The 57,671-nt window shown below is 39.8% G+C and carries 46 protein-coding genes and 1 tRNA gene (1 of these 47 running past the window's edge); 22 read left to right on the forward strand and 25 right to left on the reverse strand.

Annotated features, from left to right (window positions below):
* Positions 1–298: 298 nt before the first annotated feature.
* The 4 genes from thrS to rplT all read left to right on the forward strand — a co-directional run bounded on the left by thrS (position 299) and on the right by rplT (position 3,559).
* A complete protein-coding gene (gene thrS, locus AACZ88_RS19155; protein WP_339713881.1) occupies positions 299–2,236 on the forward strand; it encodes a threonine--tRNA ligase in 1,938 nt (645 codons plus the stop codon).
* A 37-nt stretch (positions 2,237–2,273) separates the two neighbouring features.
* The gene (infC, locus tag AACZ88_RS19160) at positions 2,274–2,822 is read left to right on the forward strand and encodes a translation initiation factor IF-3 (RefSeq protein ID WP_339714258.1); all 549 of its coding nucleotides are present in this window, start codon (positions 2,274–2,276) and stop codon (positions 2,820–2,822) included.
* A gap of 66 nt (positions 2,823–2,888) precedes the next feature.
* The gene (gene rpmI / locus AACZ88_RS19165; protein WP_089891138.1) at positions 2,889–3,086 is read left to right on the forward strand and encodes a 50S ribosomal protein L35; all 198 of its coding nucleotides are present in this window, start codon (positions 2,889–2,891) and stop codon (positions 3,084–3,086) included.
* A gap of 128 nt (positions 3,087–3,214) precedes the next feature.
* Positions 3,215–3,559 (forward strand): 50S ribosomal protein L20, encoded by a 345-nt coding sequence (gene rplT / locus AACZ88_RS19170; RefSeq protein WP_339713890.1) that lies wholly within the window; start codon positions 3,215–3,217, stop codon positions 3,557–3,559.
* Positions 3,560–3,636: 77 nt separating this feature from the next.
* On the opposite strand, the gene AACZ88_RS19175 is transcribed toward rplT, so the two are convergent.
* On the reverse strand, positions 3,637–4,059 hold the full coding sequence (locus AACZ88_RS19175) for a secondary thiamine-phosphate synthase enzyme YjbQ (protein WP_339713892.1): 423 nt from the start codon (positions 4,057–4,059) through the stop codon (positions 3,637–3,639).
* Positions 4,060–4,155: 96 nt separating this feature from the next.
* Between AACZ88_RS19175 and AACZ88_RS19180 the strand changes: the two genes are divergently transcribed.
* Positions 4,156–4,953 carry an HAD family hydrolase gene (locus tag AACZ88_RS19180; RefSeq protein ID WP_339713895.1) on the forward strand — a complete coding sequence of 266 codons (798 nt, stop codon included), beginning with the start codon at positions 4,156–4,158 and terminating at the stop codon, positions 4,951–4,953.
* Positions 4,954–4,989: 36 nt separating this feature from the next.
* Here AACZ88_RS19180 and AACZ88_RS19185 read toward each other — a convergent pair whose 3' ends face one another.
* Positions 4,990–6,033: an AraC family transcriptional regulator gene (locus tag AACZ88_RS19185; protein WP_339713898.1), complete on the reverse strand. Its 1,044-nt coding sequence runs from the start codon at positions 6,031–6,033 to the stop codon at positions 4,990–4,992.
* 120 nt (positions 6,034–6,153) lie between these two features.
* On the opposite strand from AACZ88_RS19185, the gene AACZ88_RS19190 reads away from it, so the two are divergent.
* The 5 genes from AACZ88_RS19190 to AACZ88_RS19210 all read left to right on the forward strand — a co-directional run bounded on the left by AACZ88_RS19190 (position 6,154) and on the right by AACZ88_RS19210 (position 14,493).
* Positions 6,154–8,571 carry a TonB-dependent receptor gene (locus AACZ88_RS19190; protein WP_339713901.1) on the forward strand — a complete coding sequence of 806 codons (2,418 nt, stop codon included), beginning with the start codon at positions 6,154–6,156 and terminating at the stop codon, positions 8,569–8,571.
* A 20-nt stretch (positions 8,572–8,591) separates the two neighbouring features.
* The gene (locus tag AACZ88_RS19195) at positions 8,592–9,956 is read left to right on the forward strand and encodes a hypothetical protein (RefSeq protein ID WP_339713904.1); all 1,365 of its coding nucleotides are present in this window, start codon (positions 8,592–8,594) and stop codon (positions 9,954–9,956) included.
* Between the two features lie 329 nt (positions 9,957–10,285).
* Positions 10,286–11,788 carry an ankyrin repeat domain-containing protein gene (locus AACZ88_RS19200; RefSeq protein ID WP_339713907.1) on the forward strand — a complete coding sequence of 501 codons (1,503 nt, stop codon included), beginning with the start codon at positions 10,286–10,288 and terminating at the stop codon, positions 11,786–11,788.
* 6 nt (positions 11,789–11,794) lie between these two features.
* The gene (locus tag AACZ88_RS19205) at positions 11,795–12,292 is read left to right on the forward strand and encodes a DUF2271 domain-containing protein (RefSeq protein WP_339713909.1); all 498 of its coding nucleotides are present in this window, start codon (positions 11,795–11,797) and stop codon (positions 12,290–12,292) included.
* A 5-nt stretch (positions 12,293–12,297) separates the two neighbouring features.
* Positions 12,298–14,493 carry a PepSY domain-containing protein gene (locus AACZ88_RS19210; RefSeq protein WP_339713912.1) on the forward strand — a complete coding sequence of 732 codons (2,196 nt, stop codon included), beginning with the start codon at positions 12,298–12,300 and terminating at the stop codon, positions 14,491–14,493.
* A gap of 22 nt (positions 14,494–14,515) precedes the next feature.
* Here the strand turns inward: AACZ88_RS19210 and AACZ88_RS19215 are convergent, their stop codons facing one another.
* From AACZ88_RS19215 to tgt, 5 genes are all read right to left on the reverse strand, one after another.
* Positions 14,516–15,778, reverse strand: coding sequence for an asparagine synthetase B (locus AACZ88_RS19215; protein ID WP_339713915.1), 1,263 nt, complete (start codon positions 15,776–15,778; stop codon positions 14,516–14,518).
* Positions 15,779–15,892: 114 nt separating this feature from the next.
* The gene (dnaB, locus tag AACZ88_RS19220) at positions 15,893–17,437 is read right to left on the reverse strand and encodes a replicative DNA helicase (RefSeq protein ID WP_339713918.1); all 1,545 of its coding nucleotides are present in this window, start codon (positions 17,435–17,437) and stop codon (positions 15,893–15,895) included.
* A gap of 168 nt (positions 17,438–17,605) precedes the next feature.
* Positions 17,606–18,559 (reverse strand): acetyl-CoA carboxylase carboxyltransferase subunit alpha, encoded by a 954-nt coding sequence (locus tag AACZ88_RS19225; RefSeq protein ID WP_339713920.1) that lies wholly within the window; start codon positions 18,557–18,559, stop codon positions 17,606–17,608.
* Between the two features lie 177 nt (positions 18,560–18,736).
* Positions 18,737–19,816 (reverse strand): LptF/LptG family permease, encoded by a 1,080-nt coding sequence (locus AACZ88_RS19230; RefSeq protein WP_339713922.1) that lies wholly within the window; start codon positions 19,814–19,816, stop codon positions 18,737–18,739.
* A 1-nt stretch (position 19,817) separates the two neighbouring features.
* Positions 19,818–20,948, reverse strand: a complete 1,131-nt coding sequence (gene tgt, locus AACZ88_RS19235; RefSeq protein ID WP_339713925.1) for a tRNA guanosine(34) transglycosylase Tgt — start codon at positions 20,946–20,948, stop codon at positions 19,818–19,820.
* 167 nt (positions 20,949–21,115) lie between these two features.
* Here tgt and AACZ88_RS19240 point away from each other — a divergent pair, with 167 nt between their 5' ends.
* The 3 genes from AACZ88_RS19240 (at position 21,116) to AACZ88_RS19250 (ending at position 23,619) form a co-directional block, all read left to right on the forward strand.
* Positions 21,116–21,961, forward strand: a complete 846-nt coding sequence (locus AACZ88_RS19240) for a transketolase (protein WP_339713927.1) — start codon at positions 21,116–21,118, stop codon at positions 21,959–21,961.
* A 64-nt stretch (positions 21,962–22,025) separates the two neighbouring features.
* A complete protein-coding gene (locus AACZ88_RS19245; protein ID WP_339713929.1) occupies positions 22,026–22,979 on the forward strand; it encodes a transketolase C-terminal domain-containing protein in 954 nt (317 codons plus the stop codon).
* A 46-nt stretch (positions 22,980–23,025) separates the two neighbouring features.
* The gene (locus AACZ88_RS19250) at positions 23,026–23,619 is read left to right on the forward strand and encodes an outer membrane beta-barrel protein (RefSeq protein ID WP_339713932.1); all 594 of its coding nucleotides are present in this window, start codon (positions 23,026–23,028) and stop codon (positions 23,617–23,619) included.
* Between the two features lie 94 nt (positions 23,620–23,713).
* Here AACZ88_RS19250 and AACZ88_RS19255 read toward each other — a convergent pair whose 3' ends face one another.
* Entirely contained in the window at positions 23,714–24,547 is an 834-nt protein-coding gene (locus AACZ88_RS19255; RefSeq protein WP_339713935.1) for a hypothetical protein, read from the reverse strand.
* Between the two features lie 76 nt (positions 24,548–24,623).
* Between AACZ88_RS19255 and AACZ88_RS19260 the strand changes: the two genes are divergently transcribed.
* Together AACZ88_RS19260 and AACZ88_RS19265 are read left to right on the forward strand one after the other, a co-directional pair.
* Complete coding sequence (locus AACZ88_RS19260; protein WP_339713938.1) at positions 24,624–25,052, forward strand: S4 domain-containing protein; 429 nt, start codon at positions 24,624–24,626, stop codon at positions 25,050–25,052.
* A 47-nt stretch (positions 25,053–25,099) separates the two neighbouring features.
* Entirely contained in the window at positions 25,100–25,597 is a 498-nt protein-coding gene (locus tag AACZ88_RS19265; protein ID WP_339713940.1) for a phosphoribosyltransferase family protein, read from the forward strand.
* A gap of 141 nt (positions 25,598–25,738) precedes the next feature.
* Here the strand turns inward: AACZ88_RS19265 and AACZ88_RS19270 are convergent, their stop codons facing one another.
* Positions 25,739–26,260, reverse strand: a complete 522-nt coding sequence (locus AACZ88_RS19270; protein ID WP_339713943.1) for a shikimate kinase — start codon at positions 26,258–26,260, stop codon at positions 25,739–25,741.
* A gap of 135 nt (positions 26,261–26,395) precedes the next feature.
* On the opposite strand from AACZ88_RS19270, the gene AACZ88_RS19275 reads away from it, so the two are divergent.
* Positions 26,396–26,468 (forward strand) — tRNA-Lys (locus AACZ88_RS19275).
* Positions 26,469–26,615: 147 nt separating this feature from the next.
* Here the strand turns inward: AACZ88_RS19275 and AACZ88_RS19280 are convergent.
* From AACZ88_RS19280 to AACZ88_RS19330, 11 genes are all read right to left on the reverse strand, one after another.
* A complete protein-coding gene (locus AACZ88_RS19280) occupies positions 26,616–27,902 on the reverse strand; it encodes an exo-alpha-sialidase (RefSeq protein ID WP_339713946.1) in 1,287 nt (428 codons plus the stop codon).
* A gap of 135 nt (positions 27,903–28,037) precedes the next feature.
* Positions 28,038–28,910: a GNAT family N-acetyltransferase gene (locus AACZ88_RS19285; RefSeq protein WP_339713949.1), complete on the reverse strand. Its 873-nt coding sequence runs from the start codon at positions 28,908–28,910 to the stop codon at positions 28,038–28,040.
* Between the two features lie 51 nt (positions 28,911–28,961).
* Complete coding sequence (locus AACZ88_RS19290; protein WP_339713951.1) at positions 28,962–30,152, reverse strand: M20 family metallopeptidase; 1,191 nt, start codon at positions 30,150–30,152, stop codon at positions 28,962–28,964.
* A gap of 96 nt (positions 30,153–30,248) precedes the next feature.
* Entirely contained in the window at positions 30,249–31,319 is a 1,071-nt protein-coding gene (locus tag AACZ88_RS19295; RefSeq protein WP_339713954.1) for a hypothetical protein, read from the reverse strand.
* Positions 31,320–31,323: 4 nt separating this feature from the next.
* The gene (locus AACZ88_RS19300; protein ID WP_339713956.1) at positions 31,324–32,346 is read right to left on the reverse strand and encodes a hypothetical protein; all 1,023 of its coding nucleotides are present in this window, start codon (positions 32,344–32,346) and stop codon (positions 31,324–31,326) included.
* A gap of 71 nt (positions 32,347–32,417) precedes the next feature.
* Entirely contained in the window at positions 32,418–33,644 is a 1,227-nt protein-coding gene (locus AACZ88_RS19305) for an Nramp family divalent metal transporter (protein WP_339713958.1), read from the reverse strand.
* Positions 33,645–33,730: 86 nt separating this feature from the next.
* Complete coding sequence (locus tag AACZ88_RS19310) at positions 33,731–35,041, reverse strand: Gfo/Idh/MocA family oxidoreductase (RefSeq protein WP_339713961.1); 1,311 nt, start codon at positions 35,039–35,041, stop codon at positions 33,731–33,733.
* Between the two features lie 370 nt (positions 35,042–35,411).
* Positions 35,412–37,181, reverse strand: a complete 1,770-nt coding sequence (locus AACZ88_RS19315; protein WP_339713964.1) for a RagB/SusD family nutrient uptake outer membrane protein — start codon at positions 37,179–37,181, stop codon at positions 35,412–35,414.
* Between the two features lie 21 nt (positions 37,182–37,202).
* Positions 37,203–40,325, reverse strand: coding sequence for a SusC/RagA family TonB-linked outer membrane protein (locus AACZ88_RS19320; protein ID WP_339713967.1), 3,123 nt, complete (start codon positions 40,323–40,325; stop codon positions 37,203–37,205).
* A gap of 388 nt (positions 40,326–40,713) precedes the next feature.
* Positions 40,714–41,451 (reverse strand): glucosamine-6-phosphate deaminase, encoded by a 738-nt coding sequence (locus tag AACZ88_RS19325; protein WP_339713970.1) that lies wholly within the window; start codon positions 41,449–41,451, stop codon positions 40,714–40,716.
* A 30-nt stretch (positions 41,452–41,481) separates the two neighbouring features.
* Positions 41,482–42,909, reverse strand: a complete 1,428-nt coding sequence (locus AACZ88_RS19330) for a Gfo/Idh/MocA family oxidoreductase (RefSeq protein WP_339713972.1) — start codon at positions 42,907–42,909, stop codon at positions 41,482–41,484.
* 496 nt (positions 42,910–43,405) lie between these two features.
* Between AACZ88_RS19330 and AACZ88_RS19335 the strand changes: the two genes are divergently transcribed.
* A complete protein-coding gene (locus AACZ88_RS19335; protein WP_339713975.1) occupies positions 43,406–44,434 on the forward strand; it encodes a LacI family DNA-binding transcriptional regulator in 1,029 nt (342 codons plus the stop codon).
* Between the two features lie 603 nt (positions 44,435–45,037).
* Here AACZ88_RS19335 and AACZ88_RS19340 read toward each other — a convergent pair.
* Positions 45,038–45,373 (reverse strand): Gfo/Idh/MocA family oxidoreductase, encoded by a 336-nt coding sequence (locus AACZ88_RS19340; RefSeq protein ID WP_339713977.1) that lies wholly within the window; start codon positions 45,371–45,373, stop codon positions 45,038–45,040.
* Between the two features lie 1,242 nt (positions 45,374–46,615).
* Between AACZ88_RS19340 and AACZ88_RS19345 the strand changes: the two genes are divergently transcribed.
* The 5 genes from AACZ88_RS19345 to AACZ88_RS19365 all read left to right on the forward strand — a co-directional run bounded on the left by AACZ88_RS19345 (position 46,616) and on the right by AACZ88_RS19365 (position 53,729).
* Positions 46,616–47,857, forward strand: a complete 1,242-nt coding sequence (locus AACZ88_RS19345; RefSeq protein ID WP_339713979.1) for a PAS domain S-box protein — start codon at positions 46,616–46,618, stop codon at positions 47,855–47,857.
* A 23-nt stretch (positions 47,858–47,880) separates the two neighbouring features.
* Positions 47,881–48,597, forward strand: a complete 717-nt coding sequence (locus AACZ88_RS19350) for an ATP-binding protein (protein ID WP_339714261.1) — start codon at positions 47,881–47,883, stop codon at positions 48,595–48,597.
* Positions 48,563–48,955: a response regulator gene (locus tag AACZ88_RS19355; protein WP_339713981.1), complete on the forward strand. Its 393-nt coding sequence runs from the start codon at positions 48,563–48,565 to the stop codon at positions 48,953–48,955. The genes AACZ88_RS19350 and AACZ88_RS19355 overlap by 35 nt, the downstream gene beginning before the upstream one ends.
* Before the next feature lie 480 nt (positions 48,956–49,435).
* Positions 49,436–50,899, forward strand: a complete 1,464-nt coding sequence (locus tag AACZ88_RS19360; protein ID WP_339713984.1) for a sulfatase — start codon at positions 49,436–49,438, stop codon at positions 50,897–50,899.
* Positions 50,900–50,960: 61 nt separating this feature from the next.
* Positions 50,961–53,729 carry a family 78 glycoside hydrolase catalytic domain gene (locus tag AACZ88_RS19365; RefSeq protein WP_339713986.1) on the forward strand — a complete coding sequence of 923 codons (2,769 nt, stop codon included), beginning with the start codon at positions 50,961–50,963 and terminating at the stop codon, positions 53,727–53,729.
* 94 nt (positions 53,730–53,823) lie between these two features.
* Here AACZ88_RS19365 and AACZ88_RS19370 read toward each other — a convergent pair whose 3' ends face one another.
* The 4 genes from AACZ88_RS19370 to AACZ88_RS19385 form a co-directional block, all read right to left on the reverse strand.
* Positions 53,824–55,305, reverse strand: a complete 1,482-nt coding sequence (locus AACZ88_RS19370; RefSeq protein WP_339713988.1) for a sulfatase — start codon at positions 55,303–55,305, stop codon at positions 53,824–53,826.
* Positions 55,306–55,706: 401 nt separating this feature from the next.
* Positions 55,707–56,432, reverse strand: coding sequence for a LytTR family DNA-binding domain-containing protein (locus tag AACZ88_RS19375; RefSeq protein WP_339713990.1), 726 nt, complete (start codon positions 56,430–56,432; stop codon positions 55,707–55,709).
* Positions 56,433–56,521: 89 nt separating this feature from the next.
* The gene (locus tag AACZ88_RS19380; protein ID WP_339713992.1) at positions 56,522–57,472 is read right to left on the reverse strand and encodes a histidine kinase; all 951 of its coding nucleotides are present in this window, start codon (positions 57,470–57,472) and stop codon (positions 56,522–56,524) included.
* A gap of 91 nt (positions 57,473–57,563) precedes the next feature.
* Positions 57,564–57,671, reverse strand: partial view of a DUF4907 domain-containing protein gene (locus AACZ88_RS19385; RefSeq protein ID WP_339713996.1) — the end only. The gene runs 231 nt beyond the window's last position; 108 of the gene's 339 nt are visible here — the last part of the coding sequence; its start codon lies beyond the right edge, outside the window; it ends in the stop codon at positions 57,564–57,566.

The following is a 57,671-nucleotide window of genomic DNA, read 5'->3' on the forward strand; positions in this document are numbered from 1 at the left end:
GGCTGCAAATCTACAACCTTTTCCCTATTACGCAACTCTTTTTGCAAGGGTTTTTAAAAGTTTTTTTTACTCATCCCAGAGCACACTGTACCATAGGGTTTTACGAATAAAAAATATAGCAAAAAAATGTAGCTAGAATCATAACGCCCCTTCAAAGTAGCTAACCGAACCCAACGGGCCACCAGACCATTCCATACCTATATATAAGGATACGCCTAAAAACACATTTATTATTATTGTCAGCATCAATACTAGATAGTATATTTGCATCCTTATAATATATAGGTATATAACAGGTATGATTAAAATTACGCTACCAGACGGCACCATAAAAGAACACAACCCAGGCAGCACACCTATGGATGTTGCCAAAAGTATCAGTGAAGGGTTTGCCCGAAATGTAATTTCAGCAAAATTCAACGACACTGTAGTCGAAACTACCACCCCTCTCGTAGAAGACGGTTCGTTGGTGCTTTACACCTGGAACAACCCTGAAGGCAAAAAGGCGTTTTGGCATTCATCGGCCCATATTTTGGCACAGGCTCTTGAAGAATTGCACCCTAATGTAAAACTGTGGGTCGGACCGGCCATTGATAATGGGTTTTATTACGATGTCGATCTTGGGGATGAAACCATTTCAGAGAAAGATTTTAAGGCCATTGAAGATAAGATGTTGGAAATAGCCCGCGGAAAACATGACTTCTCTATGAGAGCCGTAAGCAAAAACGAGGCCCTATCTTATTATAAAGGTAAGAATCAATATAAGGTTGATCTTATTAGCAATTTAGAAGATGGCACTATTACGTTCTGTGACCATAGCACCTTCACCGATCTTTGCCGGGGCGGACACATCCCCAACACCGGTATCGTAAAGGCCGTTAAAATTCTTAGTGTTGCAGGCGCCTATTATAAAGGTGATGAAAACGAAAAACAACTGACTCGGGTATATGGCATCTCTTTTCCTAAACAAAAAGAGCTTACAGAATACCTAACATTGCTTGAAGAAGCCAAAAAAAGAGATCACAGAAAACTAGGAAAGGAACTGGAACTGTTCACTTTTTCCCAAAAGGTGGGCCAGGGGCTACCACTATGGCTCCCCAAAGGTGCTGCTTTGCGGGAACGACTGGAGCAATTCTTAAAAAAGGCACAGAAAAAAGCCGGGTATGAAATGGTCATTACCCCGCATATCGGCCAAAAGGAACTTTATGTCACATCAGGCCATTATGAAAAATATGGAGCTGATAGCTTTCAACCCATTCATACCCCCAAAGAAGATGAGGAGTTTTTATTAAAGCCAATGAACTGTCCGCATCACTGTGAGGTTTTTAATTTCAAACCGCATTCCTATAAGGATCTACCAAAACGTTTTGCGGAATTCGGTACTGTTTATAGGTATGAACAAAGTGGTGAGCTTCATGGGTTGACCCGGGTACGTGGTTTTACACAAGACGATGCACACATATTTTGCACTACAGGCCAACTGGATCAAGAATTTAAAAACGTGATCGACCTATCTTTATATGTCTTACGATCTTTAGGCTTTGAAGACTTTACCGCCCAAGTTTCCGTTCGTGATTTGGAGAAACCGGAAAAGTATATCGGATCTGTCGAAAACTGGGAAAAGGCTGAAAACGCAATCATCAATGCCGCAAAGGAAAAAGGGCTCGATTTTGTTATCGAAAGTGGTGAAGCCGCCTTTTATGGTCCGAAATTAGACTTTATGATCAAGGACGCTCTTGGAAGACAATGGCAATTGGGCACCATTCAAGTAGACTATAACCTTCCTGAGCGTTTCGACCTAACCTATAAAGGAAGCGATAACGAACTTCATAGACCCGTAATGATACATCGGGCACCTTTCGGAAGTATGGAGCGATTCATTGCCCTCTTACTAGAGCATACCGGTGGAAATTTCCCATTATGGCTGACCCCTGAGCAAGCTATTGTGCTGCCTATTAGCGAGAAACATGAAAAATATGCCGAAAAAGTTTTAATTTCCTTGGAAAATAACGAAATTCGCGCCCTCATTGATAACAGAAACGAAACTGTGGGCAAGAAAATACGGGAGGCAGAAATGAACAAAATACCGTATATGTTGATTGTCGGGGAAAATGAAGAGGCTACAAACACCCTATCCGTTCGAAAACACGGTGGAGAAGATTTGGGCACAATTACCCTAGAGCAGTTTGCCGGCTTGGTAACTAAAGAAATAAATAGTACCTTAAAGTCGTTTTAAAAACTGAATGTTTAACTAAAAAGTACGAGTCATAGCTATAAGAAAAAGATTTAGGCCCCAACCTAGGAGGGAAAATAAAAACCCTCATAAAATCAATGAAAAAATTTTAGCACCAAAAGTCAGGTTGGTGGGCGATAACGTAGAAGTTGGGGTTTATCCAATACGGGAAGCGCTGGATAAATCTGACGAAATGGGGTTGGATTTGGTAGAGATATCACCAAAGGCAGATCCCCCTGTATGTAAAATAATAGATTATAAAAAGTTTCTATACGAACAAAAGAAGCGCGAAAAGGCCATGAAAGCCAAGGCGTCTAAGGTTGTCGTAAAAGAGATTCGTTTCGGTCCGCAGACAGATGACCATGATTACGAATTTAAAAAGAAACATGCCGAGAAGTTCTTAAAGGATGGAGCCAAATTAAAGGCGTATGTTTTTTTCAAAGGCCGTTCCATCGTATATAAAGATCAGGGCGAAATCTTGTTATTACGACTTGCCTCTGAACTGGAAGAATGGGGTAAAGTAGAACAGATGCCCAAATTGGAAGGAAAGCGGATGACCATGTTCATCGCAGCAAAAACAAAAAAATAGATTAGTAGGTGAGCTACTGAAATATCCTGATAGTTTTCAGGACATCATTGATTAAATAAATAGAAAATGCCTAAAATGAAAACAAAGTCTAGTGCCAAAAAGCGGTTCAAGCTTACGGGTACTGGAAAAATTAAGAGAAAACACGCTTTTAAAAGCCACATTCTTACAAAGAAGTCTAAAAAGCGAAAACTTAATTTAACCCATTCCACTTTGGTACACAAAGCGGATGAAAAAAGCATCAAAGAACAATTGTGCTTAAAATAATTGTTCAAAGCCGGTAATTAACATTAACCCTGGAGTTAGGCTTATCAGTAAAAATCACACTTTATAACTGTGGTTGAGAAGATTACAAAGTGTCACATGGACCGCCTGCTACAAAAAAAATTAAAATTATGCCAAGATCAGTAAATGCAGTTGCTTCAAGAGCCAGAAGAAAAAAGGTGATGAAGCAAGCCAAAGGTTACTTCGGAAGACGTAAAAATGTCTGGACAGTAGCAAAAAATGCGGTTGAAAAAGCAATGCAATATGCTTATAGAGACCGAAGAAACAAAAAAAGAACATTTCGTGCCTTATGGATTACCCGTATTAATGCAGGCGCCCGGTTACACGGAATGTCGTATTCTCAATTTATGGGAAAGGTGAAAGCGAATCAAATTGACCTAAACCGAAAGGTTTTAGCCGATTTGGCCATGAACCATCCCGATGCCTTTAAAGCCATTGTGGATAAAGTAAAATAGTATAACAAACAAATCAGTAAGCTCACATAAAAAATCCGGTCGACCCTCAAGTCAACCGGATTTTTTATACCTCATACTCACTCTCCAAATGCAGTGATGACCAAATTTCTTCCCGAACTATAATCCCTATGCTCACATAGATAAATTCCTTGCCAAATTCCAAGATTGAGTTTTCCTCTTGTAACAGGAATTTGTACGGAAGCCCCCATTAAAGATGATTTTATATGTGCCGGCATATCATCTGGCCCCTCATAGGTATGAATGTAATATGGCGCATTTTCGGGAACCATCTTATTCATATGACTTTCAAAATCAATGCGCACGGTAGGGTCGGCGTTCTCATTGATAGTCAAACTTGCCGAAGTGTGTTTGATAAAGACCTGAAGGATTCCCGTGCTTATGTGCATTAATTCAGGTAGTGCAACCAGAATATCTTCCGTAATTAAATGAAACCCTCTTTCGTAACCTCTTAACCTGATTTCCTTCTGATAAAACTTCATAGTCCTTTTAATCGTATCAATAAAATGTAAAACTTTCTAAAACTAAGCCATTATCCCATTCATAACAAATACCTTTGCCGCTTAAAATTATTTTCGATGGATTTATCCCAAGTTAAAATGGTCGTTACCGATATGGACGGTACACTTTTAAACTCCGATCATCAGGTCAGTGACCAATTTTTTGAACTTTTTAAAGAATTAAGAAAGAAAGATATCGTCTTCGTAGCCGCTAGTGGAAGACAATACCATAGCATTGTGGACAAGTTATCGTCGATTAAGGACGATATTATCGTCATTGCCGAGAATGGAGGTCTCGCCAGAAAAAATGGTCAAGAACTAATCTCAACGCCCTTGCAAAGCGGAGCTAAAAACACAATTTTGGAAGTGTTGGAAAAAGTACCCAATATACACCCTGTGCTATGCGGAGGCGATAAGGCTTATCTGCTGGGCACTTCAAATGAATTTGTCGATAAGCTTAAAGAATACTATACAGAGTTTGAATTACTTGACGATCTAAGAACTTTTGAAGGGGAAATTCTAAAAATAGCCATATACCACTTTGAAAGTTCAGAGAAGTATATCTATCCCGCTGTAAAACATTTGGAAGGCGACCTCAAAGTGAAAGTTTCCGGAGAAAACTGGGTAGACATATCAAGCCCGAACGCAAATAAAGGTTTTGCATTAGATAAGGTGCAAAAAATGTACAATATTACTCCAAAAGAGACTATGGTTTTTGGGGACTACAACAACGATCTTGAAATGTTGTCTTTGGCCGATTTCAGTTTTGCTATGGAAAATGCACATCCAAACGTAAAAAAGGCGGCCAATTATAGTACATTGAGCAACAATGAACAAGGAGTCGAACACATACTTAGGCAACTGGTAACGGGTTAGTCGAACGAAAACTAACAAAACCTTAGTACCAAAACTTTAAAGACCAATTAAACTGGCCGGTATTTCTAAAAATAGGGAGCATATCGAATATATTACTTGCTTAAGATGGCTGGGCAAATAGCCCATGGTTCTTTTAAAAGCTGTCGTAAAATGTTGCGGATTGGAATAACCGACCTCATATGCCGCCTGCGCTATAGACGTACCATCTTGTGTAATCATTTTTTTAGCTTCTTCCATTCTCAGTGCCGTAATATGTTTAAAAATGGTTATTCCGTAAACCCTCTTAAAATCTCTTTTCAGTTTAGTGGCATTAAACCCCGCTACTTCAGCTAAATCCATAATACTAAGAGGTTTCTTTAAATTTTTTCTAATATATCCTTCTACTTTAACCAAAGCCAAATAGTCTGATTTTGGTATTTTAACATCACCTTTTAAGACCTTGGAGGTTTGTTTGCCTAGAAAAAAATCAATCAATAGCACGGTCAGTTTACTTTCTAAATACCTTTGCCTCACTTGGCCCGAATACGGGCATTGTACAATCTCATTTATCTTTTGAATCATAGACGGAGCTATGGGTTTACTCTTTTCCCAAAGTACAAAAGGTTTTGAATTGGCCATAGCACTATGTAACTTCCCAAACGATTCTTCAAATTCAGCATATAACAAGTGCCTCAAGTAATCATGGGCAACATATATTTCAAATATTTTTATTTTTTCATTTAAAAATATATCCCTGCCCTCTAAGATCGGCAAATAGAACATGTTGCAATAATTCTCGGGAATATGAATAGAAGCTCCATCAGCCGTCAGTGATTCAAAACTCCCTCCCCCTTCTAATGAAAAATGAAGTTTTAATATGGGGCAATCACTTGAAACCCCCATTTCAAATCTCTTCCCGACCGGCATGACTTTATCGGAAAATGTTGAACCACTTACCACCATCCTACCTTCCTTCGTATATGATTCAACGATGTCGTATTGTACTGAATTGCCTATAAACGAATCGTAAAAGAACTTTTCCGAGATGATGTTCTTCTGTGGGTATTGTTCCTTACCCTGCTTTTTAAGTCGCTGTTTCATTACTTCCTTTTACGTATATAAAAAATCCTTTTACGTTACCTCCTCCTAAAAACCTATTCTAGTTTTGCAAATCTAACTTATTTAGACTAAATCTTAATAAATATAGAAACAAATTAAATAATGACCAAAACACTTGTTTTTACCTTTCTAATCCTAACGATTACGGCCATAGGACAATCTCAAAAAGGCACTATTTCCGGAAGAGTTCATAGTGATAATGGTCAAGCCCTGCCTTGGGCAACTGTGCTTCTCAAGGACACTTCTTATGGGGTACAGACCGATGAAAATGGTTATTATAGCATTAAAAATGTACCCAGTGGGCGCTATGTCATAACCGTATCATATATAGGATTTGGCTCGCTTTCAAAAAAAATCATCCTCAAAAAGAGCTCCCAAGATTTAAAAATTGACTTCACCCTTTCGGAAAACACAGAAAATCTCGACGAGATTGTCGTCAATGGTAAGACCAAGGAGACAACCATTGAAACCAAAGGCTTTGCTGTCACTGCCGTAAAAACAAAGGAAGCTAGTCTTCGAAATATTCAAACAAACGAATTATTAAACACCACCGTTGGGGTGAAAATTCGTCAAAATGGAGGATTAGGTTCTGAAGTACGTTATAGTTTAAATGGACTATCAGGAAACTCGGTACGAATTTTTATTGACGGAATTCCAATCTCTACCTACGGCTCTTCATTTAATCTAAACAGTATTCCTCCTTCGATGATTAAGAATATTGAAGTTTATAAGGGGGTCGTACCAGGGCATCTGGCAGACGATGCTTTAGGTGGGGCAATTAATATCGTACTTCATAAAGGTGCAAAAACCAATTTAAATGCTTCGGTTTCTTACGGCTCGTTCAACACCCTACAAACTAGTGTTAATGGCTTGTATCGCTTTAAAGAGTCAGGCTTTACGGTAAAAGCTTCTCTTTTTCACAACTATTCTGATAATGATTATAAAGTTTCTGGCAGAAGTGTTGTTGTTACCGGTTTAGGAGGTGTACAAACCCCCATAACGGCCAGAAGGTTCAACGATGCCTATCGATCTACTGGTGGAATGGCACAAATCGGTTATACCGATGTAAAATGGGCCGACCAATTTTTTGTTGGTATCACAGGTTCAGATGATTACAAAGAAGTTCAACACGGGGCTTTTATGACCATAACTCCTTATAAGGATAGGTTTTTGGAGTCGGATGCCCTGCTCGCAAGCCTGAACTATCAAAAGAAAGACCTTTTTACGAAAGGACTTGATGTTAACGTAAACGGCTTGTATGGTAAAAGAAATCGCATGGTTAACGATACTGTTTCATGGGCTTATAGTTGGAATGGGGAAAGGGCTACTGATTTTAGAGGTAATGAATACCAATATACTTGGGGTTCGCAACAAGAGGGAGGCCCTACCCTTGCTAAAATCAATAGAAATGTAGCGTCTATTAGAACAGGGGTATCATATGCTTTTAATGAGCACCACAAAGTGTTATTGAACCATGTATATAGTGGTATTGACAGGGAAGACAGTGATGCTTTGAGATCTGTTTTGGAAAACACATTTGTAGGAACCAGAGATTTGAAAAAAAACATTTACTCTCTTACTTATGAATTATCGGCCTTTGATGATAAGTTGAAGACGAGTTTATTTGGAAAGCACTATCAACAAAAAACCACAAGTGTAGACCCCGCAATAGAAACCGATGAAAACGGAAACGATGTTATCGTAGATGAAATAGTCAGTAGTAATAAAAATTACGACGGGTATGGTTTTGCTGCATCCTATGAAATTATACCGAACGTAACTGTTTTAACATCGGCAGAAAAAGCCATACGTCTACCCAATGAAACAGAAGTATTCGGTAATGATGGGGATAATGTAGTAGCGAACTCTAGTATTGACCCTGAAAGCAGCAACAACTACAATTTAGGTTTCAGGTTTGGCAATTTCAACATCAAAAAACATGCTTTCACCATATCTACCAATGTTTTTACGCGAAACATTAAAGATAGAATCGGTTTACCGATAGAAACCTCTTTAAATATAGATGATGAATTAATAGTCTATGTAAACCAAGGCAGTGGTACTTCTAAAGGTTTTGACGCACAATTAAATTACTCATACAATAACAATTTTGGTCTCAATTTCAATATTTCAAAGTTCGACTTGAAAATCGAAAACCAAGGAATAGAAATCGATGTCCCCAACACTCCTTTCTTTACAATGAACGGTGGTTTACGCTATTCGTTTAAGAATTTGATACAAAAGAAGTCTAGACTTAATGCCTTCTATAATGTCTATTTCACTGATGAATTCTCGTTCTTGACGGCACAAGGAAGCAACACTGTTGGGAATGAATTTTTCGAGGTGCCCCAACAATTAGCACAAGATTTCGGACTCAGTTACGCATTCCCCAATAATAAGTTTGTGATGAGTTTTGACATCAAAAATATATTTGACAAACCCGTATATGATAATTTATCTGTACAAAAACCAGGGAGGGCTTTTTACCTAAAATTGAATTACACAATAAATAAATTTTAATCATTTAAATAAAATCGAAAATGAAACGAACTATTTTAAACCTTAAAACTTTTGCCGCAGTTATACTAACAGCAGGTCTAATGACAGCATGCAGCAGTGATGACGATACGCCTACACCAGAACCTGATACTGAAGAACCAGATACCGAAGAACCCGTTGAAGAGGAATCAAGATGGATTACCGTTGCAGGAGCTAAAATGGGCGATGAACCAGGTGATGGTAATGGAGGCACCTTAATTTATTCTGTAACAAGTGAAGATGCAAAAGACCCAACGGTTTCTATAGACCCTTTTGAAAACGGATTTATAGCACCTTCTAACAGAACGGCTAGATTACAATCTTCAGAAGATGGAAATACCATTTTTAATATTAGCTATGCCGGTGATACTGGTGGAAACTACACCAAATATACTGTTGAAGGCGGACAAATATTTACTCCATCCGGATCAGAGGTTAGTATTGCTCCATACGTAGGTACAGCCCCAAGATGGATAAAACTTTTTGACGGAGACCAAACGGGTGCAGCGGTTTACGTTTCTACCGAAAATGAATTTGATGAAAATGACAACTACACGCGTACCGAAGCTACAATTGGCGTTGTTACTTTAGACTTGGTTAATTCTTCCATAAAAGAATTCCAAGAGCACAGTGTACCCTTATCAGATGAAGAAGAAGCTGCAGGTTATTATATTTCTAGAATTGACATGCCTACTTTGAATACAGCTGGAGATAAATTATATATTGGGGCACGTTTAAGCAAAGTAGATCCTACTACTGCCGAAAGTGATAGTGATTATGAAATATTAGGTTCAAAAACGATTGTTTTAGACTACCCATCCCTATTGAATCCAACGATAATTACTTCTACCGTAGGACATGGTAACACCAACGGTTACCGTAGTATTAACGCTTTTGAATACAATGGCAGCGTTTACCAGGCTAACCAAAATGATCCAGAAGGTTCTCATATCTTAAAAATTGACGCTGATAATGAATATGATGACGCTTATGATTTTAATTTAGACGATGCTTTAGGTGTTGAAGGTGCATACGTTCTTGCATGGAGACCAGCAGCAAATGGTAAAGCAGTTTTAGCTTACCGTCATGAAGGATCTGAAATTGGTCTTGCTGGAGCTCAAGGATTCTTTGCTCTTGTTGATTTGAATGCTCAAACTGCAGTAAAGATTGATGATATACCTTACGATACAGATTTCTACTTATTCCAATACCAAGGATTTGTAGTTGATGGAACAGAAATATACCTAACCCAAGGCGCTGTTGGTCAAAATGGAAGTATTTATGTTGTTGATACAGAAACTGGTGCTGTTACTAAGGGTGCTGAACTTGTAAATGCAACAGGCAGTCATTTTATAGGGGTATTTTAACCCCCTATGGGTATTTCCTCTGCCCAAGAATAAGAGGAATTGCACATGGCGATGGACACTCATTACATGAATCGAGGAACATCATATTTTTGATGCCGCCTCAATTTCACCGAATGGATTTATCATTTGGCGCCCCCGAGCAGTCCAATGCCTGTGCCACATATTGCAGCTTAATAGTATAATAAAACAGACCACTTGGTGAACTACCTATGCACCAAGTGGTTTAAAAATTGATTTTACTATCTTTAATTGGATTTATTCTAAATAAAATTGATATTTGCAGAAACATTAGAATCCGGAAGTAACCACTTCCAACAAACCTTTATCATATGACACTAAATTATAAGCGTTACACGTTCCTGTCACTACTTTTTTTGATTGGGTTTTCATGGCTATCCGCTCAAAAAACAGAAAATCCTTTCTTAGACCGCGACTATTGGGCTTCTAAACCAAGTATTGCAGACATAGAGGCCAATATTGGCAAAGGACATTCAATTTTTGAAGCAAATGGTGGTGGATTCGATGCGACTACTTACGCCCTATTTGCAGAAAACCCTTTGTCTACAATTAAGTACCTCGTAGAAAAAGGAAACGATGTCAACAAAAGAACGCATGACTCGCGTACCTATATTTTCTGGGCAGCTTCTAGAGGAAATTTAGAGGCCATGGAATATTTTGTACAGAAAGGAGCCAAAATGAACCTGAAAGATTCCCATGGTTACTCGGTAAGCTCTTTTGCAGTAGCTGGCGGTCAGCAAGATCCGGCTATATTCGATTTTTTTATCGCGAACGGTGCCGATTTTAAAAACGAAAAAGACCACCACGGTGCCAATATACTTCTAGTCGCTATTTCACGGGCCAAAGATTTTAAATTAATAGACTATTTTTTGGGTAAGGGCCTTGATATCAACACTACCGACAATGACGGCAACGGACTTTTCCATTACGCGGCACAAGGCGGGAACATTGAAATTCTTAAAGAACTGAAAAAACGAGGAGTATCTACCGCAAAAAACGCAACTACTGGAGAGAATGCCATTCTTTTCGCCAGCCGGGGTGGAAGAGGAAGAAGTAACGGCTTGGAAGTTTTTCAATATCTAGAAGGGATCGGTCTCCATGCCAATGTCACCTCTAAAGACGGAGTCACCCCTTTACATAACCTGTCCCGATCTTCGAATGACCTTGCTATAATACAATATTTCATAGACAAAGGTGTCAATCCAAATGCTATTGACGAAGAAGGGAATACGGCCTTATTGAATGCGGCCTCAAACAATAAATTAGAAGTGATTAAATTCCTGTCCGAAAAAACACAAGATATTAATCACACCAATAAAGACGGAAATTCGGCATTGGCCCTTGCCGTTCAAAATAATAGCGGTCAAGTTGTAAACTATTTGGTATCGAAGGGCGCCGACACCTCCATCTTGGATAAAAAAGGTAATAACTTAGCTTACTATCTACTTAAAACAAGAGGTAACCCCAAAGATTTTGATGACAAGGTAAATACACTATCAAAGGCCGGTTTTGATTTCAAAAAAGTACAAGGCGACAAAAGCACGGTTTGGCATTTAGCGGTTGCGAAAAACAATCTTGGCCTACTTAAAAAAGTAAAGGAATTTGGTGCAGATATCAATAGTAAAGATAATGATGGTAACACCCCATTACATTATGCAGCTATGAAAACCGAAAATGCCCAAATCTTGAAGTTTTTGATCACTAATGGAGCCGACGTAAAATCGACTACCGAATTTGGTGAAACTGCCCACGATTTAGCAAGCGAGAACGAATTATTAGCCAAAAACAAGGTTAATCTTCAATTTTTAAACTAGTTCCCCATGAAAAATTCAATAATCAAGACCGTTGGTGCACTTTGCTTAGCGTCTGCGTTCTTTATATTAACCTCTTTTGTAAAAGAGCCGGAAGTGAGCTATAAGTGTATGATTCAAATGATAAACTATACTGGTGAAAAAGCCTATGTAGTTGTTTCTTTAATCAACCCTGACGGTGAATACGAAAAGACACTTTATGTTCAGGGTGACGATGATGAATGGTTCCCTGATCTTAAAAGTTGGTGGAAATTCAGTAATGGTACCAGTGAAAATATTGATGGCATTACAGGCGCTACAATAGGAAATGGCGAACGAAATATTATATCTTTGGGCTTTAATGCCGCTCATATTGACGCAGGATATAAAGTGCGTTTTGAGTCTGCGGTAGAGAATCAAGAGTACTATGCCGTAGATGCCGAAATTCTACTGAACTCTGCTACAATCAAGGAAAAAGTAGACGGTAAAGGTTACATACGTTATATAAGAATGGTACCAAACAGATAGTATTTATGATTGTATCGGTATGGAGATATAGCCATTTACTATTTGCAATTATATCTTCTATTTTTCTTCTGATTGCTTCCATTACGGGTGTGATTCTTGCTGTAGAACCAATTTCGAATAAAATTGAACCCTACAGTGTTTCAGGTGCCGATGAGCTCTCTTTGGCCGAAACCTTAGAAAACCTTAATGCGAAATACGAAGAAATACTGGCCGTATCACGTGACCGAAATGGTTTCATAAGTATTACCGCTATCGTAGATGGGAAGAACGAAGCATTTTATATTGACCCGTTTACAGGTGAAAAATTAGGGGCTTTACTTCAAAAGAAGCCCCTTTTTCAATTTGCCACCAACCTTCACCGTTCACTCTTTTTAAAATCTACAGGACGCTTTCTAATTGGCTTCGCTTCTTTTTTACTCATATTAATTACTATTTCTGGTATTGTTCTTATAGCTAAAAGACAAGGTGGCTATAAACAATTTTTTGCTCCTGTGGTCCGTGAAAATTTTTCACAATACAACCACGTGGTTTATGCGAGAATTTCACTCATTCCTTTATTGGTATTAGCTATTACCGGAGTTTATCTTTCTTTGCTTCGTTTTGATATAATACCCGATACCCAAGTTTCTTTGCAAGTCGATTTTGATTCCATTCATGAGGAGCCAATAAAAGACTACACTCAGTTTTCCCTATTTCAAAACACTCCTTTATCACAACTTCGGGAGCTGGAATATCCCTTTTCAGAGTTTGTTGAAGATTACTACATCATCCGACTTAAGGACAAAGAGCTGTATCTAAATCAGGTTACTGGCGAAATATTAGCCGAAGAAAAGTATCCTATTGTTCAAGTTATATCATCTTGGGCTACAGTGCTTCACACTGGAGAAGGAAGTATCATATGGTCTGTAGTTCTTGGTTTGGGAAGTTTGGCCATTCCTTTTTTAACCGTAACGGGCTTCATCGTATATTTCAAAAGGCCCAAGACCAAAATTAAAAACACATATACTAAAAATGAAAGTGAGTATGTGATTTTAGTGGGAACCGAAGGTGGAACAACACTTCAATTTGCTAAAGAGTTACACGAACAACTATTATCCACTGGAAAGAAAAGTCATTTAGCCTTGATGAATCAATACAGCCATTTCAAAAAAATGGAGCATTTGATTATTATTACAGCGACTTACGGACAAGGGGAAGCTCCTGCATCCGCCGAAAAATTCGTGCAACTGGTCAAAAAACATTCTCAAAATCAAGCTTTTGATTTTAGTATCGTTGGTTTTGGCTCTACTGCCTATCCTAATTTCTGTCAGTTCGCCTATGAAACACAAGAGGTTTTAGACAATCTAGAAAATAGTACTGCGCTACAAGATGTATTTACAGTGAATGATCAATCTTTTGAAGCTTTCAATAATTGGTCTGACGTATGGTCTAAAAAAGTTGGATTGAAAATACACCTAGAAAAGCCAAAATTAGCTACCAACTCTTTACCTCCATCTACCTTTGAAGTCATTAATAAGGCAGAAATACCCGAAGATGATACGTTTCTTTTAAGCCTGAAGAATCTAAACGGCTCCAAACCTATTTCCGGTGATTTACTATCGGTAATTCCAGAAGAAGGAGCTCGTGAGCGATTATACTCTATAGGTAAGTTGAATGCGGAAACTTTGTTAATTAGCATTAGGAAGCACGAAGAAGGACTGTGTTCCAACTATTTACATCAACTTGGGCAGAATGAAAAATTGTCGGCCACTGTTGTAGGCAATAGAAATTTCCACTTCCCTAAAAACGCAAAAAAGACCATTTTCATAGCTACAGGAACCGGTATCGGTCCTTTTTTAGGCATGATAGAAGAGAATACCCGTAAGAAAGAAATCCATTTGTATTGGGGAGCGAGAACTAAAAATTCATTTAATCTGTACAAGGGTTATATTGAAAAGGCCCTACAAGATGGAAAACTTGCTAATTTTAAAACCGCATACTCACGTAATCAGACTGAAAAAATCTACGTGCAGCATTTGATTCACCGGGATAAAGAACTTTTCCTAGACGCCCTAAAAAAGAAAGGGTGTATTATGATTTGTGGTTCCATTGCCATGCAAAAAGAAGTTCTACAAGAACTACAGCAACTCTGCAACGAACATCTTGGCAAAGACCTGAGCCACTATCAAAACCGCAAGCAAATTAAGATGGATTGTTACTAATACTAGTACCTAAAAATTGATTTTAGGTCTTCTGCTTTTTCTTCCGTGCCGCTGGAAACAACACGTTATTTAAAATCAACCGATAGCCGGGCGATGTGGGGTGCAGCTCCAACTCCGTTTTCGGGTCCCCTACCCTATGCTGATAATCTTCTGGGTCATGGCCGCCGTAGAATGTAAAAAAGCCCTTTCCCTTAATGCCATGGATATAGCGGGCCTCCCCATTAAGTTTATTTTCACCCAACACCAGCACGGTCGGTTTTACCTGTTCTCTTGAAAAAGCTGTTGTTTGCCCCATAAAACCTTTGACCAAAGCGGTATGGTTCTGACATAACATGGTAGGGACCGGGTCCCATTTGGCAGAGAAATCCATCAAAGAAAAATAATCGGATTCTTTAGGAACATTTTTCCTTCTATCTGTCATATCAATAGATGAAAACTCATACCGTAGCGGATTTCTTTCCAAAATAAAATCTTGAAACGCAAAGGTTCGGCTATAATCTAGTTGGCCCTGATAATCCGCATCCGAAGGGTCACCATCGAACATGGGTTCACAAATATCGATGCCCTCAGCCGACAATGCAATGTCGAAACTATCTGTAGCAGAACACATCGCAAACATAAATCCGCCCCCGATAACATACTTTCTAATTTTCTCGGCTACAGCCCCTTTTTCATCGGAAACTTTATCAAACCCCAGTTTTCGGGCCAGACTTTCGGCTTCTTTCTTGCCCTCTATATACCAAGGTGCCGCCCGATAAGCACCGTAAAATTTACCGAATTGCCCGGTGAAATCTTCATGGTGCAGGTGCAGCCAATCGTACAATACCAATTTATCGCCCAACACCTCTTCATCATACACCGTAACATAAGGAATTTCGGCATAGGTCAAGACCATGGTCACGGCATCATCCCAAGGTTGTTTTCCTTTAGGGGAATACACGGCAACCTTTGGGGCCTTCTCTAATATTACAGCTTCTTGATTTTGGGAAGGACTACTAATACCATCCAAAATCCCCTGTGCCTGAGCATCTGATAAAATTTCGAACGAAACCCCTCGTATTTGACATTCTTTGCGAATGGTCTCCCCATCGGGCAATAGAAACGAGCCCCCACGATAATTTAAGAGCCATTGTACTTTTTGCTGTTTAGAGAGTACCCAATAGGTAATCCCATAAGCCTTTAAATGATTTTTTTGACCATCGGCATCCATAGGAATAAGTATGGAACTCGCTAAAATTGGTGAAGAGAGTGTAAAGAAGAGAAAAGCAATCAAAATCTTTCGCATACAAACTTGATTTTGCTAATGAATGTTCTCAAAGTTACTGGAAATAACAGTGCCTTAAATTTAAAGTACCGTTAAACCTTTGACCTGTCATGATACACTAATGTATTTACTTAATTAAAAAGGTACGTCATCGTCTGCATCTGGCCCTGGGTTCATCGAACTACCAAAAGCCTCGTCAGCATTGGGCAGGTTTTTGGTCAAAAACGGATTTTCATCTTCTGCATTCATTTTCGACTGGAACTCGAAAGGAGAGTCAAAATCATCTAAATTATCGAACTTACCTAAGTTACCGACAAACTTCAAACGAATATTTTCCAAACCACCATTACGGTGTTTCGCAACAATAAATTCTGCTTGACCTTGTGTCGGCGTTCGTTCCTCATCGTCCCATTCGTCAATTTTGTAATACTCCGGCCTATAAATAAAGGAGACAATATCTGCATCTTGTTCAATGGCCCCTGATTCCCGTAAATCGGAGAGGATCGGCCTTTTGCTGCCTCCCCGTGTCTCAACGGCCCTTGACAACTGTGAAAGTGCAATCACTGGTACATTCAGTTCTTTGGCCAATGCTTTTAAGTTACGTGATATGGTCGAAATTTCTTGTTCCCTATTTCCTCCTTTTTGACTTCCCCCGGCGGTCATCAATTGCAAATAATCTATAATGATCATTCGAATGCCATGTTGTGACGCCAGTCGTCTTGCTTTCGCCCGAAGGTCGAAAATAGAAAGTGAAGGGGTATCATCAATAAACAACGGTGCCGTTTCGAGCGTCTTAACTTTAACGTTCAACTGCTCCCACTCATGTTTCTCCAATTTCCCCGTACGTAATTTTTCAGAAGATAGCCCCGTTTCCGAAGAAATCAGACGGGTTATTAATTGAACGGATGACATTTCCAAGGAAAAGAAAGCTACCGGAATACTTGAATTAACGGCAATATTTCGCGCCATTGACAATGTCAGGGCCGTTTTACCCATACCTGGTCGTGCTGCTACAATTACCAAATCACTCGGTTGCCAACCCGAAGTAAGACGGTCTAACTTATCAAAACCCGAAGGTATACCACTCAAACCTTCCTTATTGGCAATCTCTTCAATTCTTTTCTTGGCTTGTATGACCAAATTCTGCGCAGTCTCCGCCGAGCGTTTTAAGTTCCCTTGGGTAACTTCATAGAGCTTTGATTCGGCAGTATCCAATAAATCAAATACATCTGTACCTTCATCGTAAGCCTCTTCGATTATTTCATTCGAAATCTTAATAAGGCTTCTTTGAATATACTTTTGTAAGATAATTCTTGCGTGAAATTCAATATGTGCGGAAGAAGCTACTTTTTGTGTAAGTTTTATCAGATAAAAATCGCCCCCAATAGCCTCCAGCTTTCCATCTTTCTTTAATTGGGAAGAAACGGTTAATAAATCGACAGGTTCCGAAGTTTCGAACAAGGTAAAGATGGCTTCGTAAATAAATCGATGGGCATCTTTATAAAAAGCATCAGGATGTAGGATATCTATTACTTCGTCGACTCCCTTCTTATCAATCATCATAGCACCTAATACAACTTCCTCTAAATCAACAGATTGAGGTGGTATTTTACCCCGTTCTAGATTTATGATAGTTGATTTGTCTATCTTACGACCAACAAGTGGGTTCGATTTTTCCATGACTACGAAAGTATACAATTAACCTTGAGTTAACTTTACGCAAGGTATGAACGTTGTTCACACTTGTTCAACAATTACATTGTTGATAAGTTACGAAAACGTGTTAACAACTTAAAAAAATGAAGTAAATAATTCGGTGGATTTAGTTGCGCTTGACAAAACCGCTTATCATCCGTTAAAAACGCCCATTTCGGCATACTTTTCCATGCGCGAATGAACCAATTGTTTTGGTGATAACTTTTCCAGTTCTTGAAAATGGGAAATAATTTTGTTTTTTACGATTTCAAATGTCTTTTCTCGATGGCTATGCGCTCCCCCTGCAGGTTCGCGAACAATTTCATCGATCAATTTCAATTTCTTCATATCGGTAGCAGTCAGCTTTAAAGCTTCAGCAGCCTGTTCTTTATACTCCCAACTTCGCCAAAGTATCGAAGAGCAAGATTCTGGTGAAATAACGGAATACCATGTATTTTCCAACATCAATACACGATCACCTACACCTATGCCCAAAGCTCCACCAGAAGCACCTTCTCCGATTATAACAACGATTATCGGCACTTTTAAACGGGTCATCTCCAATATATTACGTGCGATAGCCTCTCCTTGTCCACGTTCTTCGGCTTCAATTCCAGGGTACGCTCCAGGAGTATCGATAAAACATACTACGGGAACATTGAATTTTTCTGCAGATTTCATTAATCGCAAGGCTTTTCTATAGCCTTCGGGATTTGCCATTCCAAAATTTCTATACTGCCGTGTTTTGGTATTATAGCCTTTTTGTTGACCAACGAACATATAGCTTTGGTCACCTATTTTGCCCAAGCCGCCTATCATCGCCTTATCATCTTTTACATTTCTATCGCCATGCAACTCCAAGAACGTATCGCCACAAATGGCATTGATATAATCTAAAGTATAGGGTCGGTTAGGATGCCGTGACAACTGAACCCGTTGCCAAGCGGTCAAGTTCTTATAAATTTCTTTGCGTGTCTCGACAAGCTTTTTTTCAATCTGCTTACAAGTCTCAGACACGTCTACATCGCTTTCTTCACCGATTACCATACATTTATCAAGCTGATCTTCAAGCTCTTTAATAGGTAATTCGAAATCAAGATATTCCATGAATTTGGTAAGTTTCTTTTGTTTGTAAAGGCAAATATAAAATTTTAAAAGACTATGGTCGATCCATATGTCTATTTAAATTCATTAATTATATAAAAATTATTGGGTATCGCATGTAACATCTGGGCAAATCGTCCCACTATCTAAATCAATAGCCTTATTATTTTACAGCCATGGTTATCGCTTCGCCTGCTGCAACAGATAAAGTGCCAACACGCCAAAAATGATATTAGGTATAATTACCGCCAATAAAGGCGAAAATCCCGACTGTTCGGCCAAGGTTCCGAAAACTTTATCAAAAAAGATATAAATAAAAGCCACCCCGATGCCGAATGCCAGATTTATACCCATACCCCCACGCCGTTTTACCGAAGAAACCGCTACGGCAATAATCGTAAGAATAAATGCGGTGATCGGCAACGCCCAACGCTTATATTTCACCAGAACGTAACTGTTAATATTAGAGGCGCCTTTACGCCTTTGTTCCCTTATAAATTTATTCAACTCGAACAAATTTTTGGTCTCAGCAATATATGAAACTGGCGTAAGGTCATCTATTTTGAACGAAAAGAGTGTATCAAGTCTTCTTTTGGTTTCTACGATAGCGGTGTCGCCAATCAAACGACGCTTGTTATAGGAAGTTAACCGATACAAGCTATCTTTTTCAATCCACCGAATGTTGGTTGCCGAAATCTTGAAGTCCAAATTATTATCCTTATTAAAACGTTCGAAGGTAAAATTATAACCGATTTGTCTGGCCGGATCGAAACTGCTCACATAGATATAATCGGTTTCATTCAATTGATTGAAAATATTACTGGTGATGCGGTCTTTCTTTCCTTTTTTAAGGTATTTATACTTAAATTCATTATACCCTTGGCTAGCATTGGGGACAATAAACATAGCCATTACCAACATCAGTACGGCTATAATGGTTGCACCGAACAAATACGGTCTTAAAAACCGGCCAAAGGAAACACCCGAACTTAAAATAGCGACAATCTCAGTGTTCCCGGCCAACTTGGAGGTAAAGAATATTATTGACAGAAAAAGAAAAATAGGAAACAACAGACTACCTATATAGATGGTGAAATTGAGATAGTAGATAATTATTTCGTTCACCGGGGCCTCATTATCGATCATTTTACCGATCTGCTCGGCCAGATTGGCCATAATACCAATAGGAATGAAAAGCAACAACATGACCCCAAAAGTGACCAGGTACCGCTTCAGTATGTATTTATCTATAATGGTCACCTTATAGTCTTTTGTCCATCTGTTTTACCATCATGGTTTTCCATGATGCGAAATCTCCCGCTAAAATATGCTTTCTAGCCTCACGCACCAACCACAGGTAAAACCCAAGATTATGAATTGTCGCTATTTGTTTCCCCAAATATTCGTTCGCAGCGAACAAATGTCTTAAATATGCCTTGGTATACTCGGTATCAACAAAAGTAATTCCCATTTCGTCAACAGGCGAAAAATCATCTTCCCACTTTTTATTCTTTATATTAATGGTACCATGTGCTGTGAACAACATACCATTTCGTGCATTTCGCGTGGGCATAACGCAATCGAACATATCTACGCCCAAAGCAATATTCTCAAGAATATTTATGGGTGTTCCCACCCCCATTAAATAACGGGGCTTGTCTTCGGGTAAAATATCACAAACGATTTCGGCCATGGCATACATTTCGTCAGCTGGTTCTCCGACCGAAAGTCCGCCAATGGCATTTCCTTCGGCTCCTGCATTGGCTATATATTCGGCAGATTGCCTTCGAAGATCTTTATAAGTAGATCCTTGAACAATCGGAAAAAATGATTGTGTATAATCGTAGGTATAAGGCACCCTGTCTAAATGTGCAATGCAACGATCCAACCACCTGTGTGTCATATGCATTGACCTCTTGGCATAGTTATAATCACAAGGATAAGGTGTACATTCATCGAAGGCCATAATGATGTCGGCCCCGATATCGCGTTGTATTTCCATGACATTCTCTGGGGTAAACATATGCATCGACCCATCGATATGCGATTTAAACTTAACGCCCTCTTCCTTTATTTTTCGATTAGCTGACAATGAATAAACCTGATAACCACCGCTATCGGTCAAAATATTACTGTCCCAGCCCATAAACTTATGTAATCCACCGGCCTGTTTTAATATATCGGTTTTGGGGCGAAGAAAAAGGTGGTATGTATTACCCAAAATGATATCGGGCTTAATATCTTCCTTCAACTCCCGTTGGTGCACGCTCTTCACCGATGCTACCGTGCCTACAGGCATAAAAATAGGTGTTTCGATAACGCCGTGGTCGGTAATCATTGTTCCGGCCCTTGCCTTACTTTGAGAATCGGTTTGATTAAGGGTAAATTTCAATATATTGATTTTAAAGTCGCAAATATAACCAACTAGAGAGCATAACATCCTTAAGAAAAAAATAAAGTTCCACAGAAATTCCCCATGGTTGATAAAATATTATAACATCTACTTGTATACACAAAAGATTGCCTTTACTTTTGAGGTCATTTAATGAAAACCGAAAAATGCCGAAAATAGAAGAATTGCAAGATCTTACACAGCAGGTTCGAAGAGACATTCTGCGCATGGTACATAATGTAAATTCAGGTCATCCCGGGGGTTCCTTAGGATGTACCGAATTTCTTGTCGCCTTGTACAATGAAGTTATGGAACTAAAGGAAGGGTTTGATATGGATGGTACGAACGAAGACCTCTTCTTTCTATCCAACGGACATATTTCTCCCGTTTTTTATAGTGTTCTGGCACGAAGAGGGTATTTCCCTATTAAAGAGCTTAGTACTTTTCGATTGATCAATTCACGTTTACAAGGCCACCCTACGACCCATGAAGGTCTTCCCGGAGTACGGGTTGCTTCAGGCTCACTGGGACAAGGTATGTCGGTCGCCATTGGTGCCGCGTTGGCTAAAAAATTGAACAATGACCAACATTTGATCTATAGTCTGCATGGTGATGGCGAGTTACAGGAGGGTCAAAATTGGGAAGCTATTATGTATGCCGCTGGTAATAATGTTGACAACTTAATTTCAACTATCGACTTAAACGGGCAGCAAATCGATGGTGCAACCAAAGATGTTTTACCTATGGGCGACATTGGTGAAAAATTCAGGGTTTTCGGCTGGGATGTTTTGGAAATAAAGGAAGGAAACAATTTAGAAGCTGTAATTAACGGTTTAAAGGAAGCCAAAAGCCGAACTGGTAAAGGCAAACCTGTCTGTATTATTATGGACACCGTAATGGGACATGGCGTAGATTTTATGATGTACACCCATGCTTGGCACGGTAAAGCACCCAATGACGAACAACTTAAAACCGCTTTGGCACAAAATGCCGAAACTTTGGGTGACTATTAAACGAAGCTGTACCATCATTAACCCGAGATCCTCGCAATTGAGAGGGTGATCAAAACAAAATTGAATGAAAAAATATATAGACCAAGGAAAAAACGATACACGTAGCGGCTACGGTGCGGCAATGACCGAATTGGGCAGAACCAACCCAAATGTTGTAGCCCTTTGTGCCGATTTGGTAGGCTCTTTAAAAATACAGGAATTCATTGATGAAAACCCGGAACGTTTCTTTCAAATAGGAATTGCCGAGGCTAATATGATGGGCATTGCGGCCGGCTTGACAATTGGTGGAAAAATTCCATTTACGGGAACTTTTGCCAATTTCTCTACCGGCAGGGTGTACGACCAAATACGACAATCAATCGCCTATTCGGGTAAAAATGTCAAGATATGCGCTTCGCACGCAGGGGTTACCTTAGGTGAAGATGGTGCTACACATCAGATTTTAGAAGATATCGGGCTCATGAAAATGCTGCCTGGTATGACCGTGATAAATCCGTGTGACTACAATCAGACAAAAGCTGCTACCTTGGCGATCGCAGATCATGAAGGTCCTGTTTATCTTCGGTTCGGTCGACCTAAAGTGGCAAATTTCACCCCTGTCGATCAAAAATTTGAAATCGGAAAGGCATTGATGCTCAACGAAGGTACCGATGTGACTATCATCGCCACGGGGCATTTGGTATGGGAAGCATTGATAGCTGCCGAGAACTTGGAAGCCGACGGTATTTCTGCCGAAGTCATAAACATTCATACCATTAAACCGTTGGACGAAGAAGCCGTGTTAAAGTCTGTTAAAAAAACAGGTTGTGTCGTGACCGCCGAAGAACACAATTATTTGGGTGGATTAGGTGAAAGCATCGCCCGAACCCTTGCTAACCAGCATCCTACGCCGCAAGAATTCGTGGCTACCCAAGATACTTTTGGTGAAAGTGGCACTCCCGAACAGCTTATGGAGAAGTATGGTCTGAACAATAAAGCCATATCAAAAGCCGTTTTGAGGGTATTGAAAAGAAAATGATAATGGTATCGTTTTTGATACCATTACGTATTAAAACGAGAACATTATGAAAAAAGTACAAAAAACACTTCTTGTGGCCGTATTCGCTTTGCTTGGTACGGCCACATTTGCGCAAACTGGTTCCGGTTTTGGTATTAAGGGTGGTTTAAATTATGGTGGAAATGGGGATTATTTTCATTCCATAGCTGATGCCTACGAAAACCCCGATAAAAATTTAGGATACCATTTCGGCATCTTCGGTAAGTTAGGTAATCGTTTATACCTACGACCTGAATTGATCTATACCCGCATCAAATCAGATTATGACAATGATGAGTTTAAGATGAGTAAGTTGGATGCCCCTATTCTTGTCGGAGCCAAGATAATCGGGCCTCTGAACGTATTCGCCGGGCCCTCCTTTCAGTATATTTTAGACACTGATTTCGAGGGTATAACCATCGGGGATGTTGAAAACGATTTTACTGTTGGCTTAAATATAGGTGCTGGCGTTTCACTAGGCAAGCTAGGCATAGACTTAAGGTATGAAAGGGGTTTTACTGAAAACGAAGTTTCCATTATAAACAGCAATAGCATACCAACAGGCGACCGGATCGACACCAGACCCGATCAGCTAATTTTAAGCCTTTCTTTGAAAATATAAGAAGCCCAAAATTACGTACAATCACACAAAAAATCCGCTTGGGAATTCCCCCCAAGCGGATTTTTATTTTCTGTTCCGTATTTAGCCTCTTGACCTATTCTGTATCCAAATAATCGGGAATACCATCTTCGTCGGTATCGATAAGCGTAACATTGCCATCGGCATCGATTTCCAATTCATCTTTTGTAGGAATGCCATCATTATCATGATCTGCCTCTATGGCAACCAACATTTGAATATTAAAAATAAGTGGCGCATAGCTGGCACCAACATTGGTACTATTATAATATCCCAGTCCTGATGGCATAATAATCAGTCCAGAACCGAAATTAGCGACTTCAAAGGTGCCATCTTCATTTTCAATGATTTCGCCACCTGAATTGAACTTTGTCACCCCTAGCTTAAATCCTTTTACAAAACTTCCCGGATTCGCCTGAGTCAAAGTTCCTTGTAAATCAAACCATAATGGCTCCCCTAAACGGCTATCGAAAACATCCCCATCGGTTCGTGTGCCTTCATACCTAAGGTAAATGGAATCTACTACCGTAGGGCTCGGCCCAACACCATCACGCGCCGATAAATAGTACATATAGTGCGGTACATTCACTTCCCCATCTTCCAATGCTAAATCCTCGGAAGATAGTAATATCTCTTCTCTTTCCACAAAATCGGACAATGGTAGTTTTTCGGTATCGCCTTCAGGTATTTCCTCGATTTTGATTTTATAATCAAAATTCTCTGGCGGAGTCGCAAACTCATCGTAGTTGTAAAAATGGGTCTTTAGAAACTCTTGAATTTCTGCTTCGTTTTCCACCGACACCTCGCTCAAGGCCCGTGGAGGCTCAACTTCAACAGAATCATCATCCTTATTACAAGACAAAACGGTAATCATCAAAAAAAACACTGCAAGAATTCTGGGTACGGTCATTATTTGCTTTTAAAGGGCGCAAGATACAATTTTCCCTATTTTTGCAGAAGTCGTTAACAAAGAATTGTCACTGAATATGAGAATAGACAAATACCTATGGTGTATTCGTTATTTTAAGACACGCAACCAAGCCTCTGAAGCGTGCAAAAAGAGCCATGTAAAAGTCAATGGAAGTGTGGTAAAACCTTCGCGGGAAGTATACCCAATGGATGAGTTGATCGTTCGTAAGAACCAGATAAACCACCAAGTTACCGTGCTCGACATTCCTAAAAACAGGGTGGGCGCCAAATTGGTCGACATCTACAGAAAAGATACCACACCCACCTCTGCCTTTGAACACACTGAACTTTTACAATATTCAAAAGACTACTATCGAAAAAAAGGCGCAGGAAGGCCCACCAAAAAAGACCGTAGGGAAATAGATGATTACCTGGACTCCCCAGCTTCAAAAAATACGGACGAAAAAAAGTCGACTACGGACACATCGGAAAAAGAAGACCTTTAATTTTTTAGAAGAGGTTTCGCTATCTTTGATTCATAAATTTTAGCGGAATGCAAAACACAATTTTATCACATCAAGAAATACAGCACAAAATACGACGTATCGCCTATCAAATCTATGAGGCCAATGTTGAGGAAAAGGAAATAATTATTGCAGGTATCGATGGTGGCGGCCTGAAGTTTGCAAAAAAAATACAGACCGTTTTAAAGAAAATCACGGATGCCACAATTACGCTTTGCAAAGTGAGCATGGACAAAAGCAACCCGCTGGAAAGTGGCGTGACTACCTCGATACCAGAATCTGCATATATCAATAAATCAGTGGTTTTGGTCGATGATGTTTTAAACTCTGGTACTACCCTGATCTATGGTGCCCATCATTTTCTTAAAAATCCGCTTAAGCAATTGAAAACTGCCGTCTTGGTCAACAGAAATCATAAAAAATATCCGGTCAAAGCAGATTATAAGGGAATTTCACTCTCCACATCGCTTCAAGAACACGTACATGTCAATTTTCAGACAAAAAATGATATGGTCTATTTGGATTAGCTAAAGTTTACGCCACATTTATAAATAAACTCCTCTTTCTAAAGCAAAAAAACTCAGGCTTAATTTAAACGGATTTAACGGCCTTAATACACTTTTCGGAAATGTCCCCTGCTAAAATTCTATTTGCGGCTACAGGAACTTCTAGGAACTCGCTATGAGCGCCTCAACTTCTTTAACAATATCTTCAGGTGCCTTGTTATCGCACATTATGGTATGGGCGGCTTTCGTATAAAAAAAGCTTCGTTCGAATAAATGTTTCCCCACAAACTCAGGTAAATCGGCATCGGGTATATTTTTTATCAACGGGCGAAAATCTTTTTCTTTGGAGAGTCGTTGCGCTAATTCTTTGATCGACACACGAAGATAGAAGGCATTGGGAGTGTTTTTAAGAATAGTTTCCATGTTTTTGCCATAACAAGGAGTTCCGCCACCCGTTGAAAGCACTAAGTTTCGCTCTGTCGTCAAAACCTCATTAAGATACTCATGTTCTTTTTTTCTAAAGTAGAGTTCTCCCTTTTCCTTAAAAATATCCCGGATGGCCATTTTTTCCGATGCAATGATATAATCATCTAAATCTAAAAAATCGAATTTTAGTTTATCGGCTATTTTTTTACCTATTGTTGTTTTTCCGCTTCCCATGTAGCCTATAAGCACTATTTTCATTGTTCTAATTTGATACGAAAATGGTGTATTTTCATCTCATTTCAAAGAAATTTAAAATTTCTCCCCAAATGTTCTTGGTAAATTAATTAATGATCTTATATTTGCACCCGCTAACAGCAATAGGAAATTTATTTTGACCTGGTAGCTCAGTTGGTAGAGCATCTCCCTTTTAAGGAGAGGGTCCTGGGTTCGAGCCCCAGCCAGGTCACTTTTAAAGCTTAAAACTTAGAATTCCAACTTATGAAAATAGGTTGGAATTTTTGTTTTTGGTCCTGTTTCATAGGATTTTCAAGGATCAAGAGGATCAAGAACAATTGTTGTGTTTATGCAAAGATCAGCTTCACGAGATTTTAAATCACAAACGATTGGGATAATCAGACATATCCAATTTGTCCAAATCGGAGATTTTGATTTTCAAGACCTCTATTTTCTGCTTGGTCGATCCGGCAAAGGCAATCAGAATATAACCTTCGTGTTCGATGACGTTCGGGTAATCGATTTGTCGCCCGCCCATCAAATACCCCATTTTGGTGAATACCATCCCGTCATCGCTGATCGACAATGCAATGGGGTCCCTTTTCTTAGGGTGTGGATTAGACACCAGTACATATCTTCCATTGCTTAATCTCAAACCATGGAACTTCGATCGGGCATCAGGAAAATTGGTCTGTACAGGTTTCGACCAACTACGGCCGTTATCCGTGGAAAAGGCCCGATACAAATAGCCACTTTGCCGGTTATCGCGAAATAGTGCCATAAGACTTTCTCCATCGGGCAGCACCCACCAATAGGGCTCCTCCGCCGCCAATTCACTGTTCGTTCCCAAGACGGGAAAAACCGTCCAACTGTCTTTTCCGTCGATTCCCCCGACCATAAAGTCTACCCCTTTTTCTTTGTAGTCGTACCCCCTTCGCGACATCATCAGTTCTCCCGACGGAATTTTCTTTGGCGGAAAATTATTAATCGCATTATCCATGATCAAACCATCATCCTTCCAAGTTTCGCCAACCTCGTCCCATTTGAATGCCCTTAACTCCAAGCTCGGTCCAAAAAAACCGGCAGCCTCGTCTAAAGACGCCAAGGCTAAAAGGTCTCCCTTATAATGCCAGAACCCTCGCGAGATCCAGCGCAACCCTTTAGGATTCCTAGTATTGTAAAATTCTGAGGAAGGGCCTGAATTCGGCGGATACGGGGTCATCATTTTAGGTTCGGTCCATTCGAGTCCATCCAGGCTTGTAGCGTATTTCACCACTTGCCCGACCCGGTCCTCAACACCGGGACCATCGCTCCACATGAGCCAAAATTTATTCGCATGGAAAGTCAGGTAGTTATGCTGATTGACACCGCCTTTCAAGGTGTGACCTGAAAAGGTGTATTCCAAACTATCGTTATCGCCTTGAACATTACTGACAACCGCATGTTCATACGGGATTTTTGGTAATAGATCAAACTTTATGTCATGTGGATTTTCGAACCAATCGCCTTGAAGCATTAATGGAGATTCAGTATTGTATGCTGCATTAGGATAATTCCCTTTTTGCACCTCTTGACACCCTATAATCGAAAATAGTAGTGTAAAAAACATCGTACCAAAAACAGGTAACCTGCTTAATGCCGTATTCATTTGCTCCTTGTTTTTCATTTTCCCGAATTTACACCTTTTGTATTTATAGCGTGTGAACCTTATTCATTTGATTTGGTAAAAATCGAAAATAGGATTCTTCGGTATAGAAAGGGAATCTTAACTATTTTATCCATAATTATAAGTTTTGACGCCCTATCCATATTCAGGTCCCCCTATTAAATACTGAGCCTCTAATAAACCTGAATACAGATTCTCCTCTTGATACATGCGAATGAAATGTCTTTTTTTGCTAAAACCGAGATTTTCCAAGAAACCAACCAACTCCATTTTATCGGCAACAACATCTAGAAGAATTGCCTGAGCTTCTAATTGCTTTATCACCTTTAGAATCAGAAGCTCAACTATCTTGACGGAAGATGCCATAAGTGGCCCGATGTGATAATAGTTGGAACCTGTTCTGCCTAAAACAAAACCTTCAATTTTATCGTTCTCTTCAAAGAGAAAGCAATTTTTTCGATTATTGGCAAGAAGAAATTCTAAAAGTTCATTACGCTTGGCACCGAATGCAATTGCATCATAGGCGCATATATTGACCATATCGTCATCAGAAACTGGTCTAATACCACAGTCTTCAATGAAATTAAGCGTCTTCGAAGAAACTCCGGGCGAGGTCATACGGTGGATCCTATATTCTTCTTGAAAGCCAAATTTTGCATATACTTTTTTACCGGCCGGGGTCGCATCTAGCCCAATCGATTGCCCCAGACCGATAGCTTTGAGCACTGTTGATATTAGGGTTTTACCAATACCCCTGCCCCTATAGCTTTTATCGACTAACACCATACCTATCCAAGAAATACAGTCATGTTTCATCGCTGTAACCGTTCCGATAAGTCTTTCGTTATCGAAGACACCGAAAGAGGCATTCTTAGGATTTTCTATTAAAAATGTCCAATCGGCTTCCGTTTGGTTCCAGCTTTCATCGTTTGACAATAGGATAGCTTTTCTAACATCATATCGACTCAAGCGCCTTAAACTATATTCAGAAGCGCTCATTTTTCTCATAAAGTCGCAATTCCATATGAATCATTTCTACTTTAAAAAAGAGAAGCTTTTTTATTCTTTCCCCAAATGGTCTAAAGCCAACCAGGCCATCAATCCTCCACCCAGCTCCAATGCTCTTTCGTCTATATTAAAGGTAGCGGTATGCAACCCTGAAGTAATGTTCTTCGCTTCGTTGCCAACACCCAAAAGATAAAAACAAGCGGGCTGTTTTTCAGCATAATAAGCAAAATCTTCGGCTGCCATCCACTGATCTAAAGCTACCACATTGTCCTGCCCCATATAAGAAACTGCGCTTGACTTCATTTCCTCGGTCAAGACCGTATCATTGTCAAGGTGGGGATAGCCATGGTTGACACGTAAATCGCATTTGCCGCCCATACCTTCCGCTATTGAAGTCAGCATGTGTTCCAGTTTTTCAAGTGCCTGTTTACGCCATGTCCTATCCATCGTTCTAAACGTTCCCTCAATGGTAACTTCATCAGGAATTATATTGATCGCACCATTGGCACAAACTTTACCAAATGACAATACGGACGGTACTTTCGGGGAGGCCATTCGACTGACCAATTGTTGAGCGGCCACGATAAGGTGCGACGCTATTAAAACGGGGTCGACAAAATGTTCGGGCATTGCCGCATGTCCACCTTTTCCGGTTACGGTTACAAACAGTTCATCCATACTGGCCATAAACTTTCCGGGGCGAAATCCCACCTTCCCTACCGGAAGATTGGGTTGTACATGTTGACCTAGGTGCGGTAATATGCCCAATTCTTGATATTCAGGTTCCTTCATAACCAAACTTGCTCCACCAGGCATCACCTCCTCGCCCGGTTGAAAAAGTAACTTTACCGTTCCCTGAAACCCATGTCGCAATTCATATAAAATTTTGGCGCAGAGTAAAAGTGATGCACAATGTGCATCGTGACCACAGGCATGCATGACACCCTTGTTTTGTGAAGCGTAAGGTATAGCGTTGGTCTCGTGTATCGGCAATGCATCCATATCGGCTCGCAACAGCAGAGTCCTTCCTTTTCCATTGCCCTGTAGGGTAGCCAAAAGACCTGTTTCAGCCACTGAAACAATATCGGTAACGCCGATATCTTCCAGTTGTGCTTTGATATATTCCGAGGTTTTATACTCCTGAAATGAAAGTTCGGGGTTTTGATGTAAGTACCTACGAACTATTACAAAATCGGGAGCATATTTTTGGGCCAAGTTTTTAATACCGCTTTGCAAATCCATGTATTAGCTTTTTTACCAAACGTTATGAAAAGTAGCTGCTTTAAACGCCCGGAATATTACTTAATTTAATCTTTCAACAAATATTAGGAACTCCACTTAAATATTTCTTTTCCAACTTTCAATATTCTCCATAACAAAAGCGTCGTCGTTCAACTCGGGGTATTCTCGATATACCCTGTCTATTTCCTCTTTTTGCCCGGGGGACAGCTTCTCCCCGACATCCAGGCACCATATCCCTTTCAACAGTCCTTGCCTTCGCAACACTTCGTGGATTCCGGCAATACAGCCTGCGAAATTGTTCTTCGCATCAAAGAAAGCGGCATTGGCGTCGGTCACCTTGATATTCTCGGTAAGCATTGCCCTGCCCATTTGATTTTCCCCATTTTTAATTTCTTTTACGGTTTTCAGCAATTCGACCGCCTTTTGCGTCCAGACCGCCCAGTGGCCTAACAGGCCCCCGACGATTTCCTTTTCCACGATTCCTTTATCGGTATGAATTTGGTAAGTCGTCAACAAATCGTTGACGATATTATCATCATTGCCCGTATAAATGGCAATATCACTGCACCGTGAAGAATTGCAGACCGCCCGGACTACCTCGAGGGATTGATACCGATTGAACGGGGCTATTTTAATAGCCTGAACGCTCGGTATTTCTGCAAAATCTTTCCAAAAATTTTCGCTGAGCACTTTTCCGCCGACCGATGGCTGTAGGTAAAACCCAAAGAGTGGCATGTGTTCCCCGATCTCGCGGGCCCGGTCGAGCAGGTCGCTTTCCGACCAATCGCCCAGCCCGTTGATGCTTACCAATACCAGGTCGTACCATAAGCTTTTGGCAATCAACGCTTCTTTTACCGCCTGTTCGGTCGGGCCACTGACCCCTGCAACTTTTATAAATGGCCGCCCCGGCCCTATTTTGGAAACCTCGTCGGCGGCCACGGAGAGTACTTTTTCGTACAAGTTCACTTCAGGGTCCCGTATTTCAAATTGTGTGGTATGTACGCCTACGGCGATGCCCCCGGCCCCGGAGGCGACGTAATACCGGGTCAATAAGCGTTGATGGAATTCATCAAAGTTCCTTTCCGAATCCAGGGCCAACGGATGTGCCGGTATTACAGTACCATTAAAAAGCAGTTCCTTTATTTCGGGTTTCAATTCTTGTTGCATACGTTTAAAAATTACCTTTACGTTGTTGAAAATGAGTGGGTTTACCTAAATCTTCCCCACCGTTCATCACCCAATGGGCGGTCCATGTTATAATTTCGTCAAGTTTTACCGTGGGTTTTCCAAAGAGTTCAAAGGAATAAGAGGCGTCGTTGAGCAGTGCTGTAGGTGCCGATGTTCCGATGAATTCAACAGGTTTGTCCATCAATTCCCCGAATTTGCCGGCCAACCATTCGATGGGAATAACCTCTGGCCCCGTACAATTCAACTTTTGGGGAGGCGTCTTACAATGCCGTAAGGATCTCAGGGCATAACTATTGGCATCACCCTGCCAAATGACATTCACATAACCCGTGGTGATATCGATCGGTCTCTTATGGAATACCGATTTCGCTACCTCGCACAACACCCCATATCGTAGATCGACGGCATAATTCAATCGAAAGATCAACATCGGGGTGTTGTTCTTGATAGCAAAGTGTTCAAAGACCCGTTCCCTACCCAGACAAGATTGTGCATATTCCCCGATAGGGCTTGGTGGCACACCTTCATCTGCTCCTGTACTTTCTACAGGCATAAACGGATAGATATTACCGCTTGAAAAGACCACGATTTTTGAATCTTTGTATTTTTCGGCGACCCTTCCCGGCAGGTAAGCGTTCATGGCCCAAGTAAAATGCTCGTTCCCAGAGGTGCCGAATTTATTGCCGGCCATATAGATGACGTTCTTGCAGTCGGGCAAGTTCTGTAAAAAATTTTCATCCAACAAGTCTCCCGCTATGGTCTGCACTCCATAGGCCTCTAGTTCGTCTCTCATCGCTTTGTTCGAAAATCGCGAAGCACCCAATACTTTTTTATCAAGACCTCCTTCCCGAATAGCGTTGATGGCCAATTTAGCAAGACTCGGTCCCATTTTGCCGCCTAGGCCCAAAATCATAATATCACCGTCTACATTCCTCAAATCATCAATAAGTTCCGGCGTGGCCTCCGCCAATTTCGCCTCAAGATCATCTACATTTTGAATTTTCATCTATTTAAAAATTTAATTATTTCTGCTGCTGGCAAGCAAAAACTAATTTGCTTGTGTTCATTCATTTTTTTTTATTTAAAAAATAAATAATCAATACTATAAGCAGACATTAGCAATAACACAAGAATACCCACTACGCCCATCACATTTGAATATTTTGTATTCTTTAATTCAACGGCCATTTTTTTGGAGTTTGCAAAAATCAGGATGATAACAGCGGCCAAGGGCACAATCATAATTGTTATTCCTTGAGCAAAAATGATAAGCTCCAAAGGAAGCGCTCCGAATATGTAGGCCACCACGGCCCCGATCAGCACAACTAAAATTATCATCGATCGGACCCTAAAACTGCTCAGGTTGCTTTCGGAGAAAAAGGTATCGGCCAATATTACCCCCCCGATAGTGGCATTGCCTACCATCGACGAAAAAGAGGCAGCAAAAAAACCGATCATAAAAACACTTGAAGTGAGCGGCCCGAACAATGGCTCCAACGCCATTCCCAGATCAGAGGCACTGCGCACCTCGATATTGTTCTGGTGTAGCACCGCCGACGCACAGAGCATGACCAAGGTCGAAAGAAGACCTAAGACAATGATACCGTTGCGACTTTCGTTCATGCAGTCTTTAACTTCGTTCGGTTTCCAACCTTTTTCCCTCACCAAGTAAGATTGATAAAAAGCGCCCACAATGGAAAAGCTCGATGCGGTCAAGGTAATGATTAGGTATTCTGAGCCCTTGGGAATCGAAGGAACAAACCCTTTGAGGATTTCTGAGATATCGGGTGATGCCATAATGATGGTGAGCAAAAAAGAAAGTAGCATGAGTACCACCAGCCCGATCATCAATTTTTCCAGAATTTTATAAAAGGATTTAAAGAATAGCAAGAAAATAGCGGCCGAAGTAAACAATATGATCCAGAGTACCAAGGAGGTAGAAAATAGTTCGGAAAATGCGACCGCGGCCCCTACCGTATTACCGGCCTGAAAAGAGGCCGTAGTCAAAAAAATACCGATGCCCACCAAAAAAGCAAGGGGCCTGCCCAATTCGTTCTTAATCCGTTCGATAAAAGAAACGGAACTATCAAGTCCGATTCTGGCTGACATTTTCGTAAATGCCGTCATCAATATCACCGTAAGTACCAACACCCAAAGCAACGAGTACCCGAAGCTGGCGCCCAACTTGGTGTTTATTGTAAGACTTCCGGGACCAAAGACCAGTGCCGCCGTAATAATACCCGGACCGATTTTTTTTAAATACCTTTTTATTTTTGAGCCTTCCTTTATTGAGGGAGTTGGCATATATAATCTGATTTAAGTATTATTATTTTTCCATTTATTTGGATTCCTCTCATTTGGTTATATCCCCAAAATCATTTTTAATCGATTTATAGCACTTTCGTCTTACCGGGAACGGGAATGCTATAGTTGCCGTCGGGGCCGGGCACAGAAGGTGTATCCGCATCCCAGCTGAATTCCTTTGGCAGAATACTCCTAGTGGATTTAAGGGCCTCCTCGACCGTAATTATTTGTCCGGAGTGGATGGCCATTCTACCAATAACAGTTGTCAAGGTAGATTTCGCACCATAGTCAACCTGGTTCAGAGGCCTTTTCTCGATTATCGATTTGATGAAGTCCGACTGGCATTTTTGGGTCGGACCTACTGTCTCCTCTTGATCACGGTATCTCCATATCGGTTCATTGGCGGAATTGTAAATCTCGGATTTTTCGTTGGCGTAACCTTTAGTTCCCTGAATATGGAAACCGACCTTGTTCCATGTATTATCCATTGTTTTAGATTGAACATGCAACTTGATTTTATGAGAGTATTCATATTCGGCGTAATGGTGGTCGTAGGTATTCCCTTGATCGGGGCCATTAAACGATTGCCTTCCCCCTAACCCTTTGGCTACCATCGGATAATCGTTCATAAACCAATTTATTAAATCTATTTGATGAATGGTTTGACCTGCCAATTGGCCTCCCCAGAGCCAAGTAAAGTACCGCCAGTTTCTCACTTGATAGTTCATTTCGGTCTGGCCCGGTTGCCGGGGATGTATTTTAGGGGCACCTACATTGTAATACACATCCAGAGATGTTATATCTCCTATCATACCGTCATCGATCTGCGCTTTCATCTTCTGATAACCGGTTTCATAGCGCAGTTGAAGACCTACTCCCAAATTCAGGTTCTTTTGCTTTGCCAAATCGTTGGCCTCCATAATTTTATAATATCCAGGAATATCAACAAATAAGGGTTTTTCTATAAATACATGCTTATCGGCCTTTACGGCCGCTTCGAGATGGAGCGGTCGAAATGGTGGCGGTGTGGCCAAAAGCACCACATCGCAGCTGTCAATCACCTTTTGGTAGGCATCAAAACCGATGAATTTATTTGAATCGGGAACTTCTACCTGACTCCCGTATGTATTCTTCAAATTCTGGTATGCGCTGTTCAATCTATCCTCGAAAACTTCGCCGAGGGCCACCAGTTTTACGGCAGAAGAGGTCTTGAGCGCCTCATGCGCCGCCCCGGTTCCCCTGCCACCACAGCCTACAAGACCTATTCTGATTTCTTTTTGAGGCTGCATACCGAATGCGTCTATGGGCAATCCTGCCAATAAGGCTCCGCCTACAAGTGCCGTAGCCCCGGATTTTACAAAATTTCTGCGCCCATTGCCCGAGATATCGTTCTCCATAATTTTTGCTTTTTAATAGGTTCGTTCAACTTTCACTCTTCTAGAAACGAAACTTAATTATATCATAAATCAATTCGATAACAAACTAAATTTCACCCATTATTATCGCCTTAGCCAGTAAATTAATTCAAATCGCAAGCCGACCAGAAAATTTAATAAAGGTGTTTTTAGTGAATGTAAATTATGACTATTTTTTCAATACTTCAGGGCAACACTATCTTCGCCCCCCAATTCATCTATAATCCTGACAACTAGATTATCCATTTCGAAAAAAATCTTCAGATACCTAACCGACGTACTACTACATTGTTATTTAATTAACCCCATCATAATAAAGTTAATGACGGGGTTAATTCTATTTATTTTAGTATTATTCTATCACTTCTAACGGCGGAACATTTCTTTCATAGCCATCGTAGCCGTAGTTCTGATTTATTACACCTAATGTATTGGCAGTTATTATATCAGAGGGAATAGGCCAGAGTACATGATAAGGCTCCATACCTGCTGTGTTACCTAATAATGTGACTTGTTTTTCATAGGTTTTATTGTACTTCATTACCCGGTCATAATAATAATTCTTGTCGCCAAAAGCACTAAGGCTATAACCATCTCTATTCAGCTGTGCCAGCATATATGATACCCTTACCAATTCTGAATGTCTTGGAGCTTCTGCAAAAAGCTCCCTTGCCCTTTCGTCAAAAATAAAATCAAGGGTAACATCACCAGACGTTATTGGAATCGCGTTAGCTCTTTGTCTAACCCTGTTAATATCATCTGCGGCATCTGCCAATTGATCCTTCCAATAATAGGCTTCAGCCCTGAGTAAATAAGCCCCAGCCAATCTGAATAAGTACCAGTCACCATTTCCTCCCATAGGTCTTGCCGTAGGGTCATCTTGGGGCACATACATTATATAATGTGGCATTGCATAAATATACTTAAACGTATCAATTGCTTGCGCGAAGTACTCTTCTTTAACCGGTGTTCCGAAATCTACTGAACTAGGATTATTGTACAACAATTCATGCTTATCGACCCAGTTGATATCGGCACGTCTTAAATCCTGTGTATTTTCCCAAGTCTGTCCACCATAATTCCATAAATTATATTGATAATGATGGGTGAGACGAACATTGCAGTTTCCCCTACCCAATGAATCATACATAACCTGACCACTACCGTCAATTGTCATACCAGGCGCACCCTGACTATCCAATACAGCAGGTTGAAACCATTGAGCGTTGTAATTACGCATCGTATATAAACCCTCAGACCTTGCATCGGATGGCGCTTCAAACCTATCAACGACAGCAAGTATTGTTTCTCTATTTTCAGAAGAATTGAAGTTTTTGGGACGATGAAGGTCCCAAATCAGGTTTCGGTTTGAATCAGCTACATCAACACCAAATCTATTTTCCATTAAGGCATAAGGCCCCTCGATAACTTTGTCTATGCTAGCAATAGCTTGGTCAAAATTGCTGTTTGCCAAATACACCTTTGTCAGCAAATAATTCGCCGCTCCTTTAGAGATATCCCCTGGCCCAGCAACATCGGGCAACCATTGTGCGGCAAATTCCAAATCTTCCTCCAACTGTGTCAAAATAGTCCATCTGCTGGTTGTCTGAAAATCAAGTTTTTCGCCCGTAATTTCCTCATTTACATAAGGAACATCACCATAAGTATTTACCAATCGATAATACCAATACGCTTTGTGCCATAAGGCTTCCGCTAAAATTGCATTTCGGTCGTCCTGACTATCCCACTCAATATCATCTATTCTCGAGATAGCGACGTTTGCATTCTTGATATGTCCGAATGTATCGGTAAAAAAATCTAAAAAAGGATAATATTGCGATTGATTCGGCGTAAGCTTGTGGAAATCAAGCTGCGACCATGGAGACGCTAAATCAGAAGCTGAATACTCAGCGGCTATAGAGTTCAAATATCCGGTATTTTCACTTTTTAATGCCTTTCTCAAGGTATATAGCATTGACTCAAACCCTTCCTTATCCACATACACATTTTCAGGGCTGAAAAATGATAAAGGTTTTGGCTCTAACCAATCTTTCGAACATGAGGTAATCATGACAAACATAACCAAACCTAATATTGCAAGTTGTTTTTGTATTTTATTCATCTTTAAGGTTATTTAAGGTTATTATAATGTTATACTAAATCCTAATGAATATGTCTTTGTCAACGGATTGTTCAGCGATTCCGGATCCCATCCCGGCCATTTGGAAAAAGTGTATATATTATGTCCAGAGAAGAATATTCTGGCATTAGTCATGCCATTGCGCTTCAAAAATTCAGAAGGTACATTGTATGACAGGGTTACATCCTGTACCCTTACAAAAGCATTTGGCTTATATATCTGGATTCCTCCACCATATACTGTGGTATTGGTAATTAAACGCGGATAATCATTAATTGGATTATCTGCTGTCCAATAGGGAATATTCACTTCATTTCTTCTATCATAAGTATCGCTACCCCCATTTCGAAGCGCATAAGAGAATGCTCCTAGTTGACCAAATTCACCTCTTAGAAAAATTGAAGCAGAAAAGTGTTTTAAGAAATTAAACTGATTTCTCATTCCCAGTCTAAACCGAGGTTCCGTATACCCAATAAACTGTTTATCGGTTAATTCATCATACGTTCCGTCACCATCAATATCTTCAACTTTCCAGTCTCCCGGCTCTAATCCAACCGCGGCAGCGGCGTCAGCCTCATCAACTTGCCAGATTCCCAAGGTTTTATAATCCCAAACGGCATCAATGGCTTGACCAGGAAACCATTCATTTGTATAGTCTGGCAATTCAACACCATTTTCATCAAAATTGCTGAATAATTTATTAATCTTATTTCGGTTAAGAGCAAAAGTAATATTCGTTTTCCATGTTAAATTCTCATTACTGACATTAACTGTATTTAGCGTCATTTCTACACCACTGTTCTGTAGCTCACCAAGGTTGGATAATATCGAAGAATATCCGGTAATTTCAGGTAATTTTCGTTCCATTAGAAGATCTACTGTTTTCATGAAATAGACATCAGCGGCAAAATTTATACGGTTATTGAACATGCCCATGTCAAGACCAAAATTGAGCGATTCCGTTTTCTCCCAACGCAACGACTTATTAGCTAAAGTACTATTGTATACGCCAACCTGGGTATTGGTTCCGTCATAGTAAATATCTGATTCTGTTTGCGCCAATGATCCATAAATATCGATATCGCGGTTACCGTTTATACCCCAAGACGCTCGGAGTTTCATTTGATTTATTTTGTAAACATTGAAAAAACCTTCATCTGAAACTTTCCAGGCCAAGGCAACAGCAGGGAATACAGCCCTCGGATTTTCTTGTCCGAATGCAGAATACCCATCTCTTCTCACAGATGCCGTTAGAAGGTATTTATCATTAAATACATAATTTAATCGTGCCATTGATGCATCAGCAGTAGATTCTCTGTCGTTGGTACTCACTGCGGGGTTTACACCATACTGAAGGCCATTATAACCAAGGTTTTGATTTGGCGTAAATTGCTCATTCTGTAAATACGAATACGTAGACTTATTTTGTTCTGCACTTTGTAGCAAAGTTAAATCGAAGGAATGCGAACCATATGTTTTCTTCCATGTAATAATATTATCCAATATCCAGTTAAAGGAAGAATACTCTTCCCTTGTGGCGTACCCGCTTTGACCACCGGTTATTGTTTCAGACGACCAAAAATTGTAATCTCCCGAAAATTCAAATCTAGGCTGGAAAGATAATTTATACTTAATACCGAATGGCAATTGAATATTGGTATATAAGGTACTAAATAACGAATTAATTTTATTGGAACGATCTTGTCCGTAATAGTCTAGTAAAGGATTCGCAACGGTAAAGTCATTGGGGTATCTTTTTATGGTTCCATCTTCATTATATTCCGAACCATACGGACTCATACGATACATATCGCCTAAATCTGCCGCAACCGAACTTTCATCCCTATTTGTGAATTGTGTATTCATCCCAATATCCATCCATTTCGTAGGTTTGAAATTTAAATTCAAACGTGTCGTTAAGGCAGAATAGTCATCACCGAGAACAATACCTTCATTTTCCATATAGCCCATAGACCAGAAATAGGTAAACTCGTCAGTTCCTCCATTTATGCTCAAATCATATTTTAGCTGAACGGCTCCCTTACGTATAACTTTATCATACCAATCAACTGAATTTCCGTTGATATAGTTTTCCATTTCGACAGGGAAAAAAGTAAGTCTGGTTAACCATTCCCTGGTATTATCGGCATTCGGATTATTACTTGCACCTCTCCATTGATCAAGGCTTACACCCGTTGGCAACTGGTTTGGATTGTCATAATAAAAAGAAGGAGAACTCGTATCAAGTGCTCTCTTCACATCTTGTCGAAAAGTAAGATATTGATCGGCATCGTTAGGTGCAAATTTGTTTGTTGTACTTACCACTCCAAGCTGTGATGTGAAATTGATGCTAGTTTTCCCTTTGGTTCCACCTTTTGTTGTAATCAAAATTACGCCTGAAGATGCCCTAGATCCATAAACAGCAGCAGAACTAGCATCTTTTAAGATATCAATTGATTTAACATCGGAAGGATTTATATCACGCAAACTTCCATTGTAAATAGAACCATCAACAACAATCATCGGTTGGGTCGATGCATTTAATGAATTGGCCCCCCTAACTTCAATTGCTCCTCCTCCAGCAGCAGTAGTCCCCTGAGTCATGTTCAACCCTGCAACGGTACCTTGTAACATATCGGTAATTTGCGTCATATGTTGATCCTTGTATGTTTCGGAACTTACATTTGCTACCGACCCCGTAAGGTCACTTTTTTTCATAGTACCATAACCGACAACTACCACTTCATCTAGACTATTGGCATCTTCTTCTAGAGTAATGTCTAAGGAAGTTTGGTTCGTTACTTCAACTTCCTTAGTCATAAAACCCAAATAAGAGACCAGAAGCGTAGTGTTTTGATTTTCTAATTGAATTGAAAAATTACCATCAAAATCTGTTTGCGTACCATTCGTTGTTCCTTTTTCAACAATATTGGCACCAGGTAATGGTTGTCCTTCTTGGTCGACCACAATACCACTTATCTGCTGCTGCGGTAATTTCCCATAGACAACAACGTTTGGCGTAGCACTAAAAACGTTTGTAAAAAACAAAAGAATAAAAGCTCCCATCACGTTCATTAGCACCTTCCTTCCCAAATAAACAAAGGCATAATTTGATTTAATTTTCATAGTTTTTTTATTAGTTAGTTAATCGCTTATTTAATTTGTCAAGCAAAAAAGAAAAAAGGGTATAGCTCAACACTATTCAATTGCGGGACTCATAGGGCCGGCCTATTTTAATATGATTTTTAAAATGAGATACTCCAAGTTAGTTCCCACATCACCGTTTACCTCTTTAAGTATTAATCAACGAACTCCCGCAACGGCAAACTTCCTGATCGAAAATTCACCAACTATCTAGCACGAATCGGAATATCATCACCATTATCATATGAATATCTAGCGTTAACCAAAGTATCTAACCAGCTAAGTTCTTTGTCCATATAATGTGTGTTACATATACTGTGTTTTACAAATTCTGTTCAATCAAGAAAAGGCAAACTAAACCAATGGTCTCTTAAGATCCATTTAGAAGAGATGCCGATGCCCTATCCAAATACAACCAAGTTTTGTTGTGTAGTCTTAATGCGGTGCCCGGAACCTCGGGACCGATTTCAGATTCAACTGATTTTTTTACAGCAACAGCCTTACGACTATCAGGTACACTTGCAATTATTGCTTCCGATTTCAACACCTGCTTCACCGACATACTAATAGCCTGCTTAGGAACATCTTTTAAAGAATCAAACCAACCTTCGCCAAGCTGTTGCTCCCTACAAGCTTTGTCTAAATCAGCAACGAAATAGGCTTCTTCTCTTTCAAAATCCGCTGGTGGATCATTAAAGGCTAAATGACCATTTTCACCTATACCGACAAAGGCTACGTGAATTTGAATACTGGATAGTATCTTTCCAATCCTATTACATTCATCTAAGGGATTTTCAACATCGCCCTCTATGTAATAGAACTTTTTGATAGGCACCAAGTCAACAAATCTTTCCTTCAAGTATTTACGAAATGAGGCTTTGTGTGTATTTGGCATCCCCACATATTCATCAAGATGAAAGCCTGTTACTTTTGACCAGTCTACGTTCTCTTTTATAAGTTCTGACAACATCTCAAACTGTGATGCGCCAGTTGCTACAATTACATTTGCCTCACCATCTTTTTCAATTGCGTTTCGAATCAATTCCGCGCCCCGCTTCGCCGCGCTTTCACCCAGTTCTTGTTTGTCATTTGAAATTACAATCTCCATACTCTAAGCTTTTATTTTGTGAAATTTGTTTTATATGTTATGGAAGAATCCCAGTTCTCTTTCTTCTTTCCAATTGCCTCGAGTAAAATCAGGGAATTTGATAGGTATGCTGCCCAGTTCCACCGATAATTTGGTAAGCGGCAAAATTACGGACCAGTCAACCCCGTTATAGACATTCATATCCATGGGATATCCATTATTCAAATTTTGAATTAAACGGAAGAACATAATGTAATCCATACCTCCATGGCCTCCTTGCTCTTGTGCATCTTCCTTCATTTTGCGCCAAATCGGATGTTCATATTTTTCTTGCATTTCCTTAAACTTTTCTTCGCTTAGCCAATCATGACCAAGACCTTCGTCGTACAGCGACAAGCGGCTAGGATACCCTTCATGATATGCTTTACTTCCTGACAAAGCGTTAATGCGGCTATAGGGGCGAGGGGAAACGACATCGTGCTGTAGTAGTATAGATCTTCCTTTTACCGTTTTTATCATGGAACTGTTCATATCTCCATGAGAAAAGTTTTTTTTATTATAAAAATCGTTGTCAGGTGATGATTGTGCAGCATATTGATGCAAAGACTCTTCTGAAGAATCCATTGAAACAAGATAATCGAACCGGTCGCCATTGCCGATGTGCATATAATTAGCGATCGGACCCAATCCATGGGTTGGATATAGATTTCCATGCATTTCGGCATGTAACCTTAACCGCCATTGTTTGTAATAAGCACTAGTGGCAGGGTCATCGCTTTTTACGAACAATTTTTGTAACAAGGAATGAATGTAGCCTCCTTCCGCATGGGTTAACGAACCAAAGACATTGTTCTTAACCATATTCAATACCCAAAGTTCTTCTTCCCCATAACAGCAATTTTCAAGCATCATACAGTGGCGTTGGGTTTTTTCAGCAGTGTTGACAATGTCCCATGACTCTTGAATAGTAAGTGCAATCGGAACTTCCGATACGACATGTTTACCTTGTTCCATTGCATAAACTGCCATGTGCGCATGTTCGGTGGGAGGCGTGGCAACAACTACTAAATCAACATCTTCTCGTTTTACCATATCCCTCCATATTTCTTCGTCACCGAAATACAAATCAATAGACTGCTTTTTTTTGTTCAATTTATTCAGCAGTTCTAATGCTCTTTTAGCTCTACTTTCCCTAACATCGGCAATAGCAACTATTTTCGCATTAGGCTGTAATGAATTAATATTCTTCACATGGCCGTACCCTCTGTTGCCAACTCCTATAACACCTATTCTCACCTGTTTAATGGGGTCGTGCCTTAAACCGATTGCAGAGTTACCACTAGCTTGCGGTGTTTTACCAAGGTTAGCAATTCTTTTTTGAATTTCATCGTGGGCAAAAAGTCCTTGTGTCGAAAGTCCCAAAAATCCGGTACTCAATGCAGATAGCCTGATAAAATTTCTTCGAGTTTGATTTTTCATTTGACCATTTTGTTTATTAGTCCTGTTCTTTTTTTCAACCTACTTATGTTGCTTTATACTTACAACATATGTTCTTTATAGAAATTCGCCGTTTAAACAGAATTGCACACCTCAATTCGGTTTACAATTTGCTGCAACATTCCAATAAGTCGAATTATTTTGAGGGTTTTCAGTAAGTCTTTGTATTCGCTGAACAAGTATTTCAATCCAATTATTTTTCTATGAAAAACGTAAATGATATTTCAATACCAACCTTGTAAATCAATTCATTGTTCCTGTAAATCTATCGAAACAATAATAAATACGCAAACGTTTGTTTATTAATTACGCTTTAACAAAAATGAGGTTATAAATATAATACATTGATAATCTTTTAGTTCAAATATTCATGTTATGCAAAATCTAAGAAATGTTTCAGCATATTGAGTAATTAATTTATATAATTACACATACGTTTGCGTAAAAATGTAATCGTATTATTGATTACTTTTGCGGAATGGGAAACACACGTATAACGATGACAGGTCTTGCCAAAATCTTGGGCGTATCTACATCTACTGTTTCAAGAGCATTAAAGGACCATCACAGCATTGGAGAGGAAACACGTGAGAAAATAAAAAAAACAGCATTAAAACTAGGTTATATACCCAATTCCGTTGCATCAAATTTAAGAAGAAGAAAAACCAATCATATCGGTGTAATAGTGCCGAGAATTGACCGGTATTTTCATTCATCTTCAATAAGTGGAATTGAAGAAGTTGCAAATGAAGCCGGTTATTACGTTTCGATTTTCCAAACCAAGGACTCCTATATAAAGGAGGTAGAAAGTGTAGGTATTCTGATGTCCAATAAAGCAGATGGAATTATAGCCTGCTTAGCTTTAGAAACATCAGATGTACAACATTACAAACAGTTGACAAACACTCAAATTCCCCTCGTCTTGTTTGATCGTGTCAGCAACGACCTAGAATCAAACAAAGTATTGATCAATGATTACGATGCCGCTTTTAAAGCTTGTGATCATCTCGCTAAAACTGGTTGTAAAAAAGTAGCCCATATTGCAGGAAATTTAAATTCCTCAATATTTAAAGCCCGACTAGAAGGTTATAAGGCCGCTTTGACCAAAAACAATTTAACTATCGATGAAGACCTGATTTTCTACGGTAACATCCTTAGCGAAGAAGAAGGACGCCTTTTTGCCAATGAGCTATTAGACATGGACACAAGACCGGATGGCATTTTTTGTGCCAACGACATAACTGCTGTTAGTGTGATCCAAACAGCTAGAGAAAGAAAATTTTCTGTCCCCCAAGATATCGCCGTTGTAGGATTTAGTAATACCCCCGTGTCTAAAATCATTCAACCTTCATTAACAACGATAGAAGACCATGCCTTTGAAATGGGGCAGGCTTCAGCGCGCCTACTTATCAAACAAATTGAAGATAAAGATCAAAATATAGTTTCTGAAACTATAATTATCCGCAATGAACTAATAATAAGGGAATCAACAGTATCCTTAGAATAATTGCGAGCAATTTCTTGATTCGTGAAAATCTTGACCAAATTTCCAGTCAAAGTCTTTACCCTCAAGAATAGCATTACGACCACAATTCCCACGTTCACTTTTCTGCTGGCAGTATATTGTGCATCAGCTATTGCCTGTTGACTAGTATAAAGACCCAAGGTTTCTCCACCATCGGGAGTATGCCTTTTATAGTCTCCAAACCTCCTTTCTTCAAAATTCATTTGATAAACCAACATCAATGGCATAAAACGTATTGTCTTACCCCTTAAACTCTTTTAATTTATCTTCAATTTTTAATTTATAGCACTTTCGCCTTACCGGGATTGGGAATGCTATAGTTGCCTTCGGGGCCATGCACCGAGGGCATATTCGCATCCCAATCAAATTCTTTGGACAAAATGCTTTTTTTTAGATTTTAGGGCTTCTTCTACCATAATTATTTGTCCGGAGTGGATGGCCATTCTGCAATAATAGTGGTCAAGGTAGATCTTGCCCCATATTCTACTTGATTGAACGGTCTGCCATCAATGATCGAATTCATAAAATCAAACTGGCATTTTTGGGATGCACCGAGGGTCTCGTCTTTGTTACAGTGTGCCCAAATCAATTCCCTTCAGTATCATATATTTTAAATTTTTCATCGGCATAACCTTTAGTTCCCTGAATACGGAAACCGACCTTGTTCCATGTATTATCCATTGTTTTAGATTGAACATGCAACTTGATTTTATGAGAGTATTCATATTCGGCGTAATGGTGGTCGTAGGTATTCCCTTGATCGGGGCCATTAAACGATTGCCTTCCCCCTAACCCTTTGGCTACCATCGGATAATCGTTCATAAACCAATTTATTAAATCTATTTGATGAATGGTTTGACCTGCCAATTGGCCTCCCCAGAGCCAAGTAAAATACCGCCAGTTTCTCACTTGATAGTTCATTTCGGTCTAGCCCGGTTGCCGGGGTGGTATTTTAGAAGCGCCTACATTGTAATACTCATTCAGAGATGTTATATCTCCAATACCCCCCTTCAATCTTTTGCTTCAACAACTGATAACCAGTTTCATATATCAACTGCAAATCGACAACCATACCTAGATCCCTTTGTCGAGCCATTTCACTACAATTCTTAACCTTATGGCACCCCGGAATATCAACAAATAAGGGTTTTTCTATAAATTCACGTAAATTGACCTTAGCCGCAGCTTCAAGGTGCAGAGGTCGAAACGGCAGGGCGTGGCCAAGAGTACCACATCGCAACTATCGATTACTTTTAAGCACCAAAACCTAAAAACTTCCTAGAATCGGGAACTTCTACCTGATTACCGTAAGTATTTTTTAAATTCTGGCGGGCACTTTCAATCTATCTTCAAAGACTTCACCAATAGCTACCAGTTTTACGGCAGAAGAGGTTTTGAACGCCTCATGCGCCGCCCCGGTTCCCCTGCCACCATAGCCTGTAAGACCAATTTAATTTCTTTTTGAGGCTGCATACCAAATGCGTTTATGAGTAATCTTGCCAATAAGGCAACGCCCCCAAGGACCGCAGCGCTATTCTTTACATAATTCCTGCGACCCTTGTCCGCTTTTTTTCTTTTATGATTTGTTATTATTTTGATTTACGAGAGCACCGGCCCTTTCTTATTCTACCTGCTCTTTATAATGTTTGAACTGACTGTTATCTTTTAGGGTTGTATACGATAGGCAAAATAAAATTCTCTGAAGAGCTACAAGGTCCGAAAGCCATACCCTAAAACCCCCATTTTATTTTTTATCATCAAAAACCAATCCTTGTAACCAAACGAATACCCTGTACAACTAGAAACAATCTCTTTCTAACTACTCATCTTCCAAACAGTGTTCCTCATCACCATGTAGCACTAATGTCGTTCAAATTTATACGGGTTGTTCAATACTCCTTCGTATCATAATGAACATAATTTGTTGGCCCATGTCATATCTTTCTGACCTACGCCTTTACCAATACTGCAAACTTTCTTTTGACCGTGTAGCCCTACTGACATCTATACACCTAATAGCGAGAAACTTAATACCTACCATAGTTAACCTCCTACAAGTTCTTTAAGACATTAAAATATTATAAATCAATTATTAAAAAAAAGGTGTTAATTCTTACAAATTGATTATCTTCATTCGCAACAGTTTACCAAACAACCAAGCATATGACCAAAACTACTGTTTGGAAACAGTTTTATTTTTTGCTGATTATACTCCCGGTAGTAATAAGTTCCTTAGTAATAATTGGCTGGTTGTTCGATTCCCAAATTATTCTGGAGTATGTGGCGGGCGACGGGGGTATGAAATTTAATACAGCCCTATTTTTTTTCCTAATTTCCATCATCTTATTCGACAACAAGAAAAAATTTCTTCCCAAATTTATCAATTATAGTATTCTAATTTTTGTTGCTTCTGTCAGTTTCTTTACGCTTTTGGAATATCGCTATGAATTCTCCTTCACACTTGACAATCTAGTTGTCTATGATCGCTATACCGACTTATATCCTGGTAGAATGTCGATAGGTACCGCAATAGGTTTTCTAATACTGGTTTCCGGTTTAATCTTGAAAAAACCTTCAATAAGGCGATATACAGTCGTTGCACAGCTATTTTTTGCAATGGTAATTTCACTTGCTGTGATAACGATTATCTCATACACCTTAAATATTCCCATCGAAAATAAGTCTACTTTCATTGAGACCATGGCCGTAAATACCGCCATATTGTTTTTACTTCAAGCTTTTATCGCTTCTCTTAAGAATAAGCACATCGGACTGTTTTCCATATTTTTTGGTAATCTTCAGGGTTCTCAAATTCTAAAAAACCTTCTTCCGGTCATCGTATTGATACCGATTATTTTCAGCTACATATTGCTTATCTTATTGAACAATTCACTTGTAAAGACTGATTTTGGAATAGTACTTTATACGGTAGTTTTAATTATTGCTACCATTTCGAGCACTGCCTATATTTCTAAGAATTTGAACAAGACCGATTTTAAACGAAAAAAGTTAGAGTTGGTGTTAAACGAAACGAATGCCTCATTAACTCAATTCAAACAAGCTTTTGACAGGGTTTCATTGATCGTAATGACAGATATCGCCGGATATATTATCGAAGTGAATGACAAATTCTGCCAAACTTCTCAATATTCAAGGGAAGAATTAATTGGAAAAAAACTATCTATTATTAAGTCTAGTCATCATTCAACTGCATTTTTCGGCAATTTATGGAAAAATATATCTGCCGGGAATGTATGGCATGGTGAAATAAAGAACAAAGCTAAGGATGGTTCCTTTTTTTGGGTAAATACAGCCATTGTCCCTTTTCATGGTGCCGATAACAAACCATCGGGATACCTTGCCGTAAATAATGAAATTACGGAAAAAAAATATCAGAAAATCTAGCTAGTAAACTGACATCAAGTCTAATAGAAAAAAATAAGGATCTTGAACAATTCGTCTATATCGCTTCACACGATCTTCAAGAGCCATTATCTACCATTTCAAGTATCAGTAAAATGCTTAGTACGGAATATAGAGATACTTTAGATGAGAACGGTCAATCTTATATTGATTTTATATCGGGAAGTGTTTCTAGAATGCATTTACTTGTAAAAGATTTGATGGATCATTCTAGACTGGGAAAAGAGTTTAAATTTTATCATATCGATACCAATGAAATCGTTAATCAGATTCAGAAAGACTTGTCAAAAAAAATTAAAGAATCGAAAACCACTATTATTGTTGAAGATTTGCCCGATATTTTTGGAAATGAAGCCATCATAAGACAGTTGTTTCAAAACCTACTTACGAATGCTATTAAATTTAGGGAAAAAGACATACACCCTATTATTACTATTAAGGGTGGAGAAAATAAAACACATTGGCAGTTCTCAGTATCGGATAATGGTATCGGCATCAAGAAAAAAGACCGCATAAAGATTTTTAAAATATTTCATAGATTACATAGACATGAGGTATACAAAGGCACTGGTATAGGTCTTGCTAATTGCAAAAAAATCGTCGAAATACATCATGGTAAAATTTGGGTAACACCAAATGAATCTCGAGGATGTACCTTTATATTTACTATCAATAAAAAACTAAACAATGAAAATTCCAAAATCAGTAATGCTAATCGATGACAATCAATCGACCAACTTCATCCACTCAATAATTCTCAAGAGCATTCTTTCCCCAGAGCAGATTATTGTACACGACATGGCCGAGGATGCGTTAAATTATTTAAAAGAAAATAATAAACCTGAAATAATCTTTTTAGATATAAATATGCCGGGCATGGACGGTTGGGAGTTTTTAGAAGAGTATGAAAAGTCTCAATTGTCTCAAGATGGTTCTATTATCATTGTAATGCTCACCACTTCTTTGAACCCTGATGACGAAAAAAGAATACAAAATTATCGCTCGGTCAAAGGCTTTGAAAATAAACCTTTAACCACAGAAAAGCTAAAAGACATGTTTGATAAATATTTAACCGATTAATAGCAGTTTACCACCATTGACCCGATTCCCTTAAAAAATTCGGTAAAGGTTCTGAATTATTAGGATGCGTTGAGGCAATTTTCCCTTCCCCACTCTTGACACCTAACTACCAAAAATAATATTGAAAAAACATCGTGTTACAACGCGTATGCCGCTTCATGCCGTGTTTATTTGTTTCTTTTTGTTATTTGTTCGAATTTGCACCTGTGCCGCTATCGCGCATGCACTTTATACAAGTGACCCATTGCCTAGTAAAGCAGTGAAAGTCAGAAAAAAATAAACTTCAAAAGGTATTGACACCAACACTAAGTTCCAATCATAGTTATCTCTAGCCGCTCAATGGCAACTCATTTTAAACCCTTATTGAAAACACCACGTATTCCCTGCATAAAATTGCAGTACAGTACAGGATGCTAATATCTTAAAACCCTATTAATATTGTGATATGAGATAATAAAAGAATAGTTTTAAAGAAAATTCATGACAAACAAAGTTCGAATACGACTGGGCCAATATGTAGCGCTACTCTGTACACTTGCCATAATAACCTCTTGCAAACCAAAGAAAAAAGAAAAAGTCGAGGAACCACAAAAGACAACAAAGCCGAACGTATTGGTGCTTTTAACCGACCAATGGCGTGCCCAGGCTACAGGATACGCCGGTGACCCTAATATCAAGACACCAAACCTCGATGAACTTGCCGCTAAAAGTGTAAATTTTGAAAATGCCGTATCTGGTATGCCGGTCTGTTCCCCATTTAGAGCCTCACTTTTAACTGGTCAGCGACCTCTGACCCATGGCGTCTTTATGAATGATGTACAACTCGACACCAATGCGCTCACTATTGCAAAAGTTTTTAAAAAGGAAGGCTATGCCACCGGATATATCGGTAAATGGCATTTAGACGGACATGGGAGACTGCAGAACGTCGCCCCCGGAAAGCGAAGACAGGGTTTTGATTTCTGGAAAGGGAACGAATGTACCCACGATTATAATCATTCGGTGTATTATGAAAATGAGGACCCAACACGAAAGACTTGGGAAGGCTATGATACATTCGAGCAGACCGATGCTGCCATCGATTATTTCAAAAAAAGGAAGTCGGCAGAGAATCCGTTTATGATGATTGTTTCCTACGGCACCCCACACGCCCCATACCACACCGCTCCCGAAGAATATCGCAAGCGATTTGACTCTGCTAAGATCCAACTCCGCAGAAATGTGCCGGACAGTTTAAAAGAACGAGCCAAAAAAGATTTGGCCGGGTATTACGCCCATATAGCTGCATTGGACGATATGATCGGTAAGGTGATAAAAAATCTAAAAGATTCCGGACAATTCGATAATACGATTATTGTTTTTACTGCCGATCATGGAGATTTATTGGGCTCCCATGGGGCCTATAAGAAACAACAGCCTTATGAAGAATCGGCAAGGGTACCCATGTTGTACCGTATTCCCGAAAATCTAAAAATCGCCCCGGGAAAACGTGAAGCCTTGATGAATTCAGAAGATATTATGCCCACGCTTCTGGGGCTGTGCGACATTGCGATACCAAATACTGTAGAAGGCATAGATTATAGACCTTATATGGAGGGAAAAGCGCAAGTGGGGGAAGCCACTTTATTGACCTGCGTACAACCCTTTGGCCAATGGAACAAGGTGCAGCATGGCGGCAGGGAGTACAGGGCCATAAAGACGCGACAATATACGTATGCTCGAGATTTAGATGGTCCGTGGTTGCTTTTCGACAATAGCAATGACCCGTACCAATTGACCAATCTAGTGGGTAACGAGGGGCATGCTACCCTACAAGACGATATGGAGAAATTGCTTTTGGAACGATTGAAAGAAACTGGCGATGAATTTCTGCCCGGTATGGAATACATTAAAAAATGGGGATATCCTGTAGACGAAACCGGCACCGTACCCTATACTCATTAGTGCCGAAATAGCATCAACAAGTAAACACAGCCCACCATTTGTCCGTAATCAAAATGCAACAATGAAAATAAAATTTCTTATCCTTCTAACCGTGATGTTCTCTTTGAACATCTCTTATTCCAATGCCGAGATAAACGTGCCACTTGCCATTGACCGACTTCGAGTGGAGTATCATGAAAATCCCGAAGGAATAGATATCGAAAAACCAAGATTCAGCTGGGTCTTGACAGGGGAAGGTAGAAGTCGGTACCAATCTGCATACCGCATCATTGTTGCTTCGAGCTTAGCGGAATTAGAAAAGGATCATGCAAACATTTGGGACAGCGGCAAGACCACATCCAACCAAACGAATCAAATTACGTATAGCGGTAGTTCACTTTCTTCAAATACCAAGTATTATTGGAAAGTAAAAGTATGGGACGAAGCAGGGCAAGAATCGCGATGGAGCGAAGCGGCACATTGGTCGATGGGTCTGTTGCGTTTTTCTCAATGGAAAGGCCTCTTTATTGGGCATGATGTGGGATATGACAAAACGGATAAATACGACAGTTTATACCTCCCCCCTGCCCGCTATTTGCGTAAATCGTTTAAGACATCCAAAAAAATAAAAAGAGCGATAGCACATACAACTGCCCTTGGTCTTTACGAACTTCGTTTGAATGGCAAAAAGGTGGGTGACTCCTATTTGCTTCCGGGGTGGACAGATTACAATAAACGACTGCATTATCAAACCTTTGACATCACTGACCAGATACAGCAAGGCGAAAATGTTATAGGTGCTATTATCGCTGATGGTTGGTATGCGGGTTATGTCGGTTATGCCCTATTGGTCCGTTTAGATAAAGTACGTGAGTTTTATGGAGTAAACCCGTCTTTTATGGGACAAATACATCTGGAATACGAAGATGGAACTTCTGAAATCATAGCTTCCGATAGGTCATGGAAAACCAGTCAGGGGCCCACCCGTGAAGCCGATATTCTGATGGGGGAAACCTATGATGCCCGATTGGAGAATTCAGGTTGGGATTCTAATGGTTTTGATGATCGTACTTGGAAAGCCCCAAAAATCTACACCTACCCCAACGGACGTCTACAGGCGCATCCGGGAACTTTAATAAAAAACACGGAGCGCCTAAGACCCATTGCCCTAACAGAACCACAGCCGGGAACATTTGTTTTTGATCTCGGCAAGAACATTGCCGGCATTGCTTCCCTGAGAGTGGAAGGAGCCAAAGGCACCAAAGTGCAACTTCGCTTTGGGGAAATTTTAAAAAGTGACGGTAACATTCAAACCGAGAACCTCAGACAGGCGCGCGCAACCGACACCTATATCTTAAAAGGTGAGGGTGTGGAAACCTGGCAACCGAAGTTTACCTATCACGGCTTTCAATACGTAGAAGTTACCGGATATCCTGGCAAGCCAGATTTGAATGCGATTACAGGACTGGTTTTAAGTTCCATAGAGACAGATGCGAGTACCTTTAATTCCTCGAATGCCATGAACAACACCCTATTTGAAAATATAAAGACTACCCAAAGTGCAAACTTTATTGAAGTTCCAACGGATTGTCCGCAACGGGATGAACGCCTAGGGTGGACCGGAGATGCTCAGACCTATATGCGTTCAGCAACCTATAATGCCGACGTCGCCGCCTTTATGACAAAATTCTTGGTTGATCTTGATGACGCACAGCGTTGGTATGGCGCCTACCCCAACTTTGCGCCTTTCCCTTATTCAAGACCCGACCAATATTCACCTGCTTGGATGGATGCCGGGGTTATTATACCGTACAACATGTATAAGGTTTACAATGACACACGTATTTTAGAATATATGTACGATGGTATGCAAAAATTTATGCAATTTCAGGCCGATGCCAGTACCGGCTATTTAAGACCTGGGGGAGGGAACAATTGGGGCGATTGGCTTTCGGTAAATGAAAAAACAAGCAATGATTTTGTCGGCGCCTCTTTTTACGGTTACGATGCCAAATTGATGGCTGAAATGGCCGAGGCATTGGGTAAAACAGAAGATTTTAAAAAGTATGCGTCCTTATTCAAAAGTATAAAAAAAGCATTTACCGAAAAATACATTCTTGCAAACGGTCATACTACGGAAGACACGCAGACCTCGTATGCGCTTGCCCTGTATTTTGACCTATACCCCGAAGCGCTTGCACAAAAAGGCGCTGACCGTCTAGCTCAAAAGATAAAAGCAAACGGCAACAAATTTACCACCGGTTTTTTAGGAACAAAACATGTGATGTTGGCCTTATCAAAATATGGTCATAACGAATTGGCCTATACCCTCTTCAAACAGACAGAATATCCCAGCTGGGGGTATTCGGTAGTCAATGGAAGTACTTCTATTTGGGAACGTTGGAACAGCTATACCAAAGATGATGCCGTCAATTCAGACCTCAACGCAAAAATGAACTCCTTCAGCCATTATGCCTTCGGCTCGGTTGCCGAATGGATGTTTCAACATGCCATCGGAATCGATACCGAAGATTCCGGCTATAGAAACATCATCATAAAACCCGCCATTAGCCAACAAATGAACCATCTTAGAGGAAGTTATCAAAGTATCAATGGCACCATAGCTTCCGCTTGGCACTGGAAAGGGGACAAATTTACGATGAATATTGAAATTCCTATAAACACCACAGCCAAGGTACATCTTCCCACTAAAAACATGAGCGGCATCAAGGAAGGAAATAAGCGTATTTCTAATATATCGGACATCAAAGTTCTACAATCCAATGACCATGAAACCATACTTCAAGTTGGATCCGGAAGGTATTCCTTTAGTGCAAAATTAGTATTATGAACAGCTTTTAGATTACAGCGCACTATAGAAAATAGATTTTTCCCAAAGAAAAAAATCAAAGCGATAGCAGTCAAAAATATTCCAATTCTTTGATTCACTTTGTATTGACGTTCTGATTTGCAGCGTCATAGGAAATATGACCGGTAGACCCTTGTCCTAATATCTCGTATCGTTTCTTCGGAATCTGGTTGCGATGTTGTGCTACTACCTCAACATATTGGGGCTTATCGATTACATTAAACCATTCTTGAGAATCATTGCTATGGTCATAAAACTCCTCGGAACCATCGTTGTATTGAATAAAGCGATATCCTTCCGACACAATGGCATAATTGCCAGGGCCAAAACTTGTTCTGGCGTAATGGGGCCATTCAACCTCAGGGTTTTCAAATAATGGCACCAAGGAATTTCCCTCGTGCGTCGGATCTGGTTCGAGTCCACTTAGGGCCAGCAACGTAGGATAGATATCCAACAGTTGGGCTGGCTTGTTGCAAACTACTCCCTCTGGGATTCCAGGACCCATGATAATTAAGGGCACGCGGGCACCATCTTCCCACAAACTACGTTTGGCAAAGCGTTCTTTTTCACCCAAATGAAAACCATGATCGCTAAATAGTACTACATATGTATTCGTACCATAATCACCATTATCCAATGCCGTTAAGACGCGACCTACCTGTTCGTCAACAAAACTTACGCAAGCCAGGTAAGACTGTACCAGTGGTTTCCAGGCATCATTTTCGGTAACCCATTCATAGGGTGGTGATACATGTTTCAAACGGGTAATATCCACCCCATACGAAGAGATATCATTCAAATCGTCAGTAATGGTTCTTGGTAACCGTAGCGAATCTAAAGGATACATATCGAACCACTTTTGCGGAACAAATTGGGGTACATGGGGACGATAAAATCCGACCCCCATCCAAAAGGGTTCGCTTCGCTTTTCAGCCAACCGGGCCTCTGCCCAGCTAGCAATGTGATAGTCGGGCATTTGATCATCACGGTCGGGAAATGCACCCCAGTCCCACAATGGATGTCCCGGATAATTACTGATTTTCTCATCGGGCATAGGACCAAAACCTCCGAATTGACCAGCATAATTCGGTATATGGGCTTCATTGATTCCTTTACCATTATGGAATAATTTTCCTGCGGCAAATACCTCATATCCTTCTTTTTCAAATCGTTTGGGCATGACCACGCTTTTGCTGGCCACAGGAGATTCGGTGATGTCGGGGTTTAAGAAGTAAATACCCGAGGTGCTGGGATACAGGGAAGTCATCACACTTGCCCGCGAAGGATTACAGACCGGGGCCTGACAATGCGCATTGCTAAAAAGCATCCCGCGTTGGGCCAGCCGATCCATGTGAGGTGTCTTAGCCTGCGGATGACCTCCCAAAACACCGATCCAATCATTTAGGTCATCAACGGCAATGACCAAAACATTGGGCTTTTCCAGTCTTTTTACATTCTCTTTTTTTTTATTCGTATTGCAAGCTCCTAGAACAAACAAGAGGATCAAAACAGAAATAATCCTGTTTTTTCCAGACATTAATTTATCAAAAAGTATCAAAACGGAATTTTGGTTTAGTGAATATGCAGTAATTTATCACTTTTTTTAGATCCATTTTGAACCCTGTACCCTTTTTAGAGAAAAGAGCGTTTAATTCCTTTTGCCCAGTAGAGTCATTTGAAAGTCTCCAAATCTTATTGACAGCTATGTACGTGACGGTCGGCCACTTCATAAATCCATATCAATTGATCAAGTAATTACGCACATTATTTTAAATCTGATACCGTTTTTAGCCATATTCAGATTATACCTATAATGAATTTTACAAAACTTAGATTTCATCAAACAATCAAATTGCAAGTCTCAACGGAATCTAAATCACAGTTAAAACACTGTTTATGAGGTTTTACTCATTTTTAGCCCAGAAATTAAATAGGAAAACAAGTACAAGAGAATATTCATCAAAGCCCCAAAACCGAGAAAAAAGTGTCTTTATGGCTTTCCCCAATGGGAATACGTATGTCATTGATCACGATTCTATTTCGCTGTACCGTGTTTATGTAATTCACATTGACCGCAAACGATTTGTGTACCCTTAAAAATTGGTTGGGCGGAAGTCTATCCAATAGTTCCCTAAAACTCATAAGTGTCAGTATAGCTTTGTTTGTATTGGTGATGTGTATTTTTAAATAATCTTTTAAACCTTGAATATACTCAATATCATCTAAGTTAATTTTGATACTTTCATACTCTGCCTTGACAAAAATAAATTTTTGGGATTCATTGGTTTCCCCATGTGATGAAAATATGTTGCTTTCCAAAGGTTTTTCATGGCTTGTCAACAGTTCCTTACTTCTTGAAACAGCCTTTATAAATCGATGGTACGGTATCGGTTTTACCAGATAGTCGACAGCGTTCAGCTCAAACCCTTCAACGGCATATTGCGAATAGGCCGTAGTAAAAATAAATAGCGGCCTATTGTCAAGTGAATTTATAAAATCAATACCGCTGATCTGCGGCATTTCGATATCGCAAAATATCAAATCGGCCTTTTTCTCCTTTATTACAGCAATAGCTTCCAGCGGATTGGTAAAGGTTCCCAGTACCTCCACAAAATCGATTTTACTACAATAGTCTACCAAGATTTCAATAGCTAGGGGTTCATCGTCAATGATAATACATTTCATCTGTTCGTTTTTGTTAGTTTATTAGGGTCTGAGGAAACCCACCAATCCATTTGCGTCGTATATTACACCATCGCGACCTCTTTTGCTGCTTACTGTCTGAGGGTCAAACTGACCGAATAGGTACTTCCATCATTATTAACGATCAGTTCGTGTGCTAACGGATATAATAGTTTCAATCTATTTTTAATATTCTGTAAACCTACACCCGAACTTTTCGTAGGCTCTTTGAAGACTCCTATTTTATTTGTCACTCGTAACTGTATAGACTTGTCTTGTATTAAAAGGTTTATTCTCACATTGGTCTTTCCTTCATAATCCGTTCCATATTTGAAGGCATTTTCAATAAAGGATATAAACAATAACGGGGGAATGACCTTATTCTTTTCTTCACCGGAAATTTGCAGGGTGACATTCTCGCTATCCGACAAACGAAGTCGTTGTAATTGCACATAGCTTTTTATGTATTCCAACTCTTTACTTAGGGGAACAAGGTCTTTATCGGCTTCATAGAGCATATAGCGCATCAACTCGGCCAAATCGACAATTGCCAGTGAGGTGTTCGGTGATTGTTTCACCGAAAGGGCATAAATGGCATTCAACGAATTAAATAAAAAATGGGGGTTTAGCTGTGTTTTTAAAAATTGAAGTTCCGATTGTATTTTTTGCTTTTCTACAACTTTGCGGAGATCTTCATTTTTCTTCCATTCCGTATACATACAGAGCATTGCACTTATGATGTATGGGATTCCTATAAAACTGATAGACATAAAGATTCGCGGGTTCCACAAATCGTCATGCCTGCGGGCTATTCTAGAGCGCATTCTTTCGGGAAAGTCTGCCGGAATTTCAGGGACAAAGAAAAAATTGACCAGCAAGGCTGCTGAAATTATCAAACAAACTGATACCGCTAGGTAAATTTGAATATTCCGTTTCAGCAATAATTCAGGAACCACTAAAAAATAATTGACATAAAATAATAACATCCCCATACCTAAGCCAGCTATTAAATTAGAAGGCACAGGTCTAGATTGAGATATCATGGGATAAATTATCAAAATGCAAAAGCACCCCCATATGAAAATATGGGCCAAAATCTGGGATATGTATTTCTTTTCAAAGGCCATCAACAGTTTATTGTACCTCCAATATCACAATGTCTAAATCGTCAAGTTCGCTTAACGCTATCACAGGGCTACGGCCGTTCTTTAATTTATCGACGACCAGATCAGCGAGCAACTG

Origin of the sequence: uncultured Kriegella sp., from assembly GCF_963975415.1 — a bacterium.
Taxonomy (GTDB): Bacteria; Bacteroidota; Bacteroidia; order Flavobacteriales; family Flavobacteriaceae; genus Kriegella.

What these genes read in the sequence shown, in the direction of transcription:
- thrS (WP_339713881.1), top strand. Translation starts at nt 299, where the DNA reads ATGATTAAAATTACGCTACCAGACGGCACCATAAAAGAACACAACCCA.
- rpmI (WP_089891138.1), top strand. Translation starts at nt 2,889, where the DNA reads ATGCCTAAAATGAAAACAAAGTCTAGTGCCAAAAAGCGGTTCAAGCTT.
- rplT (WP_339713890.1), top strand. Translation starts at nt 3,215, where the DNA reads ATGCCAAGATCAGTAAATGCAGTTGCTTCAAGAGCCAGAAGAAAAAAG.
- AACZ88_RS19175 (WP_339713892.1), bottom strand. Translation starts at nt 4,059, where the DNA reads ATGAAGTTTTATCAGAAGGAAATCAGGTTAAGAGGTTACGAAAGAGGG.
- AACZ88_RS19180 (WP_339713895.1), top strand. Translation starts at nt 4,156, where the DNA reads ATGGATTTATCCCAAGTTAAAATGGTCGTTACCGATATGGACGGTACA.
- AACZ88_RS19185 (WP_339713898.1), bottom strand. Translation starts at nt 6,033, where the DNA reads ATGAAACAGCGACTTAAAAAGCAGGGTAAGGAACAATACCCACAGAAG.
- AACZ88_RS19190 (WP_339713901.1), top strand. Translation starts at nt 6,154, where the DNA reads ATGACCAAAACACTTGTTTTTACCTTTCTAATCCTAACGATTACGGCC.
- AACZ88_RS19195 (WP_339713904.1), top strand. Translation starts at nt 8,592, where the DNA reads ATGAAACGAACTATTTTAAACCTTAAAACTTTTGCCGCAGTTATACTA.
- AACZ88_RS19200 (WP_339713907.1), top strand. Translation starts at nt 10,286, where the DNA reads ATGACACTAAATTATAAGCGTTACACGTTCCTGTCACTACTTTTTTTG.
- AACZ88_RS19205 (WP_339713909.1), top strand. Translation starts at nt 11,795, where the DNA reads ATGAAAAATTCAATAATCAAGACCGTTGGTGCACTTTGCTTAGCGTCT.
- AACZ88_RS19210 (WP_339713912.1), top strand. Translation starts at nt 12,298, where the DNA reads ATGATTGTATCGGTATGGAGATATAGCCATTTACTATTTGCAATTATA.
- AACZ88_RS19215 (WP_339713915.1), bottom strand. Translation starts at nt 15,778, where the DNA reads ATGCGAAAGATTTTGATTGCTTTTCTCTTCTTTACACTCTCTTCACCA.
- dnaB (WP_339713918.1), bottom strand. Translation starts at nt 17,437, where the DNA reads ATGGAAAAATCGAACCCACTTGTTGGTCGTAAGATAGACAAATCAACT.
- AACZ88_RS19225 (WP_339713920.1), bottom strand. Translation starts at nt 18,559, where the DNA reads ATGGAATATCTTGATTTCGAATTACCTATTAAAGAGCTTGAAGATCAG.
- AACZ88_RS19240 (WP_339713927.1), top strand. Translation starts at nt 21,116, where the DNA reads ATGCCGAAAATAGAAGAATTGCAAGATCTTACACAGCAGGTTCGAAGA.
- AACZ88_RS19245 (WP_339713929.1), top strand. Translation starts at nt 22,026, where the DNA reads ATGAAAAAATATATAGACCAAGGAAAAAACGATACACGTAGCGGCTAC.
- AACZ88_RS19250 (WP_339713932.1), top strand. Translation starts at nt 23,026, where the DNA reads ATGAAAAAAGTACAAAAAACACTTCTTGTGGCCGTATTCGCTTTGCTT.
- AACZ88_RS19255 (WP_339713935.1), bottom strand. Translation starts at nt 24,547, where the DNA reads ATGACCGTACCCAGAATTCTTGCAGTGTTTTTTTTGATGATTACCGTT.
- AACZ88_RS19260 (WP_339713938.1), top strand. Translation starts at nt 24,624, where the DNA reads ATGAGAATAGACAAATACCTATGGTGTATTCGTTATTTTAAGACACGC.
- AACZ88_RS19265 (WP_339713940.1), top strand. Translation starts at nt 25,100, where the DNA reads ATGCAAAACACAATTTTATCACATCAAGAAATACAGCACAAAATACGA.
- AACZ88_RS19270 (WP_339713943.1), bottom strand. Translation starts at nt 26,260, where the DNA reads ATGAAAATAGTGCTTATAGGCTACATGGGAAGCGGAAAAACAACAATA.
- AACZ88_RS19280 (WP_339713946.1), bottom strand. Translation starts at nt 27,902, where the DNA reads ATGAAAAACAAGGAGCAAATGAATACGGCATTAAGCAGGTTACCTGTT.
- AACZ88_RS19285 (WP_339713949.1), bottom strand. Translation starts at nt 28,910, where the DNA reads ATGAGAAAAATGAGCGCTTCTGAATATAGTTTAAGGCGCTTGAGTCGA.
- AACZ88_RS19290 (WP_339713951.1), bottom strand. Translation starts at nt 30,152, where the DNA reads ATGGATTTGCAAAGCGGTATTAAAAACTTGGCCCAAAAATATGCTCCC.
- AACZ88_RS19295 (WP_339713954.1), bottom strand. Translation starts at nt 31,319, where the DNA reads ATGCAACAAGAATTGAAACCCGAAATAAAGGAACTGCTTTTTAATGGT.
- AACZ88_RS19300 (WP_339713956.1), bottom strand. Translation starts at nt 32,346, where the DNA reads ATGAAAATTCAAAATGTAGATGATCTTGAGGCGAAATTGGCGGAGGCC.
- AACZ88_RS19305 (WP_339713958.1), bottom strand. Translation starts at nt 33,644, where the DNA reads ATGCCAACTCCCTCAATAAAGGAAGGCTCAAAAATAAAAAGGTATTTA.
- AACZ88_RS19310 (WP_339713961.1), bottom strand. Translation starts at nt 35,041, where the DNA reads ATGGAGAACGATATCTCGGGCAATGGGCGCAGAAATTTTGTAAAATCC.
- AACZ88_RS19315 (WP_339713964.1), bottom strand. Translation starts at nt 37,181, where the DNA reads ATGAATAAAATACAAAAACAACTTGCAATATTAGGTTTGGTTATGTTT.
- AACZ88_RS19320 (WP_339713967.1), bottom strand. Translation starts at nt 40,325, where the DNA reads ATGAAAATTAAATCAAATTATGCCTTTGTTTATTTGGGAAGGAAGGTG.
- AACZ88_RS19325 (WP_339713970.1), bottom strand. Translation starts at nt 41,451, where the DNA reads ATGGAGATTGTAATTTCAAATGACAAACAAGAACTGGGTGAAAGCGCG.
- AACZ88_RS19330 (WP_339713972.1), bottom strand. Translation starts at nt 42,909, where the DNA reads ATGAAAAATCAAACTCGAAGAAATTTTATCAGGCTATCTGCATTGAGT.
- AACZ88_RS19335 (WP_339713975.1), top strand. Translation starts at nt 43,406, where the DNA reads ATGGGAAACACACGTATAACGATGACAGGTCTTGCCAAAATCTTGGGC.
- AACZ88_RS19340 (WP_339713977.1), bottom strand. Translation starts at nt 45,373, where the DNA reads ATGAACTATCAAGTGAGAAACTGGCGGTATTTTACTTGGCTCTGGGGA.
- AACZ88_RS19345 (WP_339713979.1), top strand. Translation starts at nt 46,616, where the DNA reads ATGACCAAAACTACTGTTTGGAAACAGTTTTATTTTTTGCTGATTATA.
- AACZ88_RS19355 (WP_339713981.1), top strand. Translation starts at nt 48,563, where the DNA reads ATGAAAATTCCAAAATCAGTAATGCTAATCGATGACAATCAATCGACC.
- AACZ88_RS19360 (WP_339713984.1), top strand. Translation starts at nt 49,436, where the DNA reads ATGACAAACAAAGTTCGAATACGACTGGGCCAATATGTAGCGCTACTC.
- AACZ88_RS19365 (WP_339713986.1), top strand. Translation starts at nt 50,961, where the DNA reads ATGAAAATAAAATTTCTTATCCTTCTAACCGTGATGTTCTCTTTGAAC.
- AACZ88_RS19375 (WP_339713990.1), bottom strand. Translation starts at nt 56,432, where the DNA reads ATGAAATGTATTATCATTGACGATGAACCCCTAGCTATTGAAATCTTG.
- AACZ88_RS19380 (WP_339713992.1), bottom strand. Translation starts at nt 57,472, where the DNA reads ATGATATCTCAATCTAGACCTGTGCCTTCTAATTTAATAGCTGGCTTA.